Source organism: uncultured Psychrobacter sp., assembly GCF_947495825.1.
GTDB lineage: Bacteria > Pseudomonadota > Gammaproteobacteria > Pseudomonadales > Moraxellaceae > Psychrobacter.
Genome location: NZ_CANMAH010000001.1, coordinates 230,687 through 288,357, shown reverse-complemented (window position 1 = coordinate 288,357; position 57,671 = coordinate 230,687). Strand labels below are relative to the sequence as shown.

Here is a 57,671-nt window from a genome sequence, read left to right as displayed (position 1 = left end):
TGAACCGACATTGCGCTGCATCGTAGTAGTGCCAGCCCCTTGTACGACATTTAGATATACCATCATGAGTCGATCGCGCGTTGCCATCGCAACTGCGCTATCAGCATAGTTCGCCAACTCTTCCATGTAGGGGGTGACTAAGTTGTTGATAGAGATGTTTGCCATCATCGTATATCCAAAACCGAGCACACCAGCAGAGAGCTGGTACTTACTGCTGTTTGTTGACTGCTTTAGATATCCTAATTTGACTAAAGTATAAGTAAGACGTGTAATCGTTCCTTTGGGTATTCCTGTCATCTGACTCAAGTCTTGATTGCCTAAATAAGGGCGCTGCGGGGTAAAGCAACGCAGCAATTCTAATCCACGCGCCAAAGCAGTGACAAACTGCCTATCGTTTTTATCTCTCATTTCACTGATCGGCTCTAACAATTCGACATGTGCTAGATCATCAGAGTTTTCATCCGCAAGGGTTTTATTAGTCATATACGATTTTTTAGTCTCAATTAAGTTTATGTAAATATTATAAAGAATACACTAATTAAGGAGCTTTATAAAAAAACAAAAAACGTTGGTACGCGAATAGTAGTTTGCCCCTTCAATCATACTATATCAAAGGGGCATTAAAATTCTTAACACAGCCATTATAAGCTATTTCGCTATGCGGTATATGTATTGAATAAAATTATGCCTTTTGTGGATCGTATTGCTTTTCTTTGATAAATAAAGTCGGGATAAGGCCACATAAGAAGTACGCCCCTGCCATAAGCAACAAACCTGCACCGATAGAGTTTTGCATGGCCATATAACCGATTGCAACAGGTGCAATAACTGAGCCAAGCCGTCCAATGTTGAACGCACCGCCAATGGCTGTTCCGCGAATAGCAGTAGGAAAGCTTTCCGTCAAATAGGTGGCGTTAACAGCATAAGGAATACCGTATAAGAATCCAAAAGCTATCATCATCCAACCGATATTCTCGGGAGTATGCATATACACGAGTACTGGAATAAACAGCGCAGTGCCCATAGTGCCAAAAGCAAAGACTATCTTGCGGCCAATCTTATCAGCCACAATGCCCGCTATTAATTTAGCAAACATCATAGTCAAATAAGTACCTGCCATATAGATGGCCATCTCTTTAAACTTAATACCCAGTTCAGTTTCTAGATAGGAGGGTAGCCAGTTACTGACTCCGAAATAGCCAAATAGTAAAAACCCTGAGCTCATAGTCCATAAAATAAACGTCAGACGATGTTTTGGATCTTCAAGTATGGCTTTATAAGGATTTTCACGCTTTGTAATCGTAGTGCTCAAGCCTTTTAGTTTAAGCGCACGAGCTTCTTGCCACGAAATCGGCTCAGGGATAAGAAGGTACATCGCTATGGAGAGAATGATAGGTAGAAATGTCAGCAGATATAGGGTTCGCCAGCCATAGATAGGAATGATCCAGGCGGAGATACTAGTGATCACCAATGATCCTAAAGTAAAACCGGTCATCAGTAGTGCCAGTACCGTAGTACGATGTTTGGTAGGTACCATCTCCGACATCAAAGTATTAGTGGCAATATATAAACTACCTAGGCCTAAACAGGCGACAAACCGTAGTACTGCAAATTGCTGATAGCTTTGCACAAAACCACTAAATCCTGATAGTAAGGAGAAGGTCGCGGTAGCAATGACAATAACTCGTACGCGCCCAAAACGATCACAAGCCCAGCCGCCAAAAAAGCCGCCAATAGCCATACCTAATAATGACCAACTGCCCAAAGCGCCGGCTTGAACGTTGGTTAGCCCAAATTCTAGTTTTAAACTTGAGAGCGTAAAGGCAAGAATACCGATATCGGCTCCATCGCATAATAAAACTAGAAAACAAAAAAAGAAGGCCAGTTTCCAAGGTTGTTTTTGAGTAGTACTTAAAGGGGATGTTATAGCTGGACTTTTCACAATAAATGTCCTTATTGTTGTGAGAAAGAAACTTGATAGGGATAGTGGCATTAATTAGGTATCTGCGTCCTAGCAAATACCTTGATACGATTTAATAAACCAAATAGTTTTTAATAGTCAAAGACAGCCAAGTAAAAGACAATTATTCGCTGGCTTCTTTGATCATGTTACGCGCAATGATAATTTGCTGAATCTGCGTGGTACCTTCGTATAAGCGATACAAGCGTACGTCGCGATAAAAACGCTCAATGCCATAATCAGCGATATAGCCGGCGCCGCCATGGATTTGTACCGCTCTATCAGCTACGCGGCCACACATCTCGGTGGCAAACATCTTGGCGCAAGAGGATTCAGTCACGACATCCTTGCCTTCATCGCGCAGACGTGAGGCATCTAGTACCATAGATTTAGCCGCATAAATCTCAGCTTTTGAGTCGGCAAGCATCGCTTGAATCAGCTGAAAATTAGCAATTGGTTGACCAAACTGCTTACGATCAACGGCATAACGCAGGGCATCGTCTAGCATTCGAGCTGCGGCTCCAGTACTTGCTGCCGCAATATGTAAACGGCCCTTATCAAGAACCTTCATCGCGGTCTTAAAACCAACACCTTCAACGCCACCAATCAACGCATCAGCAGGTACAACACAATTATCAAAGATAACATCACAAGTATGAGCGCCTTTTTGGCCCATTTTTTTATCGATTTTACCTAGCGTAATACCTGGAGTGTCGCTCTCAACGATAAATGCTGAGATGCCACTAGCACGTTTGTTTTGTGGATCAGTACGCGCCATCACAGTAAATATACCGGCTTCAGGAGCATTGGTAATATAGCGCTTAGTACCGTTGAGCACGTAAGTATCACCATCTTTAACAGCCGTGGTTCTCAAAGATGCAGCATCTGAGCCTGCTTCTGGTTCGGTCAAACAAAATGAGCCGATAATCTCACCGCTGGCAAGCCTAGGTAGGTATTTTTGTTTTTGTTCTTCGGTGCCATCAATGACCAAACCTGAAGAACCGATACCGTTATTGGTCCCTATTAGTGAGCGAAATGCAGGGGAGGTACGACCCATCTCAAACGCTACGATAACTTCTTCTTCCATAGTCAGGCCAAGTCCACCGTAAGCTTCAGGGATAGTAAGACCAAATAACCCTAATTCACGCATTTGACTAATAATGTCTTCTGGCAGGCGATCGTTCTCTGCTACCCAATCTTCTTTTGGAATCAGCTGATTGTTCACAAATTGACGGACCGTTTGTACGATGTGGTCGAGGACTTCCTTATCTCTAATCATATGATTTTCCCTATTGAGGCATAGTTTGATAGCGGCTTTAGACTGCCTTGAACAAATAGCATAATTGATAGTTTATTAAATTACAATACTTTTGGTTTAAATAACCGCAATGCGGTTCAAAATAATTGCTTTATTTACTTATAAACTATATTTTCTTAAATTCGTCCAAATTTTATACTTCACAAAGTGAAATAAACAGTATATATTGGTCTTAAATATCGCTATGCGGTATTAATTTTTATAATTATTAGTATATTTTAAAAATTGCGGTATTTTGCCTAACGACATTATTTAAAGGACAGCATCATGGAAGAGCAAATCATTATTTGTGAAACGTTAGAGAATGGCGTAAGTCTGATAACACTCAACCGTCCCAAAGTTCGCAATGCTTTAAATGCTGAACTACGCGAAAAAATGGCAAGTATTTTTATTCAATTAAACGATGATCCACAAACCAAGGCTATCGTACTGACTGGTGGCGATAAAGTGTTTGCGGCTGGTGCTGATATCAACGATTTTTTAACGGCAAAAACGGTCGATATCTATCTACGTCGTAGCGAGCAGTATTGGGATGCTATAAACAATTGCCGCAAGCCGATTATTGCGGCGGTCAATGGCTATGCACTTGGTGGCGGCTGTGAGCTTGCTATGCACGCTGACATTATTGTCGCAGGCAAGTCTGCCAAGTTTGGCCAACCAGAAATCAAAATCGGCTTAATGCCAGGAGCTGGCGGCACACAGCGATTGTTTCGCGTGCTCGGCAAACATAAAGCCATGAAGCTGATATTGACGGGCGATATGATCAGCGCTGATGCAGCGGATCAAATGGGACTGGTTTCTGAAGTAGTCGAAGATGAAGCGACTATTAAACGTACTATTGAGATTGCTGAGCAACTAGCAGGTTATGCACCGATTGCTTTAGAACAAATCAAAGAAGTTGCCAATCTTGGCGTAGATATGCCGCTAGATGCCGCGTTGGCTTTGGAGCGTAAAGCCTTTCAGGTTTTATTTGATACCGAAGATCAAAAAGAAGGGGCGAAAGCTTTTTTGGAAAAGCGTGACGCCAATTATAAAGGGCAGTAACTCGTTAAAGCATAGACTTCTCAAAGCACAGAGAAGAGCAGCAAATATATTTTGGAAACGAGACTATTTAAAAAGACCATATAAAACAACAAGAGCTCATAAGTAACGAGACCATATAAAGGATTATTATGACTGTTAACTCATTGGCCATTATTGGCACCGGTATTATGGGCATGGGTATTGCGCAAATCGCTGCTCAAGCTGGTATTCAAGTGCTTTTGTTTGATGCCAAAGCGGGCGCCGCTGCACAAGGCCGCCGTGCCCTACAAGCCACACTCGAAAAACTTGCTGCCAAAGGTAAATTTACTAATGAGCAGCTGCAATCTACTTTGTCCAATCTGAACGTGATTGAAGATATAGCCAAAATTGCAAACGTAGATGTCGTAATCGAAGCAATTATTGAAAATTTAGAAATAAAACAACAGCTTTTCAAACAATTAGAAAGCATCGTGACAGCCGAGACCATTTTGGCAACCAATACCTCATCGCTAGCGGTAACCGCGATTGCCTCTGATTGTCAGCACCCAGAGCGCGTAGCAGGATTTCATTTCTTTAATCCCGTGCCACTCATGAAAATCGTGGAAGTGATTCCGGGACTCTCTACCAAATCTTCGGTAGTCGAGACGCTTACGGATTTAGCCAAACGCATGGGGCATTTGGGAGTAGTGGCAAAAGATACCCCAGGGTTTATTGTCAATCATGGCGGTAGAGCTTATAGCACAGAGGCGTTAAAAATTTTAGGTGAGGGGATCGCTAGCTTTGAGGATATCGATCGTATCTTACGCGATGGCGCTGGCTTTCGGATGGGGCCATTTGAGCTGCTGGATCTCACGGGTATCGATGTGTCCCATCCGGTCATGGAGTCAATTTATAACCAGTATTACTTTGAGCCGCGTTATCGTCCGCATCCCTTGACCCGTCAAATGCTAGAAGGAAAAAAGCTCGGTCGTAAAGTTGGCGAAGGCTTTTATCATTATGAAAACGGTCAAAAAATAACAGCAGACACGCCACAACAATCAGCGCTTGAGACATCAGTATCCAAAGTAGGGTCTGATGTATCAAATGTAACGGTTTGGATTGGCGCGGATTTAGCAGAAGATAAAAAACAACTGGTTGCATATTTAAACGCCAACAACATCAATATCGATGATAACGATAAGCCAAACCCTGACAGCTTAGCATTGCTGGCAATCTACGGCGAGGATACCACCAACGCTGCTATTCGCTATCAAGTGAATCCTAAACAAGCGGTCGCCATCGATATGCTGACTGATTTATCTAAGCATCGTACTTTGATGCCAAGTATCGTCACAGAGGATAACTTTGTGGCGCAAGCTTATGCCCTATTTAGTAAAAGTTCGAATAGTCACTTGAATGAAGGCTCAGATACTGCTATCGATGCCACGCTAATTGCCGAAAGCACGGGCTTTGTGGCGCAGCGAGTCGTGACGATGGTGATTAATTTAGGTTGTGATATGGCGATGCAAGGTATTGCCACGCCAGAAGATATCGACAATGCCGTCAAGCTTGGATTGGGCTACCCCTATGGTCCTATCTCTTGGGGCGATGAGCTTGGTGCCAAGCGTATTTTACTCATCTTAGAGCGTATCTATGGATTAACGGGTGATCCACGTTATCGTCCAAGCCCATGGTTACAACGTCGCGCCAAGCTAGGTATCTCATTATTCACTCAGCAGAGCAATTATCGATGCTAGATTGCTGATGCTAAGAGCTAGACCAATTTAATAAAGCCTATATTTCAATAATGCAAATTCTTAGAACACAACCAAAACACAACAAGGAAACGTTATGTTAGACGCCTATATTTATGACGGATTTAGAAGCCCTTTTGGTCGTCACGTTGGTGCTTTAGCCACCGTACGTCCTGATGATTTGATTGCTACGGTGATTAAAGATTTAGTTAAAAAGCATCAATTGCCAGACGATATTTTTGATGAGGTGTTGCTCGGTAGTGCCAACCAGGCGGGTGAGGATTCACGCAATATTGCTCGCAACGCTACTTTACTAGCAGGACTTGATGTAAAAACGCCAGCTCAGACCGTCAATCGTCTGTGTGCCTCGGGATTATCCACCGTTGTTGATGCTGCTCGCAGTATTACCTGCAATGAAGGAGATATCATTTTGGCAGGCGGGGTGGAATCCATGACCCGTGCGCCCTTCGTATTTGCCAAGACCGAAAAACCTTTTAGCCGCGACTTTAAAGTATTTGACACCACCATTGGTACTCGCTTTCCCAATCCTCTGCTCATTAAAGAGTTTGGCGGCGATAGCATGCCGCAAACGGGCGATAATGTCGCGCGCAAATACGGTATCACTCGCGCAGAAGCGGATAAATTTGCTGCCGCCTCACAAGCTAAATATGAAGCGGCTAAACAAGCTGGATTCTTCGATGAAGAGATTATCCCAATTACCGTTCCTCAAGGCAGAAAACTGCCGGACAAAACGATAGCAGAAGATGAGCATCCTCGTCCCAGCTCTACTGTGGATGCTTTGCAAAAACTGAAACCTTTGAATGAGAATGGCGTGGTTACGGCAGGGAACGCATCGGGCATTAACGATGGGGCGGCTGCGCTAATTATTGGCTCAAAGCAAGCAGAAGAAAAGTTAGGCTTTAAGCCTATTGCTAAAATTCTCTCATCTGGCGCGATGGGTGTTGAGCCCAGGATTATGGGTGTAGGTCCTGTTGAGGCGATTAAACTGGCATTGAAACGCGCTAATTTGACCCTTGATGATATGTCGATTATTGAGATTAATGAAGCATTTGCCTCGCAAGTACTCGGTTGCCTAAAAGGTTTGGAGATTGACTTTGATGACAAGCGCGTCAACCCTAATGGCGGCGCAATTGCCGTCGGACATCCGCTTGGCGCATCAGGTGCAAGGCTGGCGTTAACTACAGCGCGCGAGCTACAGCGCACAGGCGGACAATATGCGGTGGTCAGTTTATGTATTGGCATTGGGCAAGGGCTTGCCATGGTGATTGAACGAGTCTAACTCTATTAATACTCTCGCCATACTATTTTATTATCAAGGACGACAATAATGACTTCTATACTCAATCAACATGAGGACTACTCCCAGGCCGAAGAAGCCTATGGTTTTCCTTTGATTATCAAACAGCTGCTAAACCGTGCAAAGATCGCCTCTACTCAGCAAACCATTAGTTATGCCGATAAGGTTACTTATACCTATGCTGAATTTTTTAAGCGTATCAACCGTTTGGCAAATGTGCTCAAAAACTTGGGATTGCAAGCAGGTGATGTGGTTGCGGTCATGGATTGGGACAGTCATCGTTACCTTGAAGCGTATTTTGCCGTGCCCATGTCTGGCATGATTTTGCAAACGGTCAATGTACGCTTGGCTGAAGATAAAGTGCTGTACACCATTAACCATGCCAAGCCAAAAGCCTTGTTATTAAATGCTGAATTTGAGCCTATGGCTAAAAACTATCGTCATGAAGCCCCTTCTATTGAGAAAATTATTTGGCTCGATGATGCTGGTTTCGATGATGCTAATTTTGATGGTACTGGTTTTGATGAAGTTGAGTATAGCGAAGACAATATCAAAACTAAGCAAGCTGATATACCAGATTATGTCGAAGGTGAGTATGAAGCCATGCTAGCCGCGGTTAGTGATGCGTTTGACTTTCCAGATTTTGATGAAAATACCATCGCTACCACGTTTTATACCAGTGGCACGACGGGAGATCCAAAAGGCGTCTTCTTTACCCACAGGCAAATCGTATTACAAACGCTATCGAGTACCCTGGCATCTGCACTCAGTGCCGAAGGTCAAGGTGCTCGCTACAATGATGTCTACATGCCGATGACGCCACTATTCCATGTGCATGCATGGTGTTGGCCTTATGGCGCAACCATGATAGGGCTCAAACAAGTGTATCCAGGGCGATATCTTCCTGAAGTATTGGTCAATTTGATTGAACACCATAAGGTCACCCTTTCACATGGTGTCCCAACTATTTTACAAATGTTAATTAAAGAGATGGCAACACGAGGACGCAAGTTTAACGGTCTTAAGTTGTCAGTAGGGGGCTCCAAATTAAACGAAGGTCTAGCTGAAGCCGCTCTTGAAAATGGTATCGAGTTTATCTCAGGGTTTGGGATGTCAGAGTCATGTCCTGTCCTTGCCAGAATGGCATTCGGTGATCAGACAAATACTATGACAACGACAGAAGAGATCAATTATCGTTGTCTTTCTGGCTCACCGATTATGCTGGTATCGATGGAGATTTGGGATGAGAATGGCAAAGCCCTACCCATGGATGGCGAGTCGACAGGCGAGCTGGTTGTGCGAGCACCTTGGCTGACCCAAAGCTATTTTAAGAATGCAGATGCTGGCAATGAGTTATGGCGCGGTGGTTGGATGCATACCCAAGATATTGCCTGTATTAGCCCTAATGGCACGCTAAAAATTACCGATAGACTCAAAGATGTCGTTAAGTCTGGCGGCGAATGGATCTCCTCGCTTGAAGTCGAAAATATTTTATCCTTTCATCCGAGCGTTGCTGAAGTGGCCATAATTGGAGTAGCGGATGAAAGATGGGGTGAACGTCCTTTAGCATTAGTAGTCTTAAAACCTGAGCATACAGATACCAAAGCGGAGGATATTTTAGCGATAGGTCATCAAGCGGTTGAAAAAGGCTATTTACCAAAGTATGGCGTGCCAAGTGAAATAAAATTCTTAATAGAAATGCCGAAAACCAGTGTAGGTAAGCTCGATAAGAAAAAGATGCGCATGATGTACACAGAAAAATTAATTTAACCCAGAAAATTCTATCGATGATTGTGCAAAACAATCATTCGATCTTACTGAACGTTTTTAATATTTATGTTAATCGGTCTAATTAGAAGAGAATACTATGGTAGCTATAGCGATATTACCAGAAATACAAGATACACTGAATAAAGATGAACACCATCCCATGCATAGTTTTGCGGTTATTTATTCTCAGCAAGTAGAGTGGGGCGATATGGATTCTTTTGGCCATGTTAATAATGTGGTCTATTACACTTATGCCCAAAACGCACGCATTCACTATAACACTCAACTAAATCTATTCAACGAAAACACCTTTTCAGTCATGGCAGCGTCATCCTGTCAATATTTCAAACCAGTGATTTATCCCGATACCTTATGGATAGGCGTCCGAATCAAGAAAGTTGGCAATGCCAGCGTGATTCATGAATATACCTATTATAGTACGGCTATGAATACTATCGTCGCTAGCGGTGAATCAGTGCTGGTATATCTTGATAAAGCCACTGGACAAAAGAAAAACATCGACGAGACCAAAAAAGCTACGATTACTGCTTTTGAAAGTCTTAACTAAATTAGGAGACAATTTTTCTATAAGGAGATAGTGCTGGTATTTACAGGGTTAAAAATACGGTAGCAGCAGAGATTTAAAGGGATTTAAATTAATTTAAGTGAGTTTTAAAACAACACAAGGAATGTGTAGGTCATGCTTTATATCAAAAAGTTGTCTTTTGGTTTGGCTGTCTTGGGGGTATGCGTACAGGCACAAGCGATAGAGCTTGTCACCAACGGCAATACTACTTTAAGTATCGGTGGTTATGTTAAAGCGGAAGGTATATTTTATTCTCCAGATGAAGGGGAGTCTGAGTTTAAAGGAAGTGGACGACAATCTCGGATTAATCTTAAAACCACAAAGAACATAGAGGATAAAAAATTAACGGGTTTTATTGAAGGGGACTTTTATGGCAACGCTGCAAATGGCGGTTCAGACTTACGGCTTCGCCATGCTTATGCTCAAATCGATGATTTGACCGTAGGTAAGACATGGAATGGTCAATTCTTAGCGGTCTACCCACTTTTGACTGAGCAGCTTGACTTTCGAGGTACAGGTTTGGGCACTATCTCTGGTGGGGGTGCTTATATTCGTCCAGATTTGACGGTGCATTATACTCATAAAGGGTTTCGTTTTACAGCGCAAGAACCTGTTGATGACGAAGCTGATTTGCCGGATATGGTTGTTAGCTACAAAGATAATATATCTGATCTTAGCTATAACTTGGCGGTTACGGCTCGTGAGGCCAAAAATGGAGAAGACTCTGATATAGGTGTAGGTGTCTCTTTGGCTGGCAAGTTAAATTTGGGTAATGATTCACTACATGCGAGCGTCTATAATGGTAAAGGGATGGGCGCCTATTCCACCGTATGTGTTGGAAGAGTCCTTGGATCGACTGACAATGTAGATTGTGATGCCGAAGACGGTAAGCTTGTATCACAAACTGGCTTCACGGTAGGGTATAGGCATAAATTTACAGAAAAACTGATGAGCAACATGCGTTATGGTGAGATTAATGTAGATGATGCGGTAGATACCTCTGTGAATGTAAAAAGCATTAACCTTGTCTATGAGTATTTTCCAGATTTAGATATTGGTATTGAGTGGAGAGACAGAAGCGATAGGACCACTTTAGAAGTAAGAAAAGGTCAGCAAGTTGAAATAATGGCCAAATATGAGTTTTAAGCTAATATGTTCTTATTGAACATTCAATAAAAAACCCCTTCAAGTCTAATAGATTTGAAGGGGTTTTTGTTTTTCAATATATGGTGGGCCCAGTAGGACTTGAACCTACGACCAAAGGATTATGAGTCCTCTGCTCTAACCAACTGAGCTATGGGCCCTAACGTTAGACGCACAATGATACCTGATTTTTCTAAATTTTCAAGTAAAAGATAACAACTAAACGAAATTATTCAGCTATTATCGCTTATTTGTTAAATATTACCACCAGCGAGGGTCAAACTACGGCCACCATCGACGTTAATAATCTCTCCTGTGACATAGCTGGCTTTTGCCAAATACAGCACGCTGTGGGCGATATCATCTGGCGTACCGATCCGCTGTATAGGAATAGAGTCGATAATACTCTGTTGCTGTGTGTCGTCAAGCGCTTGATCACTATCGGCTTCAGGTAAAATGTTTACCCCAGGTGCAATCCCATTAACACGAACATAAGGCGCCATATCTAGCGCAAGAGACTGTACCATCATACGGTGAGCGGCCTTCGCCATATTATAGACAGTGTAGTGTTTAAACGGTTTATCATGAGCATGAATATCAAGTAGGCTAATAATGCATCCATGCTGCGTTTGCAAATGAGGTAGAAATGCTTGGCTCAGTAACAAAGGTGCTTTGGCATTGCTCAAAAACAGCTCGTCCCACTGGTCGTTATCTATATGTTTAAGCGGAGTGGAATAAAACCTTGATGCATTATGTACCAGTACATCAAGCCGTCCAAAAGTATCCATGATAGTTTGGACAAATTGAATAAGTAAATGGTCATCGTTGACAATTGCTAAATCCGCAACGACAATTGCCGCACTGTTATCGTGGAGGCTATTGAGCTCGTTTGCTAACGCGTTTGCTTGTTGCTCGCTACGATGGCAATGGATAATGACACGATAGCCTTGATGATGTGCTGCTCGAATAATGGCTGCGCCAATACGCTTAGCACTACCAGTAACTAGCATGACTGGCCTGTCACTGTATGAATGGTGATTATTCACTTCAACAGATGGATTTGTGTCGCTCTTCACTGCGGTTTCGATTGCCATAAAAATACAGTTTCCATCGTCTAATCGTATTTTGTTTAATAAAAAGAGTTAATAGCTATGCTATGACTCTTTTAGCTAGTATTGGCTACAGACTGCTCCAGAGTGACAAGATGCGCCGCACGTGCCTCATTTAACGCTTTGCCGATTGCAGCGCCTGTAATATCTGGATCTATGTTTTCTATACCAATGGCATGAAAGCTGTTTAATGCAAGCATCATTTGACGATGTTGTTTTGCTAACTGTAATACGTGACAGGTGACCAATAGCTGCGAGAGCTTGGCAGAATCTTTGTGAGCGCTACAAGCTTGGATAAGGTCGATTTTTTCAGCTGCAGACAGACGATCTATAGTATTTAGTCTTCTGGCTTGTTGAATAAATAGAGCTGCAAACTGGGTAGGCGCCTTAGGTACTTTGGCACTGTTGCTTATAGAGGTTATGGCTTTTAGAGCGGCTTTTTTGTCCTCAGCCATAATACTTATATTTGGACTGCTTGATGGTATGTCAGGATTAGGGTTCACGAATAATGATTGATCAAGACTAGCCATTAATAATGTCCAGCGCTGGGATAAATTCAACTGCATTTGACCGGCAAAGTATAGCGCCGTCTGCACTGTTTCTCGTATGTGCACATTGCTCCAAGCATGATGCAATGGCGCAAAGTAATCAGTTAGAGCACCGATTGCATATAGCTGCTCCCAATAAACTTGAGGGGAGCTTTGCATGGTGGCACGGTTTGATTCTTGCCAAATGCGCTCTGCACTTAAATGTGCAAGCTCACCTGAGGCGACCAGTTGGCGCATGAGTATGAGAGTTTCCTCAGCAATGTGAAAACCTAAGCTATAATAACGTCCATAAAAGCGCGCGACTCGCAAAACCCGTAACGGATCTTCGCTAAAAGCCTGCGATATATGACGTAAAGTCTTGCTTTGAATATCATCGAGTCCACCATAATAATCAATCACTTCACCGGTAAGAGGCGTATCGTCGGTGAGACTGGTTACTTCAATCGCCATCGCATTGATGGTTAAGTCACGGCGCTGTAAGTCATCTTGCAGTGTTACGTCAGGGCTAGCATGCACGCTAAAGCCTTTATAACCATGGCCAAGCTTGCGCTCAGTACGTGCCAATGCATATTCTTCTTGAGTGGTCGGATGCAAAAACACTGGAAAGTCTGCACCGACTTGAATAAAGCCCGCAGCTAGCATCTCATCTACGGTTGCACCTACCACCACAAAGTCTTTATCGGTAATAGGGCGATCTAACAGCTGATCACGAACTGCGCCACCAACAAGATAAACTTGCATTGAAACCTCTTTTATTCGCCAAACAAATTTTAATCAGATAAATCTTGTCATCAATTTATTGGAACAAAAAAACCAGTCGATACCATTTATGACAATGATATGGACTGGTCTTAGTATAGCAAACCACTACTATTAATAATAAATAGTAGTAGCTTATCGATAAAAATAATATGGCAACTATTTCTCGTTTTCTAAATCTTGCGCTTCAGTGACAGCGAGGGCCGTCATATTAACCACGCGACGAGCTGTCGCTGATGGAGTCAAGATATGAACAGGCTTATTAGAGCCTAATAAGATTGGGCCAATAGAGGCACTGCTTGTTGCTGTTTTAAGCAAATTAAAGGCAATGTTTGCTGCATCGAGCGTCGGTAAAATGAGCAAGTTGGCAGCACCTTTTAAATGACTTGATGGCATATCTTCTAATCGTATATGCTCATTAAGCGCGGCATCACCTTGCATCTCGCCATCAAAATCGAAGTCTACATTCATCTCATGTAGTAGCTCATAGACCTTGCGCATTTTAACTGCACTAGCGCGATCAGAGGTACCAAAGTTTGAGTGTGATACCAATGCGACGCGAGGCGTAATACCGAAACGATGCAATTGATCCGCAGCCAATACGGTCATTTCAGCCAACTGTTCAGCAGTAGGGTCTTCATGAATATAGGTATCAGCAATAAAGATATTGCGATCTTGCATGAGGACAGCATTCATCGCATAAAAATCTTTAACGCCTTCTTTTTTGCCGATGACGTTTTGGACATATTCTAAGTGTAATTGATAATGGCTAAACGTACCACAAATCATGCCTTCAGCATCACCGTTTTCGACCAACAGTGAGCCAATCAAAGTGGTCTTACGACGAACATCGCGACGGGCAAGCTCAATACTAACACCGCGGCGCTTGTTTTTCTCATAATAACCTTGCCAATAGTCTTTATAACGAGGGTCATCATCTTGATTGACAATCGTGATGTTCTCGCCATCTTTTAGACGTAAGCCAAGCCTTTCGATGTTATTTTCAATTACCGCTGGACGTCCAACCAAGATAGGTTTTGCTAGCTTCTCATCAACGACGACTTGTACGGCAAGAAGAACATTATTGTCTTCACCTTCACAGTAGACGATACGCTTTGGATCTGACTTCGCACGAGAGAAGATAGGTTTCATCACAAACGCTGAGTTATATACAAACTCTGATAAGCGCTGACGATAAGCATCAAGATCATCAATCGGTAATGTTGCGACCCCTGAATCCATCGCCGCTTTTGCAACTGCGGAGGCGATCTCGATGATTAAGTTTGGCTCTAGAGGTCCTGGAATTAGATAATCGGGACCAAAGCTTCTCATTCTGTCGGTATTTTTGACGTTTGTAGTTGGCGTCGCTTCAACATGTGCCATCGCGGCAATCGCACGTACGCAAGCGATCTTCATCTCTTCGTTGACAGTCGTGGCACCTACATCTAGTGCGCCGCGGAAGATATAAGGGAAACACAATGCATTGTTAACTTGGTTTGGATAATCTGAGCGTCCGGTCGCCATAATGACATCTGGACGTACTGAATGCGCCAATTCTGGCATGATTTCAGGCGTTGGGTTGGCGAGGGCAAAGATGATAGGGTTTTTTGCCATACGGCGTACCATATCCGGGCTTAAAATACCAGGCATTGACAGGCCTATGAACATGTCCACATCGTCCATCACATCATCAATGGTGCTAGCATCAGTGTCGCGAGCATAACGTTGTTTTGATTCGTCTAGATTCTCACGACTGGTAGTGATAATACCGCGTGAATCAGAAACAAAAATATTGTTCTGATCAACACCAAGTGCACAGATAATGTCTAGGCAAGAAATAGCGGCAGCACCAGCACCTGAACAGACGATTTTGATCTCTTCGATCTTTTTACCCGTCAGAATTAGGGCGTTGAGCATGGCAGCAGCAACAATAATTGACGTACCGTGTTGATCGTCATGGAAGACTGGAATGTTCATACGTTTACGCAGTTCGCGCTCGATTTTAAAACATTCAGGTGCTTTGATATCTTCTAGGTTGATACCACCAAATGTTGGCTCAAGCGATGCCACTGCTTCAATAAATTTGTCAGGATCATTTTGTTGAATCTCAATATCAAAAACATCGATACCAGCGAATTTTTTGAATAATACCCCTTTACCTTCCATCACAGGCTTTGAGGCTAGCGGACCAATATCACCCAAACCCAGTACGGCAGTACCGTTCGTTATAACGCCGACCAAATTACTACGTGCCGTATATCTAGCAGCTGTCGTTGGGTCTTTTTGAATTTCAAGACAAGGCACTGCAACACCTGGCGAATATGCTAAAGCTAAGTCGCGCTGGTTGGCCAACTGTTTAATAGGTGTTACCGAGATTTTACCAGGTCTTGGAAACTCGTGATAATGTAGAGCAGCCTGTTCGAACTGCTCTTTATCCGTATTAGGATTATCCGTATTCAAATTGGTATCGTCATTCATAATAATGGCCATTGTTGGAATAAATTGAAATAAAACAAAGTGTGATAAACAAAATCAATTAACGCTTAATCCTAAAATAATCGTTGAACATAAGCTCTAGCAATCGTCATACTAAGAAGCTGCTAATCGATTATTAAAAGGAGATGCACAGTCAAAAAAGCGTTAATTTATGATTAGATGGTATCGTAAAGCAGAAAGCTAATAGACTCAGCTATTCTAGCATCATTGGCAATTAACTGCCTAGTCAACCATAGCGAAATGCATAACTTATATAATAAATTGATAACGAACATTTAGCCAGTTGATAGTAACAAATTAAGCAAAATTTACAATATATATTCAATATTGTGATTATTACTTTAAATTCAGTCTAAATTTTCTGTCAGTTAAATGAGGTAGTGGTTTCGTCTCAAAAATTTTTGGAAGTGATACGACGATTAACAACGAAACAGAGGATAATAAAAAACATTTATTACCCTCTGTTTGGGATTTAGTTGTAGTAATCAAAAAGAGGTTTTGTAGTATTTATGAGGAGCAACTGATTGGCATTTGCGGTGCATTGGGAGCTGGAGGTGTGCTATCAAGCGTTGTTGCAATATCTTGTACCTTATATGGGCTAGCAAGCAACTCGTATAAACGTGCTACTTCTTCAAACTGGCCTTGTTCAGCGGCAGTGATAGCGCGCTGAGCCATACTATTACGAAGTACATAGACGGGATTAGTCGTTTGTATGTCATTAACGACTTGCTCGAGAGATAGTGCTTGCACATGTTCTACATAACGCGCTGACCAGTCTTTCCATACTTGTAATGCTTCACTTGGTAGCTCATGAGTCAAGGTGGCTAATAGCTGTCGCTCATAAGCATGATCTTCTGGAGCAATGAGACCTAATAAGGCACGAAAGCTATTGGTATAATCAAGCAAGTTATCCTCTAGCAAGGTCAACCAATCAAAAGCCAGTGTCAGACTCTCTGGTTGATGAGGTAGTCCCAGCTTGCGGCATAATCCTTGTTGATAGTGCTGCATAAAGGTAGCTTCATAAGGTGCTAAGCAATCTGATAAAGCTTCACGCGTCACTCCTTCTAAGCGCATAAAGTGTGGCAACCAGATATTGAGATTCCAGTGTCCAATAGCAGGCTGGTTTTGATAGGTGTAGCGTCCGGTATGATCTGAATGGTTATTGATCCAAGCGGGATTAAAACGTTCCATAAAACCAAATGGCCCAAAATCCAAAGTGCTGCCAGTGATAGATAGATTATCGGTATTCATCACTCCATGAGCAAAGCCAATCAACTGCCAGTCAGCTATCATACGTGCCGTACGTTCAACGACTGTTTGTAAGAATGCCAATACTGGCGCTTCGCTATTACGAGATTCTGGATAGTAAGTATCTATCATATAATCGGTAAATTCGATAAGTAGGTCAGGGGCAAAGCTTGCAATCCACTCTATGTGACCTAAGCGTATGTGGCTATCGGCTACGCGCATTAAAGCTGCACCAGCTTCCATACGCTCGCGGCGTACAGGCGTATCGGACACCACAAAACCAAGCGCATTGGATGACGGGATGCCAAGTTGAGTCAGTGCATGACCACACAAATACTCTCGTATGGTACTGCGTAATACCGCCCGTCCATCACCCATCCGCGAGTAAGGCGTTAGACCTGAGCCTTTGAGATGTAAATCTTGCGGTTGGTCGTTATTATCCAATACTTGCGCTACCAGCAAGCCGCGACCATCACCCAATTGTCCCGCCCACTGTCCAAACTGATGACCTGCATACGCCATCGCCAAAGGCTCGAACTTGGCAGGTACATACTGACCACCAACGATATCCACCCAGCGCGTCATCAAGTCCTTATCCTCTGACCAGCCAATCTGCTGTGCTACTTGGGTATTAAAATGTCCTGCACGCGGATTTTTTAGCGCGGTTGGAGGCTGCTTATGATACAAACGTGGGTCCAAATTGACGTAGGTGTTTTGATAGCGCATGTGAGATTTTCCTGCTAATACCGACTAACGGTAGATGATAAATAACGATAAATCTACTATAACATAGCCTTGATATTACACCTGTAGACTCTGTCCGTATCTTGTAATCTACTGTTAATCAGCGACACACAAGATGACAAACTACAGCCATTTTTTTAAAGTCCACAAAAAATCCCCCTGTCTTATAAAGAGAGGGGGATTAAATAACATTTAATAAAATACTGTGATAGAACACTAACGTGTAATAAATCAGCTCATTTTAAGCGGCTTTATTGTTATAGCCAATTGAGCGAAAGGCAATCTTCAAGTTGTCATTATGCGCATGGATTTTTTGTTCAATCTTTGCATATTCAAGTTTGAGCTTATCATCAACTTCATGCAAGCGATCTGCAAATTCAGTCTTTTTCATCTCAATCGCTTTGGCTTTTAAAGCCTGCCATTCTTCTACTGTTTGTGTAAAAGCCTCATATTCAAACTTGATGCGATCTTGGAAGTTTTGCATGACATGAGGAATATCAAGACCACTTGCACTTACCGTATCGATTTGCTGCTGAGCTTGTTTGAACTGCATTTGTACTTCAGCATGTTTGATTGTAGTGTCATCGACCGTACGTAGGTCAGTTGTCAAACCAACCTTGGATAAACCCGCGATCAACCATTTGGTTGGATCGTACTGCCACCATTTCACACCATTACGATAATCATATTGGAAGAAGTGATGATAGTTATGATAACCCTCACCCCACGTAAACAGCGCTAAAAAGAAGTTATCGCGCGCAGTATTGGTGTCAGTATAAGGACGGCTACCAAACATATGACATAACGAGTTGATAAAGAAAGTAAAGTGATGCGTCAATACTAGACGTAGCAGACCTGCAAGTACGAGCGTACCCCAAACATCACCCAACAACCAACCAACCGCTGCAACCAGGCCGACGTTGGTTGCTAGTACCCAAAGGCCATAATATTTATGCTGGATTTGCAGTACTTTATCTTTAGTTAGGTCTGGAATGTTTTTGTAGTCAAACTTACCACTTGGATAATTACGGAGCATCCAACCAATATGACTAAACCAAAAACCACGTTTGGCTGAATAAGGGTCTTCTATACGATCATCAACATGACGGTGATGGGTACGGTGACCTGATACCCAATCAAATGCAGAGCCTTGTACTGCAAGCGTCGAACCTAGCAATAAAAAGTTTTTCACAACAGGATGGGCTTTATAAGCACGATGTGACAGTAGGCGGTGATAACCTGCAGTAATACTGATACCTGTCCATACCATAAAGGCACCAAAGACACCCCAAACAGGCGCACTTACTTGATGGGTAAACAAATACCACGGAGTAATGACAGCAGCAGCAATAGGAGTCGCTACTAATATGGTCGCTGGTATCCAGTTAATTGGCGCTTTTTTGAACTCAAACTCGCGTAAATCGAGGGTTTGGTTGCTTGTGGTGACATCGTTCTGATCAGCCGTTTTTGTATAGTTGCGTTTTGCGGTAGGCTGCTCATCAAGCGCAGCTTTCGCCTTGGTATTGTCAAACCAAGTTTTAAAACGCCCAACCTGAGTGGTTGCGTTATCCAAAATGCTGTCACCAGATTTGATAGCGAAACGTAAGCCTTTAAGCGGTAAGCCCATTGCTTTTTTTGCAATCATATAATTTTCCTAGCGGTATTAGTTTCAGGCTCTATATTACCCTAAAAGAAGCGGAAAGTGAACGTTTATGCACTAGAAAAATATTAATAAATAACAATAACTTGTATGAGTTATTGGATATTTCATTGTAAATACCCTATTAGCTATCAGGTGTTGTGTGAAAGTGTAAGTTCTACTAAAGCTGTGTTAAGAAACTATTGATTAATAAATAGCTAAAAAAGTTGTAACTTAAGCGATAATAACCTTGTTAAATTGAGCTAAATGTATGACGCGAATAGTAAAATGGGCTCTTAGCTTACGATAAGTGTTAAACCAAAAGGATTTATAATAGCTGGGTTGGAATATCAGTAATAATGACATCTACTTGCCATTTGACAAGTTTTTTTGCGATTTCTATATCGTTTACCGTCCACGCGCTTACCGGTAAGCCGTAACGATGCGCGTTTTGGATAATAGATTGGGTAATTAGCGGATAGTGTATGCCAAGCTGCGTACAACCCAATTGTAGAGCAGTATTAGGCGCTAAAGCCATTGATTGCGGTGTACGTACTAGTAAGCCGCGCGGGATATTTGCTAGCATTTTATTACATTGTAGCTGGGCCAAAAGCTGTACATCAAAAGTAGTAAGAACGATAGGTAAGCTGGCAAGAGGGGTATCTACTAAATAACGTATCAATGCTTGTATCAGTTTGGCGTAATTGGTTCGGTCATGAGTTTTAATCTCAAGCTCAATATGAGTAAACTGAGTCAAAGCAGGTAGCGAAATCTTGGATTTTTGGGTCTTAGTGGTTACTGATGGCTTGGTTACCGTTGTGCCAGTGACTGAGGCTTTAGGTATATCTGATCGAGAAAAGTTAGCAGAAGGGCAGGTCATGGACTGCGCCAACATATCCAAAGTAATAATTTTATGGCCTGATTGTAGTTGACGTTGAATTTCAATCAAACTTAATTGGTCGACTCGCGACTGTAAGCCGCAAAGTCGCTGCAGCGTTTCGTCATGAAATATTACTAGATGACCATCTGCGGTGAGTTGCACATCAAACTCTACGCCTGATAAGCCTTGTGCTTGTAGTCCATAAGCATGTTCAAAACCAAATAGCGTGTTCTCTAATGCTTCACTGCGTGCGCCTCGATGTCCTAAGAGCAGCGTGTTATCAAGCTTTATCATAAAGATCCATCGTCAATTATCTTCTAGTCAAGAATATGATACCGTGTAAAGTTTTGCGCAAAATGTAAGAGTTGTATAGTAAGGTTTGGTTTTGTACAGCTCGGTAAAAATAATGATAGCTACTAGCTAAATCAGGCAATGAGACTGCTCTATCCTTCAATCGCTTAATAAAGGTTTGTTGCGTTTTTGCAACTAAAAAGGGTTTTTATAGTCTCCGCTGGGTTTTATTTGTATATCAATGGTCCACATTACTGACCATCTGCTACAAACCTCGTATAATGACCTGATTTTAATATTGGTCGTACACAGCTGTTATAGCGTTATGACAATCTAGATAGCTATACTGTCTACCCTTGACGGTGCAAATGAGTAAATCGGGAGCAAAATAGATATGAGCGTAGCAAATAAAAAGTGGTCAAAATGGCAGCAAGTTGCTGGTATTAGTGTGATATGTGGTTTAGCTATTGCTGGTTGTGAACGTTCGGACAAAGATGAGACTACTGAGACAGCTGAGGTTACTACTGAGCAGCCGGCAGCTAATGATGGTACGGTTGTTCCTGCTATCAGTTGTGATAACCCCATGGTACAAGATCGCTTGAAATCTGCTTTAAAAAATACCCTTAATCAGCAAGCACAGTCATCAGCTGCCACTTATGCAAACATCGCAGAAGTCAATATAGACAACAATGTGCTCATGGATAAAGTAGATGGGGTAATGATTGATGTGCAAAATGCTGCCATCTTACAAGAAGCCAATGCGAATGGTATGACGACCTGTCAAGCAAGTGTCAGTATGACATTGCCAAGCGAAGACTTGTACCAAGCCAGTCAGATGAGTGCGGCTAACAATCAGCCAAGTCTACAAACGCGACTTGCCCGAAATAACATTCGTATTAACAATAATATGTTAGTCGACGACGCCTTTACATATGTGGCTGGCGCTCAAAGTGGGCAAATACAAGCTCGTATTGCAGGTCAACCAGCTCTCATTACCATTGTATCTGATGTGATGGCAAGCTCTGTCATACAGTCGGTTGTAGATGAACAACAAGCGAAGCGTCAAGAGCAAGAAGCTGCGCGTCGCCGTGAAGCCGCACGCAAGAATAGTGAAAACCAAATAAAACGCCAACCAAAACCTGTCACGCCAGTAGAGCCTGTGCGTCCAGCTGAGCCCGCTACGCCGCCTACCATCAATCAAGATAATAATGACAATAGTGCCCAAGAAACAGCTGCACTACCTAGTGTCGATGCCAAGCCGCCAGTGACGCCTGAAGTACCAAAAGTCGTGCCACAAGATGAAAGCATCGATATGGTTATCATTGAAGATGAAAGCGCTACTTATTAAGTATTAGTATCCTCTTTGGCTAAAGCTAATAAACGCCTGCAACTAGAATAAGTTGCAGGCGTTTTGCATATAGCATGCGCTCATTGATTGTCAGGTTAACGGTTGTTTTTATTATCGTTAATGGTAACGTTCTCTAAAACTTGACTGTCCCACAGTACCTCAGAGACCTGATTGGGATCAGTGCAAAAGCGCGCTGCGACAAACAACCAATCAGACAAACGATTGATAAAGCTAAGCGCAGTACTACGAATGGCTTGTGCATGCTCTTGCTGTAATAATACAGCTTGGCGCTCAGCACGGCGACACACACTACGCGCCACGTGCAACTGACTGACCAATAATGAACCTGTAGGTAGGATAAAGTCTTTTAGCGGCGGTAGGGTAGTATTCATCGCATCGATTTGCTGCTCTAACCAGTCTATATGAGTGGGATTAACACCTTCATATCCTGGCATAGCAAGCTCGCCACCGATATTGAATAACAAATGCTGAATGACCACTAGAGCTTGAGTGAAATCTGACTCTTTTTGTTGCAAACGCTCTGGTAGCTGTGGTTTATTTGGTGTCACATTATTGTCAGTTATGGCTTGTGTCAGATGTGCACGTACCAAACCGATGTGTGAGTTGAGCTCATCGATATCACCCATGACACTAAATAAATGGTCCGCTTTACTGACGCGGCTGCCATCTGCCATACCAGTACTACCATCATCACCGGTACGCGTATATATTTTGCTCAAACGATTGCCCATCTCTTATCCTTAATAGTTTTTGGTTGTGCACTGGTGTTAGTTGTCTGGCCATTGTAGTATTTTCTCGCTGTTTTCGCTAAGATAATAGGTTACGTTTTATTTTCTTTATTTTTATCAAAAGGCTTTTTTACTATGACCACACCACTTGCCGATGCGATGTCTCAGCTTGTCATTTATGATTCACTCACTGGCGGCAAACGTCAGTTTGAGCCACTCAAAGCAGGACAGGTAGGCATATATGTGTGCGGTATGACTGTCTATGACTATTGCCATATTGGCCATGCTCGCGTTATGGTTGGGTTCGATATGGTAGTGCGCTGGCTGGCACGACTAGGCTATGATGTTGATTATGTGCGCAATATTACCGATATCGATGACAAAATCATCGCTCGCGCTAATGAGAACGGTGAAGATATTAGTGCGTTGACACAGCGTTTTATTGCAGCGATGCACGAAGATGCAAGCACACTTGGCTGCCAAATGCCAGATGCTGAACCACGGGCGACTGAACATATCAACGAGATGCAGCAAATGATTGAGACGCTGGTCACACGTGATTATGCATATGCAGGTGACAATGGTGACGTCTATTATGCAGTAGACAGCTTCTCTGACTATGGCAAATTGTCTAAGCGTAACCTTGATGATATGCAAGCAGGCTCGCGGGTCGATGTCGAAAACGATAAGCGTAATCCGTTTGACTTTGTACTCTGGAAAGCGGCAAAGCCCGATGAGCCGCAGTGGGCGTCCCCTTGGGGTCAAGGGCGTCCAGGTTGGCATATCGAGTGCTCGGCGATGTCAACGAAGTGTCTTGGCGATACCTTTGATATTCATGGCGGTGGGCATGATTTGCAGTTTCCGCACCATGAAAACGAGATAGCGCAGTCTGAAGCGGCGACAGGATGCGAATACGCGCGTAACTGGATGCACATCGGTTTTATCAATGTCGATGGCGAAAAGATGTCTAAGTCGCTGGGTAACTTTTTTACCATTCGTGATGTAACCGCCAAATATTTGCCTGAGACGGTACGTTTTTTCTTATTATCAAGTCATTATCGTAGCCAAGTAAACTTCTCTGATAGTGCTTTAGATGAAGCACATAATAGCCTAAGCAGATTATATAACGTCTTAAAACTGGCTGAACAGCAAAAAGGACAATCGCTAACAGTCACTGACGAATTGATAAACGACGCTTATAATAGCGCGGCTGGACAAGATTTTATCAAAGCGATGAATGATGACTTTAATAGCTCGACAGCGATTAGTGTATTATTTGGGCTGGCACGTGATATTAATAAAGCTATCAAAGCTGAAGATTTAGACACAGCATGGCGCTTGGCGCAGCATCTAAAAGCATTGGCACAAGTACTCAATATTTTGCAGCAGCCAGTACAACAGTTTTTGCAAGCTGTGATAGGCGAGCAATCAGATGATGGGCTAACAGATGCTGCTATTGATAATTTGATCATTGAGCGTGCAAATGCCAAAACCGACAAAAACTTTGCGCGTGCTGATGAAATACGCGAGCAACTAAAAGAGGCGGGTATTGAGCTTGAAGACAGCCGTGCTGGTACGACATGGCGCCGTGCTTAAGTAAACTGCTTGTGACAATAAATACGTATACTAACAAATTAAGTCAGCTTTACGCTGGCTTTTTTTTGCGCGCTGTTTTAGTTTGACTTTATCTTTAAGATACTTTTTTTATAAAATTCTCAGACTTATAGGCGCTAATCGTATGAACCGCCTTACCAAAAAAGATTTTACGATGAACTCTTCTAAAGCTTATATTATGGTTGGGTTGCTGAGTATCATGTCTAGCAGCATTTACATGCCAGCTAAAGCTGCGGCGAGTGGTACTGAGATCACCACTAATAAAAACAATGCACTCGCTACGAGAGCAGAGCAGACAATAGACAAGCCTGATGGTTTTATAGAGTATACTGAACAAAAAGTTGAATCCCTTGAGCAAGAAGGCATTGAGCTGTCCGATACTATAAGTGACGCTTTATACGAAGATGAGCGAGCAGCGATGCAGCAAACGGACAAGCTGCAAGGATATACTGGGCTTACAGGTGGACAGGACGCAAACTACTTTGTTTTAAAGCGGTTAAATACAGGTCTACCGACATTGTCACCACCGCCAAACCTGTCCACACCGTTTGCAGCGTTGGAGTTTTTTCAAACGTCTGCGGTCACAAAACGATTTGACTTGGCTGCTTATGCACTTAATCTAAATTTGTTTGATCCAAGCTTGCAGCCAAACCGCGGTATGGAGTTGTCCAAACGTCTTGATTTTTTGCTTCATAGAAAGAATCTTTATGTTTTTAATAAAATGCCAGATCGTCCTGATGGTTTGATTGAACCCTCTATCGGTAGCAGTAATCCCCTGCACGGTGTCTCGCGCCGCGCTATTCAACTTGGTCATATTGATTATCGTGGGCATCGAATACCTATATTCGTCGAACGAGTAAAAGTCGGCGACAACGCTCCTGTTTGGGTGTTTTCTGCCCAGACCGTCAGTCATATCGACAAGCTTTATGAGCAGTACAAACCTGCAAAGTTCGAAAGCTATTTGCCATCACTGCTCAAACTGCGAGTCCTTGGTATCGCTGTTTGGGAGTTTTTGGCTTTATTTATCTTCTTTATCGTGACGCTAGGACTGGGCTGGGTGGTTAGTAGGCTTACTGGTCGTTTGATAGATCGTTATACTAATGAGGAAGATGGCTCTTACATCGGTCGCAAAAAAAGCATCACGGACTTGGTCAATAAATTTACCATACCGCTGACTTTTACCATTAGTTTGTCTTTAGTATTTACCTTGGTTTCAGGTGGTTTTCCTTTTATAGACGCTATTGCAACAGCGACGCGTCCTATTGTATGGATAGCTTTAGTACTGAGCGCTATTTGGCTTGGTATTCGCGTCATTAACTTCTTTGCCAATCGTTATGAGGACATTCAAATCGACAGCTTAGAGGATGAAGAGTATGACGAGTACCGTAAGCGTACGACGTATTTATCAGTATTTCGACGCGTTTTTATCTTTGTTATGGTCATTGGCAGTGTTTGGATTGGAATGAGCGAATTTGTCAATCTTGAGGGCCTTGGTAAAGCCTTGTTGACTTCTGCTGGTATTTTGAGTGTAGTGATTGGTATTGCTGCGCAGCCCACGCTTGGTAATATCGTCGCAGGCTTACAGATAGCCATGACTCAGCCCATACGTATCGGTGATACAATTATGTATGATGGCAATTGGAGTACTGTTGAGGATTTAGGTTACACCTACGCTACCATCAAAACTTGGGATGAACGCCGTTTGTTTGTACCGATGCGCTACTTTGTGACAGAGACCGTTGAGAATTGGTCACATCCTGACCCTCATCAAACATTTACGGTAACTGTGCTGGTGGACTATGGTATCAATGTCGATGACGTTCGTGATAAATATGCGGCAGTGGTGCAAGCTAGTGAGTACTGGGATGGTGAGACTGAACCTATGCTGTATGTGTTGTCCGTAGATAGAGACACTATAGAGCTGTATGGCACTTTAGCGGCTGACAATCCTGATGATGGCTGGATGCTGCAATGTGAGATTCGTGAACAGCTGCTGGCTTATCTTTATGATGAGCAAAAACCCTATCTACCTGCCGAGCGTATCACTTTTAAAAACATTTAATGTGTTGTAAAAAATCTAACGAGACTGTGTGGACAATAAATACGTATACTAACAAATTAAGTCAGCTTTACGCTGGCTTTTTTTTGCTGACTACATTAGCTTATCATCATACTACAGCCAAGATTTTTTATATGAAAACGCCTTGTCATTCAAAAATGCATAAAAATATGAATACTTTAAGAAGTGTTACTGGTAAAGACAGTAAGCAAGTCAGTCATTCTATACAAGATAGTCACGCGATACATTATGAGAGGCACTATAAAGCGCTGCAAATACTATTAAGTCTTTTTATCATTGCACTTAGCGCTCTTTGTATGCCTACTTATGCTGCAACCAGTAATGATGGGCCTAGTACTAGCGAGCAAATGGTTAGTGAATCAAACACTAATGCTCAGGATGATGCAAAAACTGAAGTGGCTGCTAAAGCGGAAAATTTGGTCGACTATGCGGCTCAAAAAATTGATACGATCAAAAAAGAAGGCGTTGGTATCTCTGGAGTCACAGAAGAGATATTTGATCCTACAGAACGCAATGCTGTGCAACAATCTGGAAACTTACAAGGCGATGCAGGACTAAAAGGAGAGTATAACGAGAGCTATTATATTTTAGACAAGCTCAATACTGGTTTACCGCCTTTATCTGAGCCACCAAACCTGTCAACACCACTGGCTACTTTGGAGTTTTTTCAATCAGCGGTAATGAAACAGCAGTTTGACTTGGCCGCTTATGCGCTCAATATGAACCTGATTGACAGTGAAGTTCAGCGCAGTCGCGCCCTTGAGCTGGCAAAGCGACTTGATTTTTTGTTATCTGAAAAAGAGCTTTATGTATTCGATGACCTGCCAGACCGTCCTGATGGTTTAATCGAACCGCCACTTGGTAATGCCAGTAGCGTCATGGGTATTCCTAGACGCTCTATTCAATTAGGTTATATTGATTATCGCGAACGCCGTGTGCCTGTGTATATGGAACGGGTACAAGTCAATGACGATGCACCGATTTGGGTGTTTTCAGCGCAGACCGTTGGCAATATCGATAATCTTTATGAGCAGTATCATCCCGCAGAGTTCGAACGTCATTTACCCATATGGATGAAACTACAGTTTTTTGGTATTGCGTTATGGGAGTTTTTGGCTTTATTTTCATTTTTCTTATTTACCATGGCGATGGGCTGGCTACTAAGTAAAGGCACTGAAAAGCTCATTAGCCGCTATATTGATGACGATCAAAAGTACAGCACCTATTATGTAGGCAGTACTAACAGTGTGGCAGACTTGGTAAGTAAGCTGACCGTACCATTAACTTTTAGCATCAGCTTCTCGTTAGTTTTTACTTTAGTATCAGGCGGTTTTCCATATTTAGACGCGGTAGCTTCCTCGACTCGTCCAGTTATTTGGGTTGGGTTGGTGTTTAGTACGATGTGGCTTGGTATACGTGTTATTAACTTTTTTGCCAATCGCTATCAAGACATGCAGATTGAAAACCTGTCTGAAGAACACCTTGACAAAGAGCGACGTCGTCGTACTTATGTGTCGATATTTCGCCGTGTCTTTATTTTTGCCATGATACTTGGCAGTATTTGGATCGGTCTTAGTGAATTTACTAATATGGAAGGTCTCGGCACGACCTTATTGACCTCGGCTGGTATCGCTGGTGTGATCATTGGTATAGCCGCGCAGCCCATATTGGGTAACATCATCGCTGGGGTACAGGTAGCGGTAACTCAGCCGGTCCGTATCGGTGATACCGTGATGATGGAGGGCGATTGGACCACTATTGAAGATCTGCGTTATACCTACGCGGTGCTAAAGACATGGGATGAGCGCCGCTTAATCGTTCCAATGCGTCATCTCATCACTGAAGTGGTAGAAAACTGGTCACATACTGAAGCACATCAGACTTGTGTGGTCTATCTATACGTTGATTATGGAGCAGATATCGATGCTATTCGAAACAAGTTTAGTGAGCTGGTGAAAGAGAGCGAATTTTGGGATGGTGAGACAGACCCTCAAATGCTGACAGTGTCATTAAGTGAAAACACGATTAAATTACGCGGTAGTCTGGCATCTGATAGTCCTATGAATGCGTTTTATTTAGAATGTGAAGTGCGTGAGCAGATGCTCAGCTATCTATATCAGGAGCAAAGAGAGTATCTACCGGCCGAGCGTTTAATATTTAAAGATAGGGACGAATAACGAATGATTGGTTGATGCTTTTTATTAGTAAAATAAGCGAGTAAATATAACATGCGATTTACGCGCTTATTTGTTATAATATGGCGTTATTTTTAAGGGATAATTAAGTCAATAAGAGTAAGGCGACGCTATATTTGCGCTAACCAACAAATGGTAAATCAATAACAGTCTTCTAGTGTTTTATTTAACTGGCACATTGTTTACTATTTAATGCCTTATAAACCAAAGCATTGTGAGATAAAGTCTTTAAAGATTAGATATCATAAAGTTGCATTGGTCATCTTGATAGATTGTCTTAATACGAGCATCCCGTCCATCAAAATAACCACCACTAGAGGTCTGTATGTTGCGAATTGTCGATGAAGCCTTAACCTTTGATGACGTTTTATTGTTACCAGCCTATTCTGAAGTCCTGCCAAAAACTGCCAACTTGTCTACGCGTTTGACCAAAAACATCACGCTCAATTTACCGCTGGTATCTGCTGCTATGGACACAGTAACTGAGTCTGAGATGGCAATCACTATGGCACAATTAGGCGGGATGGGTATCTTGCATAAAAGTATGGATATCGTCAAACAAGCCACGCAAGTGCGCCGTGTCAAAAAGTTTGAAGCAGGTACGGTGGTTGATCCTATTACGGTACATCCCGAAATGACTATCGGTGACTTATTAAGGTTGACCCAAGATAACAATATCTCTGGTGTGCCTGTAGTAGAGAAGGGTACAGATAAAGTCGTTGGTATCGTGACACATCGTGATTGGCGCTTTGAAACTAATCTATCGTTGCCTGTTAGCCATATCATGACGCCAAAAGAGCAATTGGTCACCGTTCATGAAGGTGAAAGTAATGAAAATATCAAAAAACTACTTCATGAGCACCGTATCGAAAAAGTCATCGTTATTGATGATGATTTTCGCTTGCGTGGTCTAATCACGGTTAACGACTTTGCCAAAGCCGAAAACAATCCAAACGCTTGTAAAGATGAGCAAGGTCGCTTACGTGTTGGTGCTGCTGTCGGTACAGGTGCAGATACGCAAGCACGCGTCGAAGCATTAATCGACGCTGACGTAGATGTTATCGTTGTAGATACAGCTCATGGTCACTCAAAAGGAGTGGTGGATAAAGTTTTTTGGATCAAGAAAAACTATCCGAATGTGCAGGTTGTCGGTGGTAATATCGCAACGGGTGATGCAGCCAAAGCGTTGCGTGATGCAGGTGCTGATGCGGTTAAAGTAGGTATTGGTCCCGGGTCTATTTGTACGACACGCATCATCGCAGGTATTGGTGTTCCACAGATCTCGGCGATCGACAACGTTGCGACTGCTTTACAAGATAGTATTCCATTGATTGCTGATGGTGGTATTCGCTACTCAGGTGATATGGCAAAAGCCATCGCTGCTGGAGCATCATGTATTATGGTAGGCTCGCTCATGGCTGGTACTGAAGAAGCGCCAGGCGAGGTGGAACTATTCCAAGGCCGTTATTATAAAGCGTACCGCGGAATGGGTAGTCTTGGTGCGATGTCAGGATCAAATGGTTCGTCAGATCGTTATTTCCAAGATGCCAAAGATGGCGTAGAGAAGCTCGTGCCAGAAGGTATCGAGGGCCGCGTTCCTTATAAAGGTCCAGTCGCTGGTATCGTCAATCAGTTGGTCGGTGGTCTGCGCTCGTCAATGGGATACACAGGCTCTGCAACCATAGAAGATATGCGTACCAAACCACAATTTATCAAAGTAACCTCAGCGGGTATGAAAGAGTCGCATGTCCATGATGTACAGATTACTAAAGAAGCGCCAAACTATCGTGTGGACTAAGTTGACGCGTTAACCAAATTAACGCTTTAAATATTCATTCTTTGATATATAATGTCTTAAAATACAACAGTCAACAATGCTCGTGTATTGTTGGCTTTTTTTATAAAATAAACTAGAGAATAGACTACAATACTTAGAGGCGTTTTGGGTCTGTCATCTCTTGCACCTAGCACAAGGATATAATCATAATGAGCTATTTTGGCACCGATGGTATACGCGGAAAATTTGGACAACTACCTATTACACCTGACTTTATTTTAAAATTGGGCTATGTAACAGGACGGGTGCTTGTAGAAAACAATGATAATCCTAATCGTAAACCTAGTGTCGTCATCGGTAAAGACACACGTCTTTCAGGTTACGTAATTGAAGGGGCTTTGCAAGCGGGCTTTAACGCTGCAGGAGTTGATGTGCATATGCTAGGCCCACTACCTACGCCAGCTATCGCACATATTACGCGTAGCTTTCATGCCGATGCTGGCGTTGTGATTTCAGCTTCGCACAATCCTTACTATGATAACGGTATCAAGCTGTTTTCAGGCGATGGCAAAAAGCTAACCGATGAGATGCAAAGTGCTATCAACGATAAACTGCAAGCGATGATGAATCCCACTAATGACGACTTACTGATGCCTATTATAGACCCGTCACAGTTGGGTAAGCATACTCGCATCAATGATGCTACAGGTCGCTACATCGAATTTTGTAAAGGAACTTTTCCCTATCAATATGATTTGAGTCATTTGACTGTTGTCGTAGATTGCGCCAACGGTGCAGGCTATAGTGTCGCCCCAAGAGTCATGCGTGAGCTTGGCGCTACTGTGATTGCTATTAATAATAAGCCTGATGGCATCAACATCAATGCCGACTGCGGCTCAACACATCCTGAAGGTCTGCAAAAAGCAGTATTAGAGTATGAAGCAGACGTCGGTATCGCACTAGATGGTGATGGTGACCGTATTGTAATGGTAGATGAAGCTGGCAAGTTGGTTGATGGTGATGGCATCTTATATGTGCTGGCTACTCAAGGACAGTCGCGTGTTAAAGGCGTTGTTGGAACTTTGATGAGTAATATGGGTCTAGAGCTTGCACTACAAAATGCAGGAATTGAATTTACCCGTGCCAAAGTCGGTGACCGCTACGTCATGCAAGAGCTTGAAGCCAATAATTGGTTATTAGGCGGAGAACCATCAGGGCATATCTTATGTTTGGATAAGAGCCGTACCGGTGATGCCATTATCGCAAGCCTACAAGTACTTGCCGTAATGCAATCACAAGGTAAAGCGTTAAGTGAGCTAACAGAGGGTTTTGAAATCTTACCGCAAAAGCTTGTCAATGTCCGTTTGAATCAAATGCAAGACCCTTATGAAAAAGAAGAGTTGGTGCAAGCTTTTGATAAAGCACAAGCTACTTTGGAAGGCCGAGGTCGTCTGCTTATCCGTCAATCAGGTACAGAGCCTATGATTCGGGTGATGGTCGAGTCGGATGATGAGATTGAGTGTGATGTCATGGCCAATGACTTGGCAGATAAAATCAAAGCAGTATTGGGTTAATCGTTAAATACAATAATCTTAAGATAAGGGAACAGCATGAGCATGGACTTTACTGATCAGCGTTTATCATATGAAAAAGGTAGACTTGATCAGCAATCAATACCAGCATCACCGTTTGAGCTGCTAAAAACTTGGATGAATGAGGCGATAGAGCAGCAAGTACAAGAGCCATACGCCATGAGCTTAGCAACTTGCGGTGCAGACAAAAAACCTAGCGTTCGTATTGTCCTTATGCGAGAGATTACTGATACTGGTATTGTGTTTTATACCAATTACGAAAGCGCCAAAGGTCAAGATATCAGCGAGAACCCAAATGCTGAGGTATTGTTCTTTTGGCATGAGCTTGAGCGTCAAATTCGTATTAGTGGCAGCATTGCTAAGATAGATGCCGCTAAATCTGCCGCTTATTTTCAAAAGCGTCCGCATGATAGTCAAGTAGGTGCGTGGGTGAGTCAACCACAAAGCGGTGAAGTGGCGAATCGCGACATCATGGAGCAAACCTTTATCCAGCTGCAAGCTGATTATCCAAAGGATGTAGAAGTACCAACGCCAGAATTTTGGGGCGGTTATGAGATTACCATTAATGAAATTGAGTTTTGGCAAGGACGTGCTAGTCGCATGCATGACCGTATTGTCTATACTCGTGACAGTAATAGCAATAATGTGAATAAAAACGACGCTAGCTGGTCTACCAAGCGTTTATTGCCGTAAGTTTCTTATTCTGTCTTATAAATAAAAAGGAGCCCAATTTAATTGGACTCCTTTTTTTGATGTCTGTTTATAAAAACCAATCTTGCATAAATAAGTCTGTCTAGTTTTTTACTGATTCATCATGCTCGGCTTCAAGACGCATGGCGCTTTGATAGCTATCAATATTAGCAAGCTGTAAGGCATATTGCTTAATATGAGGATAATCCTCCAACTGGTTGCGCTTAGCAAGCATAATCAAATCAAACGATAGCATAAAGTCCGCACCGCTTAATTTATCGCCTACAATGAATGATTTATCTTTTACTTCATCATTTAGATAGCTAAGCAGCTTGTGTTTTTCTGCACCGATATAACCATTCAAAAACTCATTATCGTTGATGCCAGCTTTGTTAGTAAACAATTCGAGCAATAAAGGCACCATGAGCGAGCTTTCAGCAAAATCTATCCACTGCAAATAATGCCCATAGTCACTGCTATCTGTAGCAGGGCGCAAACTATCAGGTGCAAAGCGCTCAATTAATAATTGGGTAATCGCTCCTGATTCTGCGTACATCACCCCATCTATTTCAATCACGGGCGACTTACCAAGTGGGTGTACATCTTTAAGACTATCCGGCGCCAAATTGGTTTTGGCATTACGTTGATAGCTGACAATGTCGTAAGACTCTCCTAGCTCTTCTAAAAGCCAGAGAATGCGTAGCGAACGTGATTGATTAAGATGATGTAAGCGAATCATAATGTTAGCCTCTTTGTATAGTTTGTGGTGTGCAAAGTCAATGCTACTAGTTTTTGTGCATTGATCTTTGAGCCTCAGTATTTAAGCATTAACCTTTGAGCTTGGTCATTAGCCTTTTAGCTGCTTCTTCTGATGAAGCTGGATTTTGACCAGTTACCAATAAACCATCTTCGACCACAAATGACTCCCAATCAGCAGCTTTTTCATAGTTGCCACCATTGGCTTTTAGTGTATCTTCTACCAAGAACGGCACCACATCGGTAAGGCCAACGGCGTCTTCTTCAGTGTTGGTAAAGCCAGTAACCGTCTTGCCTTTTACCAAGTATTCGCCATCAACCTTGACGTTTTTAAGTGCAGCGGGCGCATGACAAACAAAAGCAACAGGTTTGTCTTGTTTCACAAAACTCTCAATCAAGTTGATAGAGTTTTCATCAACTGCCAAATCCCATAATGGACCATGACCACCAGGATAGAATACGGAGTCGAAGTCTTCTGCTTTTACATCGGCAAGTTTTTTGGTATTGGCAAGATGTTTTTGCGCATCGCTGTCTTCTTTAAAACGTTTGGTATCTTTGGTTTGTGTGTCTTCAGTGTCGCTACTAGGATCAAGCGGTGGTTGTCCACCAGCAGGAGAGGCGAGCGTCACATTAGCCCCAGCATCAAGAAAAGCATAATAAGGGGCGGCAAATTCTTCTAGCCAAAAGCCAGTCTTCTTACCAGTATCGCCCAATTCATCGTGTGAGGTTAGTACCATTAAAATATTCATAGTTTTCCTTTTTATTAAAGTTATTTTTAGATTATTGATGATTAGCAGTCACGTTTAAGTAACTATGCTTAATCAGTAGTTTTACTAACGATGACTGCTAGCCATAACCATGTAACAGTATTCATGGTTAAGATGTCATTTTCAGTAGTTGTCTTAACAAATTATGTTGTTAAGTCGTTATTTAATTGATTGTTATTTAACCGTCCATCGAACGTCAACCAATTAACAAAAGCTATTTTACATCCGCTACTTTAACCACTGTTTTACCGAAGTTATCACCATTTAGCATACGAACAAAGGCATTTGGTGCATCGTCTAAGCCTTCAGCGATGGATTCTTTGGTTTTCACATCACCAGACTCTACCCACTTGCTCATGGTTTTAAGAAACTCTGGGAAATGATCGCCATACTCTTCAAAAATGATAAAGCCTTTGATGGTTAAACGACGGCTCAACACATTGCCCATTAATAGACCCAAACGATCCTTGCCATCAGGCAGTTCAGTGGCGTTGTATTGTGAGACAAGGCCACATACTGGAATGCGTGCATGAGCATTTAATAATGGCATGACGGCGTCAAATACTTTACCACCGACGTTTTCATAATAGATATCGATACCGTCTGGGCAAGCGGCTTTTAGCTGCTCGGCAAAATCGTCCGCTTTATGGTCAATACAGACATCGAAGCCTAGCTCATTAACAGCGAAATCGCATTTTTCTTTACCGCCTGCGATACCGACAGTGCGGGTACCATATTGATTACCAACTTGACCAACCGTTGCACCAACTGGACCTGTTGCAGCAGCGACGACCAACGTCTCGCCTTTTTTTGGTTTACCAATATCGGTCAAACCCATGTAACCAGTAAAACCAGGCATACCCAGTACGCCTAAACCATAAGAAGGGTTTGGCATATCTTTGTCAAGTTTCAGTACGCCTTCGCCATCACTGACGCTATAATCCTGCCAGCCAGAATTTGATACCACCAAATCACCGACGGCAAATTTGTCAATATTAGATTCAACGACTTGAGCAACCGTTGCACCCATCATCACATCGCCAACTTCTAGTGGATCAGCATAGCTTTTTGCATCGCTCATACGTCCGCGCATATACGGGTCTAATGACAAATAGACGGTACGTAGCAGCATCTCATTGTCATTTGGCGTTGGGATATCGCTGGTAGTCATGTCAAAGTTGTCAGATGTTGGCTCACCATGAGGGCGGCTGGCCAATTTAATTTGACGGTTTGTTTCTTGATTTTGTTGCTTATCAAAGCTCATTTTAATCATCCTTTTTAATTATTGGTTTAAGGTTTTAAGCGGCGCTGGTTAACGAGCGCTCTAAGATACGACGTGATACTTCTAAGTCATTATTACCGTGCTCACCCAGTTTTACCATATTATGCGCTTCAAGCTGCTTGATGATTGGGTCAATCGCTGACTCATCGAGTTCGGCATCCGCTAAGCTAACTGGTAGGCCAAGGCTACGGAAGAAGTTTTCAGTCTTAACGATAGCAGTCTCGATGATGCTGTCATCGTCTTGTTTTGTATCAGTATTGCTATCGATAGCCCAAACGTTACGTGCATATTGAAGTAACTTGTCCTTTTTGCTCTCTTTAAGCTCACGCATTACCGACGGCAATAAAATAGTAAGGGTACGGGCATGATCAATGCTATGTAATGACGTGAGTTCATGACCAACCATGTGTGTCGTCCAATCTTGTGGTACACCAGTACCAATCAGGCCGTTAAGCGCCATGGTGGCTGTCCACATAATATTCTTACGTGTTTCTAAATTCTCTGGATCTGCTTTAACCGCTGCGCCTTCTTCAATCAAAATCTTAAGTAAGCTCTCAGCAAAGGCATCTTGTACTTTTGCATTGACTGGATAGGTCAGATATTGCTCCATTACATGGACAAAGGCATCAGCAACACCATTCATAACCTGACGTTCAGGTAATGTGAGGGTCTTAGTAGGATCTAGAATTGAGAACTTGGGAAAGACAATTTTATTACGGAAAGGCAGTTTTGCTTGGCGCTCACTATGGTTGACCACGCCGCCATTGTTCATCTCAGAACCCGTTGCTGGAATAGTTAGCACGGCACCCAAATCGATAGCATTATCGATGTTTGCACAGCCGCTAAGTAGTGCATCCCATGCTTTCTCACGTGAGACAGTGCTGTCATCTTCATTAAGTGAAGATACGAGGGCGACAAATTTACTACCATCAATGACTGAACCACCGCCAACTGCTAATAAGAAATCAATGTTATGTTCATTGACCATATCAGCGGCTTTGAGCAAAGTATTAAACTCTGGATTTGGTTCGATACCGCCAAACTCAAAGACTTCGCGATTGCCACTCGCTGCTAGCGCTGTCCTAACTTCGTCTAAAGTACCAGTGCGCTCAGCTGAACCACCACCATAAGTAATCAGTACTTTTGCATCATTGGGCACTAGATCTGATAGTTTCTTAATTTGGCCCTCACCAAAGACGATACGTACTGGGTTGTAATATTGAAAGTTGTTCATAAAATTCCTGAAATTCATTGGGTATGTATGGTTTGTGCGTATAGTTTGCAAAAGCAAATAGGAAAATTATCCAAATCGTTTTTGCGTATGTGGGCATTGTACAGTAATTAGACCGGTCGTCTAGTACTATTTACAAAACTCTCGTATATCTATAATTCATAATAAGCTGATGGTGAAAGTGAGAAGGCGAGAATCTTCGCGCAGAACTTAAGATGCGAACCTAGTAGCACATATGCTGTTAAGCGCTACTTAGATTATTTTGAGGGTGGCTTAGTTAGAACTAGAGTTAGGCGACTAAAGACAAATAAGGATATATATTTAAGAAATAGTAAATCTTAAAAACATTTTTGTAAAATCGAGGTTAAATTAGAAAAGAGCTAGCTATAGAGCAAAGAGCCGCTATTAGCGACCCATCTCAGTAGTCGTCATTTGCCATACTTCGGCAAGTGGTGTATTGGTTTGACTGATCTTAGCGATCAAGCTGGCTCCCAGCCAAGCGAAGTACCAACGCTTCGCCATACTCTCTGCGGCTATATTATCCAGTTTTGGTACAGAATTATCTGCCCAGCCCGCTTTGATTTGTTTGGCAAGCCAGCTAATAGTTTGCTGGTAGCCAGCGTAAAGTACCTTACGCATTGGCTCTGACATATCGGCAACTTCAGCACTGAGCTTAACGACCAAGCATTTTTCGTGATCACAGCCATTTTGCTGAGTGTCATACCAGCTTTGAAAGTAGTCATAAAGCTTTTGCTGCGCGCTAATATCTTGTGCGTCAATAGTCTCAAGGCGGTTCTTATAATTAGTAAAGTAATGATTGATAATGGCTTCACCAAACGCTTCTTTTGAAGCAAAGTAATGGTAAAAAGACCCTTTAGGCACGCCTGCTGTATCTAATATTTGTTTGATACCGACAGCGGTAAAGCCTTTTTGAGCGATCAGCTGATAACCTATGGCTAATAGGTGAGTTTTGGTATCTAACGACGCACCACCAAGTACAGTGCTATCTGCAGACTCAATACTCGGTGATGTAGTAATCTTAGTAGACATAAGAGCTATGTTCTCCTTGGAACGTTGCTATTTATTTTTATAGTTATATGAAGTAGGCATATGAACAAAATAGATTTTAAATAAAGTATTAAGTTGTGATAGGTAAGGATCGTTACGAGATTCTACAACTCAACAATGCCATTCAATGCTATTTTATATATTTTACGATTTATCAACAATGTTTAGTGCCGAAGCGGTCTTGTTTTAGTTGCTCTCTATGTTAGCATTAGACCAGTCGTCTAGCAAGCTTAGCTTCTGGCTCGCTAGGCATACAGCTTGGACTTATAGATAAATAGATAATTTGTATTCGAAGTAGAGTTTCTTTTAATTTTTCCAGAACAACTTTATAAAGAACAATTTTAATTAATTATCACACTAATAATTATATCAACCAATCAAGGATAGTAGTTATGACAACCAATAATAGTAATAACAACACCTATAGCGATTTTCATCTGCAGTATATCGCAGGGGAGTGGCAAAGCGGTCAAGATGACAGCGTCAATACTGATGTCAACCCATACAGTGGCGACACGCTGGTCGAGATTAAACAGGCGACCAAAGAGCAGCTTGATGACGCTTATCAGGCAGCAAACACAGCACAAAAAGAATGGGCGCAAAAGACGCCAGCTGAGCGTGCTGCGGTCTTATATAATGTCGTCAAGGTCTTAGATGAACGTCAAGATGAAATAGTCGATTGGCTCATTAAAGAGTCGGGCAGTACGCGCATTAAAGCAATGGTAGAGTTTGGTAGTGCGCGTGCGATTATGCTTGAAGCGGCAACTTTTCCTAACCGCGTCCATGGTGAGATTCGTCCATCGAATATACCTGGTAAAGAAAACTTCGTGTATCGTGAGCCAATCGGTGTCGTAGCCGTCATTAGCCCATGGAATTTTCCGCTACACCTCACTCAGCGTTCTATCGCACCAGCGCTCGCACTTGGTAATGCGGTCGTATTAAAGCCTGCCAGTGATACACCTATTACAGGTGGCTTATTGCTCGCCAAAATATTTGAAGAAGCAGGTCTGCCAAAAGGATTGCTTAACGTCGTCGTTGGTGCTGGTAGTGAGATTGGTGATGCTATCGTCACGCATGATATTCCAAGCTTTGTATCATTTACTGGCTCAACCTCAGTGGGCAAACACATTGGCGAGCTGGCCAATGGTGGCGATTACATCAAACAAGTCGCGCTTGAGCTCGGTGGTAATAGCCCATTTGTGGTATTAAAAGATGCTGACATCGAGCAAGCAGTCAAAGCCGCAGCCTTTGGTAAGTTCCTCCATCAAGGTCAAATCTGTATCGCTATCAACCGTATTATTGTTGAAGACGAGATTTATGATGACTTCGTAGAGCGCTTCTTGGCGCATGTTAAAACTTTAAACGTCGGTGATCCGAATAAGCAAGATACGGCAGTCGGCCCAATTATCAATGAAAAACAAGTTAAATCACTCAAAGAAAAAATCGCTCAGGCACAAAAAGAAGGTGCCAATATGATTTTGAGTGGGGAGATTAAAGGTCAAGTGGTGCCGCCGCACATCTTTACCGAAGTGACTCGCGAGATGGACTTATCGTGTAATGAAGTGTTTGGGCCAGTGGTTGGTATCATCCGTGCTAAAGATGAAGACGATGCATTGTCGATTGCCAACGCTTCTATGTATGGTTTGTCTAGTGCTGTATTTACATCGGACATGCAAAAAGGTCTGCGTTTTGCGCGCGGTATTAGAGCTGGCATGACTCATATTAATGATATCTCAGTCAACGATGAGAGCAATGTACCGTTTGGCGGTGAGAAAAACTCAGGTATTGGGCGCTTTAATGGTGAGTGGATACTTGAAGAGTTTACCAGAACGCACTGGATATCAGTGCAGAACGAACCGCGTCAGTATCCATTTTAATAGCATTAGGTTTAATTAAGATAGATGAAAAAGACCGCTCCAATGGCGGTCTTTTTTATGTGAATCTTGCATCTGGACATTAGACATTTTATCTATGGCAGTCCTAATGAGAATGAAAACCTAGCAGGGCGCCAATTTCTTCGACAGTCATATTTCTAACGAGCGCTTGCTCTTCTACCGATAAGCGATTGGTATGTTCTTTTATCATCGTATGGATGCTACGAGATATCTCAGAGGTCGTTGCATAATACATTTGCGGCTGCTCTTTGGTCAGAATCATCAAAAACTTATTGACGATTTTGCGTTTTTCTTCCGGTGCGTTTTCTTCAGTCATAGTATTCTCCTAGAAGTGAACTATTTAAGCAGTCAGGCTCGTGACAGTCAATGCTAGGAGTGTAATATCAATGATAAGGGAGCATTAATGTTTATCGCTATTCGTTGTATAATTTATAAGATTCATATAATATGAATCTTATAAATATCTTCTTATATGACTGAGAAAGCAGTTATGCAATCTATCAATTTGCCTAGTAAGCCGCCAAGCTCCCCGCATCCTATTCTTAATCTAAGCTTTCGCATATTTTTTAGTGGTGCGGCCTTGTTCGCTATCATAACGATGGCGTTATGGGCATTTGTGTTTACTGGTCATACTGATATAGAGGCACAGGTGCTAAACCCACTATATTGGCATGGTCATGAGATGATCTATGGTTATGCCTTGGCAGTGGTTGCAGGGTTTTTGTTGACAGCGGTAAAAACTTGGACAGGGGTTATGATGCCACATGGCTATAAGCTACTGGCTATTTTTACTTGCTGGCTACTGGCACGCCTTAGTTGGTTTGCTTTTGGTCTTGGAATGACGGTTTCGGGTAGTAGTGTACCGTTATTACATGCTGCTGCAATTTTCGATTTATTGTTTATCGGCTCGATGGCTTTTGTTATCTTTCGAGCGGTATGGCAAGTCAAGCAATATAAGCAGATGGGTATTTTAGCCAAGCTGGCACTATTAACTTTGGGTAATGGATGGTGTTATTGGGGTATTGTCAACGCAGACATGAGTATGACTAGAGTAGGTATCTACTTGGGTTTTTACTTAATTATCGGTTTGGTATTGACCATTGGTAGGCGAGTGGTGCCATTTTTTATTGAACGGGGTCTTAGCGTAACTAATGCTGAAGGCGTCAAAGAAATCGTCACCCTACGTAATAGTAAAGTGCAAGATATCGCCAGCCTATTGTTCTTTTTGGCCTTTTTTATTGTTGATTTGTTTTATCCTAATAAGTACCTGCTTACCGTTACAGCGCTTGGGGTGGCAGTGGTCAATATCGTGCGCCTAAAAGGTTGGTATCATCGCGGTATCTGGCAAAAGCCCTTATTATGGTCGCTATATATCGCGTTTTTGGGAATGTGTTTGAGTTTTCTGCTCTATGCGCTGCAACCATGGTTAGGTTACGCCCATAGTATTGCTATGCATGGGCTAGCGATTGCAGGTGTTGGGATGATGACGGTCGCGATGATGACGCGGGTCTCACTTGGACATACAGGGCGCAGTATTCATAAGCCACCCAAAACTGTAAATATGATGTATATTTTGATGGTGCTGGTATTTATGAGCCGAGTACTGTTACCGCTCGCTGACATGAGTCATTATCTATTATGGATTATGATCGCTCAAGGTGCATGGATTGCCTGCTTTGTGCTATTTTGTATCAGCTATCTATCCATGCTGGCGCGTCCTAGACCCGATGGCTTATTTGGGTAATGAAATGTGGCGGTTAAAGTGTTATCAAAAAGGTCTAATTAACCATTTTAGGACAATCAAAGTTTAGATATATTTAGTCAACTTTAAAACCTATACCGTGCTACTAGAATAAATTTTACTTGCGTGCTGTGTCTACGCTGACAGAGGCTACGTAAAAATTATTCCAGTAGCACAGTGATAGTAGGCTGCCGTCTTTATTTCGAACTGACTATAACTAAGTCTAATTTAGATAAAGTCTTAAAAGTTTGATTTTAAAAGAGAAATTATAAGTAATTTGAATTAAATAGGGGCGCAAATCTATGCGACTGACCAACTATAGTGACTATGCACTGCGCTCGTTAATTTACTTAGCAGTGAGACCAGAACCTGAGACGCTAGCAAATATCAGCGATATTGCCAGCAGCTATCATATTTCTAAAAGCCATTTAACCAAGATCATTCATCAATTGGGTCAGCTAGGTTATATAGAAAGTGTGCGCGGCAAAAACGGCGGTATTCGTTTGGCTTATGAGCCAAAAGACATCAATTTGGGTGTATTGATCAAACAGATAGAGCCTGACTTTGATTTGGTTGAGTGCTTTGCTACAGTGAGGAATAATGATAGTCAAAAGCCTCGCTCGGAGGGCTTACCGATTACCTTTATTAGCGAAGAAGACAATAAACCGGTAGGTTGTGTGATTACGCCAGCATGTCAACTCAAAGGCATATTTTTTGAAGCGCTAACGGCGTTTATTAACGTTCTTGAAAAATATACCTTAGCAGATGTTATTGATAATAAAGATGAGTTAAGACAATTTCTGTTTTCATAGAAGCAATGTAGTCAAGATATAAAAATGATAAAAGGACTCAAAACCAGCGACACTAGATCGTAATTTTGAGCCCTAATTTTAAGTATTTAAATTTATCATTCTTCGAAAAATCAATAATTAAATTTGCAATTAGTAATTAAATTTAATGAATAATTAGTGATTAAGCTGCTCTACTTTACGCGCGCCTTGTGGCTGAATAGGGCGGTTATTGCCTTCATACAGATCAGACATAATCGCAAACTGATCACTAGCAAGGGTTAGTGGTTTTTTACTGACAAACCATTGTACTTGTTCTGAACATGGCGGCGTCGTGAGCGAACCATCATAATGATAGAAGGTAGGCATAACCGGTGCTAAAGCAGACAAGTCTACGCCATTAGCCGTGTATTCATCATCGTTTTGAGTTGTCAGCTCAGTACCATTTAGTAACACCCGTAGCACATCATTGGCCTCACCAATTTGCAGCATGATACCCACTACAGCAAGATTGCCTTCGCTATTAGCGTGCACAAAATGGATCTCGCCAGGATAGCTCTGGCTGCCGATTTGATGCTCGCTTGGAGTATGGTAATGAAACTGCTTGAGCACATAGCGTTCGTTCTCTACCATAATAGCGTTGTCTTCGGTCGTCGGTGTATAAACAACCGTATGTCCATTGTCATGGATGCGAATGTTGGCCGATTGAGCATAGTTAATCACAGGCGCAGCTGTGCTACTGGCAGTCACTTCTTTGATATTGATAGGGGATTGCTGTTTACCAATTTTGCAGGCACTAGCGCCTTCGACATCACCCCAGTACTCGGGACCCGTGTTACCTTCGTATGACCACTTAGGATGATGGACACTGTTATTATCTTGCGGTGTCACTACGGTGACATTGTTATCAGTAGGCTGGTCTGTCAAAGCTTCATGATTTGTACAAGCAGAAAAACCTAGAGTGCTTACTGCCAGCACAGCGGTTGCTAAATAATGACGATTCATATTACAGTCCTTTTTATGGTCAAAACGTTCATATTACCGTTAATCCAAAAATGAGCGGTGAGGTATGTCTGTTAAAGCTTACAAACTTAAGACTTTTCAAGCTTAGGGCGTGCTTTTTCAATCGCTTTTAATAGTGCCTTCTCAAACCCGCCAACCTCAAATGTGATTAAGCTTGAATGGGCAGCACAGAAATTATGGGCATCGCGCCATTGATGTGCCAGCTCGGTTGCCCAGTCGCAATATTGCTTGCCAGCATCTGGCTCATCTTTAAGCGCTTGCTTGGTTGTAGGATGCAAGAGGAGCTCAGGTAATACCGCCTCAAGCACTTTCGCTGGTGGGCTCATAAAAGTATCATCTATATGCAAACTTCTGCTGGCAGGATGGTAAGCCAGTAACGAGCCTGCATGGATTTTTTCATTAGGAGAAATATAGTAGATGCCTTGAGGTAAAGAAAATTTGAGCTCCGGATAGCGTTCGGCTACTGCATTGCTCTCTACTAAGTCGTCTGCCCATGGTATTTGAGGTACTTGTTTATGATGACGGCTACTCCCATAAAATTCGGCTTGCGGAAAATCTTTTGCCATCTGCTCACAATGTACGGTATGAAAAGGATGAAGGTTCAATACAGCCTCGACATCTTGACCGTCATTAGTCAATGCCATAACTTGATCTCGTACATCACCAGTCAGCTCGTAGCTGTCCAAAAAGACAAACTTGCCTGACTCTAACTGTACGAGCGAGCACTGGGTACCTATGTCAAGTACACCGCCTAAACGAAAAGATCCACGTATGTTCCAAAACCCTGCGCCTAAATTATAAATTTTATCTGCCATCTTTCTTATTCCTTATTGCTTAAAGAGTAATTTGATTGTTTAACAAAACAGTTTGTATATATACGACTGTCGCTACATTATTTTTAGAGATTATGAACTTAAGGTTTGCCAAAGTCTGTTATAAAAGGGATGTGGAATGTATAGATAGTTTAAGTCAAAGCCAATTGAACAACTAAAGTAGAACATAGTATGGTTATAACAATGCATGAATGGTTTCAACGATTATAAAAAATATGTACTGAGGCATTTAATAGGCAATACTTGACAGTATGTACTAGCAATTGGTATAAAGCATCTACCTAAACGAATATAGACAGACAAATGCCTACATCATCAGACTCAACCCTCAAAAAGATATATGTTAAAGATTATCGTTCTCCGCAAGCGGCGATAGACCATGCTAAGTCTATCGGCGGCGCTCGGATTATATTCCCTAATGGCGACTATCCTTGCAGTTTGGTAATCGATAGCCCGAATATTGAGCTATTTAGTGATGGTAATACCATTTTACGGGCAAAAACACCTTCTACTGTCGTTGATGTAAAAGCAGGCGGCATAAACTTCGTCCTAGATGGATTTGACATACGAGGTCAAACATTGCGAGATGAGCTCACCTCTAACAGAAATGGCACGCACAAAAACACCAAGGCCCTGCACTGTATTCGTATTCAAGAGCGCGGCGCTCGTCTCAAAAACTTCAAGACAAGCGGAGCAAGGTACGATGGTATCTACCTTAAATATAATGGACAGATTGATTTTGAGGCTCAGGATTTTTTGTGCGATTCTACCGCTCGTAACCCAGTATCTATTATTTCAGGCCAAGGATTTAAGTTTATACGCGGTAAAATGCGTTTGGATAATAAATTCTCTGCCGGACAAGGTAAACTAAGAAGCGGTATATATTTATTTGATTGTGAACCCAATAATATCAACGATAAATATCGCGATATTAAATTCACAGACGTGGTCTTTGAAAACGCGGGTACAGGTTATGGCAATAATCAAGTTATATTCCAAGACACTAACATAGGCAATTCAAATGATTTAGGTGTGTACTTTGAAGACTGTCAATTTATCAAATCGGGCGCAGCGACAGGCTCTGCTTATGTACGCCTAAAAGCTGACACAAAATTAAAGGAATTTAGCAATATTCACTTTAAGAAAACGCGCCATCAGTTTAGAGCAATGGCAATTGCAGGAGGTCGTGAGTTATTGCTCAAAAACTCAACGTTTGAAGATATGATCATTGATGAGCAGAGTTTAACATTTGCAATCAAATTGTCGACCGGGTGTAGGGTCGCAAATATAAAAACAACCACAAATAAGCCTGTTAAGTTGCTTTTGGATAAGAAAAGTAATGTCAAAGTTATAAATGTCGCAGGATATTAAGCTCATAGTATTGGTTCATAAGTACTGGTTTATAAGCACTGATTGATAGGTACTGTCACACAATGACTAATTCATACAAGCCGCAGTCAGCGGCTTTTTTTGTGTTTTAAGATAAGTCAGCTGTGCGGTGATTTTATCTCAACATTTAGATGTAGACCTGGATTTTGGAAGTTTTATTCAAGACATTTTCCTTGCGCAGCTAAAATTGGCATACAATTTTTTAACGCTGCTCATAAGTCACCTATTATACTGGGCTTAAGTTGTCGTGAATAACTTATTAACAATATTACTTAGACTGAATTAAAGTTCAGAAATAGGGTATAAATGACAGTGTAAGAAACTAAATAATGAAAAACAAGCAGTATGTGCATTAATGCGACAGCTAATGTCGTAATAGGTGGAATGGCAGTAACTTGGTAACCAAAATTACATAACATTTTGCATCTTAAGGCTAACTTTTAGTGTGGTACTATGTTGCCCTTGTCGTTATTATAATTTTAGACTTGGACATTTATATGTTTATAGTCTGTTCCTACCACCCATGTCGATAGTCATCGTACCTTATGATAATCATCGCGCTTAATATAGTCAGTATCCTGTGAATCATAAACCAAACAACGCTTTATCCAACCATAAAAAACAAGACAACGCTAAGTCCACTGGACTTAAGAAATCAGCAAATAAAAATACCTCGCAGCCCAGTCCGCCTTCTTGGATTTTGAAGCTAACCGTTGGTTTGATTGGGATGTTTGCTTTTTTACAAGTGTATTCTATTCAAGCGGTCTTACCTGTACTAATGCTAGACTTTAGTGCCACTGAAGTACAAGCAGGTATGGTCGTTGGTGCGACAGTGATGGCGATTGCTATTATGTCGCCATTTTTGGGCATGTTATCTGATGCTGTAGGGCGCAAATCATTTATTGTCGGGGCGTTATTGTTTTTGGCGATACCGACAGCGCTTATAGCACAAAGCCCAGATATTGGCTGGATGGGTTTGTGGCGTTTTATGCAAGGCCTATCGGTACCTGGTATTACGGTAGTGACGATTGCTTATATTGGTGAGGAGTTTGAAGGGCGAGCAGTTACCGAGCTGATGTCATTTTATGTCTCAGGTTCGGTGCTTGGTGGTTTTTTGGGTCGGTTTTTGCTTGGGCATTTGCATGAGTTCATTGGTTGGCGTCATGGCTATTATGTGATGGCCGCGATGACACTTATCGGGGCACTATGGGTAGTGAAAATGCTACCATCATCGCGCCAGTTTGAGGCCAATCCAAACTTTCGCTCAGCTATGCAAACACTGGGTGAGCATCTGACCAATCGCTACGTGGTGACGGCTTGCTTACTTGGTGCTTGTGTACTGTTTTCTCTAGTAGGCTGCTTTACCTTTATCAATTTGCATCTGGCCAAGACTCCATATGAGCTAGGTACTGGACAGCTTGCTAATATCTTTGCCGTTTATTTAATAGGCGTCGTCATTACCCCATTATCGACCACACTATTACGTCGATTTGGTTCAGCTCGGACGGTGCGAGTAGCTGTCATAGTATCTATGATAGGAGTGCTGTTGACTTTAGTGACACCATTGTGGGGAGTTGTTATTGGTCTTGCTATTATGTCATCTGGTGTCTTTATCACCCAATCTGCGACCATCAGTTACATCGCAGTCAATGTCAAAAAGGGACGCAGCTTAGCTTCTGGTCTCTATTACATGAGCTATTACGCGGGCGGTACGATAGGAGCATGGCTATGCGGTATTGCTTATGGGCGCGGAGAGTGGACAATGACAGTATGGCTGTTATTAATCCTGCAGATTCTTGCATTACTCATAGCGAGCTTTGGTATGGTTAAAACAAAATCTCGTACTGCATAAGCCTCGTACTGCATAAATCTCGTATGGCATAAGTCTTATACTCTTAAAACAACTATTTGCTAACACAATGTGACAAGTAGTGGAATCATTATCCTCGAATGCTGAGTATTGCCATGCTTACGAGCGCACGCTTTACATAGCACTGGTTTTTTCTTACTATCAATAAATGATTGAGTAAAAGACGGCTTATCAAAGTCATCGTTTATTTTAACAATATAACTATTACCGCCCTCAATTATTTATAAACAGTTCACAATAACGACAAACAAGGAAGTCTCATCTATGTCAAATATATACCATAGCGCACCGTCGGCTTATGAATTTCCATTACTTATTAAACAGCTACTAAACCGTGCCAAAACCGTCTCATTGGATCAAGAGATTATATATGCGGACAAAAAGCGCTTAACTTACAAAGATTTATTTACTCGTATCGATCGCTTAGCCAATGTCTTAGCAGATTTAAATCTTAACGCAGGTGATGTGGTAGCCGTCATGGATTGGGATAGTCATCGCTATCTGGAATCGTACTTTGCTGTGCCTATGTCGCAGTATATTTTGCAGACGGTCAATATTCGCCTGTCACCTGAAAAGGTTCTTTATACCATCAATCATGCCAAGCCAAAGGTACTGATGTTGAACTCTGAGTTTGCACCTTTAGTGAAAGACTATCAGTTTGAAAACTCAAGTATTGAGCATATTATTTGGCTTGATGATAATGACGTGTCGCATGAAGGCATCTTTGGTAGCAACCAAAGCCGCGTAACGGGTGAATATGAGGCGTTATTAGCAGCAGCCGATAGTGAGTTTGATTTTCCAGATTTTGATGAAAACACGATAGCCACAACTTTTTATACCTCGGGGACGACAGGCGATCCAAAAGGCGTATTCTTTAGCCATCGTCAACTGGTCTTACATAGCTTGGCAGAAGCAGCATCATTGGGGATGTTGCCTAACAAACAAGGCGTCAGCTACGGTGATATCTATATGCCAATGACACCGATGTTCCATGTCCATGCTTGGGGTTTTCCGTTTACTGCCACTATGATTGGACTAAAGCAAGTCTATCCAGGACGTTATGCGCCTGATACTTTGTTAGATCTAATCATCAATGAAGAGGTAAGTATCACGCATTGCGTACCGACAATATTGCAGATGGTACTCAAAGAGGCACAAGATCGTGATGTCAGCTTCAATGGTCTAAAAATGATTATTGGTGGCTCAAGGTTGACAGAAGGTTTAGCCAAATCCGCATTGGCGCAAGACATTGAGGTATATACAGGTTATGGGATGTCAGAGACTGCACCATTGATTAGCTTGACTGACTTTAGCCTCAATGAGCCTGAGATGACTGAGGAAGAAGATATCAATCGTCGCTGTATGACGGGTAAGCCCGTACTTATGGTCGATGCGCAAGTCTGGGGTACAGATAATGAGTCGGCGGGTATTGGTAAAGAGAACACAGGCGAGCTGGTATTGCGGGCGCCTTGGCTGACTCAAAGTTATCTAAAAAATGACGATGCTGGCAAAGAGCTGTGGGAAAACGGTTATATGCATACTCAAGATATTGCTTACGTCCGACCTGATGGTTATATAAAAATAACCGATCGTCTCAAAGACGTCATCAAATCTGGTGGTGAGTGGATATCCTCATTGGAGATTGAAACCATTTTATCATTGCATCCAGCAGTGGCCGATGTGTCAGTCATTGGTGTCCGTGATAAGCAGTGGGGAGAGCGTCCATTAGCGTTAGTAGTCTTAAAGCCTAACAAACAAGACACCAGTGCTGAAGATATTATTGAGGTAGCAGAGCAAGCAGTTAATAAAGGTATTATTCCCAAATATGGTGTACCGAGCGAATTCAAGTTTGTTGATGAGCTACCTAAAACCTCAGTAGGAAAACACGATAAAAAGGTAATGAGAGAGATGTATGCCGATCAGACACAGGTGTAATGGTTATCAATTTATATGACCCAATTATAGTTTATGAGCGAAACAGTTGACCTTTATTACTAGCTCTGTTACATTTTAAACCGATATCCACTAAACCGATACACTATGTATTGTTTTTATAGGTATCGGTTTTTAATTCTGGCAAGGATAGCCAACATAATAATAGCCAATCAGTTATATAAATTTGTAGCATTATTTTTATATGATACAAAGCTACTATTAAAATCCATTCATTATTGCATATATTATAGTTGTGTTGTTGTACACTTCGTTTACGCTAAGGATAGCCAATATGAGCGAGCAAACCATCAATCTAGCTTCTAGTCAAGCCTCCAAAAATACCGACGCCTCCGTGCAAGATTCTACTTTTGCTGATATTTACAGTGATTCGATAAATGATCGAGAGCAGTTTTGGGCAGACCAAGCCAAACGTATCTACTGGCATAAAGAGCCTGAGCAAATTCTTGATGACAGTAATCTACCGTTTGCTAAGTGGTATGTCGGCGGTGAGACCAATCTTTGCTACAACTGCGTAGACCGTCATATCCCCGAACGAGCCGAGCAAGATGCTTTTATTTGGCTCTCGTCTGAGATTAACCAAGAACTGATAGAGACTTATCCAGCAGTTGTTGACGCATTTAAAGACTTAGGAAACAACGTTGAGTTTTATACGGACTATACCAAGCGTCGTTTGACCTATAATGATCTTTATAAAGAAGTCAATTACTTTGCAGACGTGCTAAAACGTCATGGTATCGAAAAGGGCGATCGTGTCATCATTTATATGCCGATGATTTTGGAGGCTGCCTATGCCATGCTTGCCTGTGCTCGTATTGGTGCGGTGCATTCGGTCGTATTTGGTGGCTTTGCTGCGCATAACCTAGCCATTCGTATGGATGATGCCGAGGCAAAAATGGTCATCACCGTCGATGCTGGTCTACGCGGCGGTAAAGTAGTCAATTATAAAAATCTTGTCAATCAAGGGGTCGAGCAAGCAAACATAAAACCTGAGCATGTGCTGGTGGTCAACCGCGGTGTGTTGCCGTTTAAACCACAAGATATTGATGTGGATTATGCAACCCAGCGCCAAATCAGCTGTGAGGCCAGCGCTGTGGTTGAGCCAGTTTGGCTAGAGTCAAATACCCCCTCTTATCTGCTTTATACCTCTGGTACCACAGGTACGCCAAAAGGTGTGCAACGTGATACGGGCGGTCATGCAGTTGCCCTGACCACCTCGATGGATTATATCTATGATGGCAAAGCGGGCGAGACCTTTTGGGCGATATCAGATATTGGCTGGGCGGTCGGGCACTCTTATACCATTTATGCCCCATTGCTTGCTGGCATGACCAGTGTGATGTATGAGGGTCTGCCGCATCGTCCGAACCCCGGTATCTGGTGGCGAATTGTCGAAGCCAATAAGGTCAACATATTATTCACCGCGCCGACTGGTGTGCGTATGCTCAAAAAGCAAGATGAAACTTGGATGACCCGCTACGATGTATCGAGTGTTAAGTCTTTCTTTTTAGCAGGTGAGCCTCTTGATGAATCAACGGCCAATTGGCTGACTAAGCATTTAGGAGTACCGATTCTAGATCACTATTGGCAGACAGAGTCTGGTTGGCCAATTTTGAGCAACACGCCCAAGTTTGATCACAAACCGCACAAACAAGGCTCACCTGGTTATCCAATGTATGGCTATGATGCCCGCGTCCTAAACGAAGAGACAGGTGAGCCGTGCGGTGCCGGTGAGAAGGGGTTGCTAGCGATTAGCGCGCCACTGCCGCCTGGCTGTCTTACCACAGTATGGCGTAATGATGAGCGCTTTATGAGTAGCTACTTTGGTTTGTTCGATGGCAAGCAGTACTCTACCTCAGACTATGCGGTAACTGATGAAGATGGCTATTTTTATATCTTAGGACGCACCGATGATGTGATCAATGTCGCCGGCCACCGTATCGGTACCCAAGAGATTGAGGAGGCAATCAGCACCCATCCAGAGATGGCGGAGTGTGCGGTCGTGGGCATTCAAGATGAGTTAAAAGGGGAGTTGCCGATTGCCTTTTGTGTGCTAAAAGATCATGAACAAGTCGCAACGACCGAAAACCGTTTCCGCATTGAGCAGCAAGTCATCGGTGCGGTGGTAAAATCGCTTGGCGGTATTGCAAGGCCGGCTGCGATTTATTTCCCGCAAGCACTGCCAAAGACCCGCTCTGGCAAAATCCTACGCCGTGCTATTCGCGCATTGGCGGAGAATAAGCCCACTGGCGATATGTCAACGCTTGATAATCCGACTGCGATTGATGCCATTAAACAGTCCATGAAAGACTACTAGTTAATATGAAAGGATAATCTGTATTCGCTAGTTGTGAATAACTATTTTAAAATCGCACAAAAGCTCATGACTCGTCATGGGCTTTTTTATTGACTCAACTAAACTATTAACAAGGAGAGTTAACGTTACCAAAATTTCAACAAAGCACTTGACCCTAAAATTGATTTATTGTTATAGTCAATAACGATACAAAATAAATCATTTTAAAATAAAGCGTCATTAAAAGTAAATCATCACGCTTAACCCTCTTCATAGTTACAGACGCGCTTAGCAGCAGTCTCGCAAACAAGATAAGGATATCTTATGCACCACGTTCAGCAGCTCATCAATGGCCAATTCACTAAATCAACGACTGATGAATGGCTCGATATTACTGATCCCGCCACACAAGAAGTTATCGCTAAAGTTCCTCAAACTTCTGATGATGAGATTAACCAAGCAGTCGCAGCTGCCCAGACAGCTTTTCAAACATGGCGCAAAACGCCAATCACTACGCGTGCGCGTATTTTTCTAAAGTATCAACAACTAATACGTGAGCATATGGATGAGCTGGCAGAGATATTGACTGCAGAGCAGGGCAAAACCATTGCTGATGCCCGCGGGGATGTGTTTCGTGGTTTAGAAGTGGTTGAGCATGCAGCAGGTATCGCCAACTTGCAGATTGGCGATTTCGTTGAAAACGTTGCCTCAGGCGTTGATACTTATAGTATTTGGCAGCCGCTTGGGGTCTGTGCTGGTATTACACCGTTTAACTTTCCAGCGATGATTCCGCTCTGGATGTTCCCAATGGCGATTGCTACGGGTAATACTTTTATCCTAAAGCCGTCTGAGCAAGACCCGATGGTGACCATGCGTTTGGTTGAGCTGGCTGTCGAAGCTGGCGTACCTGAAGGGGTGCTAAATGTGGTTCATGGCGGTAAGGCTACGGTTGATGCTATCTGTGATCATCCAGATATCAAAGCGGTTTCCTTTGTTGGTTCGACTGCTGTTGGTAAGCACGTCTACGAGCGCGCCAGTAAATCAGGCAAACGTGCCCAGTGTATGATGGGTGCCAAAAACCATGGCGTTATCCTGCCTGATGCCAATAAAGAGCAAACGCTCAACCAGCTAGCGGGCGCTGCATTTGGTGCAGCAGGTCAGCGCTGTATGGCGCTATCAGTCGTGGTGCTAGTTGGTGCGGCTGGCGAGTGGATTGATGATATTAAAGCCAAGGCTGAGGGTCTTGTGGTATCAGCAGGTAAGCATGATAAAGACTTAGGTCCACTAATTTCTCCGGCTGCAAAAGCCCGCGTCGAGCATTTGATTGATACTGGTGTGGAAGAAGGGGCGAGCTTGATTCTTGATGGTCGCGGCATCACTGTCGAAGGTTATGAAAAAGGTAATTTCGTAGGACCTACTATCTTTGACAACGTCACAAGTGACATGCAGATTTATCAGCAAGAAATATTTGGCCCCGTGCTTTGTATTATGCGAGCTAATAGCCTTGATGAGGCGATCGAGCTACTCAATGCCAATCCACATGGTAATGGTACGGCTATCTTTACCCAGTCAGGAGCGGCGGCGCATAAGTTCCAACAAGATATTCAAGTCGGTCAAATCGGTATTAACTTGCCGATTCCTGTACCACTACCAATGTTCTCATTCTCAGGTTCACGTGCTAGTAAGCTTGGCGATCTTGGCCCTTATGGTAAGCAAGCAGTGCAGTTCTATACTCAAACCAAGACAGTGACTGCTCGCTGGTTCGATGATGAGGCAAGTCGTGCGGTGAATACCACTATCTCAATTTAATCGTTCATTCCCTGTATTTGCGATGTCGTGTTAATCTTGTTTGGTATGTTTCTTACTATTTAAGCATAGTTTAAACACACTTTTACGATTGTCACGATGTCGCTGTTATACTGTATTAATGACAACGATATAAAACCTAATTCACCATATTTGCAATGCATGCACAAGGATGACCCTATGGACTTTTCATTAACGGATGACCAAATCGCCTTTCGTCAGACTGCACGGCAGTTCGCTCAAAAAGAGCTAAAACCGAATGCCGCTGAATGGGATCGTACCTCACATTTCCCGATTGATGTGATTAAAAAGTCAGGAGAGCTTGGCTTTTTGGGGCTTTATACCAATCCAGACTACGATGGTCTAGGGCTACCTCGCTTAGACTCTGCCATGGTGTTTGAAGAGCTGGCATGGGGAGATACTTCAGTTGCTGCCTATATGAGTATTCATAATATGGCAGGTTGGATGATCGGTGAGTATGGTAGCGATGCACTATGTAAAAAATATCTACCAAAGATGGTCAGCGGTGAATGGCTTGGCAGCTACTGCTTAACAGAACCCAATGCTGGCTCGGATGCCGCATCATTACGTACCAAAGCCGACAAGCAAGGCGACTATTATGTGCTAAATGGCGAAAAAACTTTTATCTCAGGCGCAGGCTCAACCGATGTGTTGGTCGTTATGGCACGGACAGGCGGGGCTGGGCCAAAAGGGGTTTCAGCTTTTGTCGTCGATGCTCATAGCGATGGCATTGAATACGGCAAAAACGAGCATAAAATGGGCTGGAAAGCACAACCAACGCGTGCTATTAGTTTTAAAGATGTTAAAGTGCCAGCCGAAAACTTAATCGGCGAGGAAGGGCAGGGTTTTCGTATTGCCATGAAAGGCCTAGACGGTGGACGTATCAATATCGGTATCTGTGCTGTTGGTACCGCGCAGTCGGCGCTTGAGACCGCCACCAATTATGTGCAAGAGCGTAGTCAGTTTGGTAGCCCGATTGCGAACTTACAGTCGGTGCAGTTTAAGCTTGCTGATATGTTGACCCAGACCATTACCGCACGGCAAATGCTGTATCTGGCGGCCAACAAAGTCGACAATCAAGACAGCCAAGCATCGACCTACTGCGCGATGGCAAAGCGTCTGTCTACCGATCTTTGTTTTGATGTCGCCAACCAAGCGCTACAACTGCATGGCGGCTATGGTTATCTTAATGAGTATCCGCTTGAGCGCCACGTGCGTGACTTGCGCGTCCATCAGATACTAGAAGGCACCAATGAGATCATGCGTGTGATCGTCTCGCGTCAGCTGATGCAAGATGATGCGCTGAGCCAGCTACGCTAATCTTGGTATTAGGATTTTAGCAATTGTATAAAAATAAAGGACTATTTATGACGGATTACACCAATCTTAACCTATCTATTGACGGTCACACCGCTACCGTCACGCTAAATAACCCACCCGCTCATACGTGGACGATGGATAGTCTGCCCGCGCTCAAGCAACTGGTCACTGATCTCAATGCCAATGATGATGTGTATGCGCTCATCATTCATGGTGATGGTGAAAAGTTCTTTTCAGCGGGAGCGGATTTAAATAATTTCTCAGACGGTGATAAAGGCCGAGCGATCAGCATGGCCCTTGCTTTTGGTGAAGCGTTTGAAGCATTATCAGCTTACCGCGGCGTTAGTATCGCCGTCATCAATGGCTATGCGATGGGTGGCGGGCTTGAATGTGCTCTGGCCTGTGATATTCGTATCGCAGAGGCGCATGCACAGATGGCACTGCCAGAGACAGGCGTAGGGCTTCTACCTTGTGCTGGCGGTACGCAAAACCTCCCTTGGCTGGTGGGCGAGGGCTGGGCTAAGCGCATGATTTTGTGCGGTGAGCGCGTTGATGCCGATACAGCCTTACGTATTGGCTTGGTCGAAGAAGTCGTGGACAAAGGCGCAGGACTACAAGCAGCACAAACGCTGGCACAAAAAGTCGCTAAACAATCACCTGTTGCCGTCAGTTATTCTAAAGCCCTTATCCAAGCAGCAAGAGACAACCCGCCTGCACAAAACCTCATCCATGAGCGCGAAGCTTTTGTAAAGCTATTCGATACCGAAGATCAGCGCGAGGGCGTGCAAGCGTTTTTAGACAAGCGCAAGCCTACTTGGCAAAATAAATAAATCCAATCAATCCACTTTTATTCTAATATTTTTGTTTTCAAACTTGATAGGTCGATTTTATGACAGCGACGGACAATATTAATAATCAAAAAGCCGTAGAGACAAGTGATCAAGACGCGCCCGTATTGTTTGAGACCGAGTCGACAGACTGTGGTCATCTGATTGGCATTATGACGCTTAACACACCAAAGTCTCTCAATGCACTTAGCGTTGAGATGTGTCAGTTACTCGCCCAGCAGCTAGAGCAATGGGAGCGTGACGATCAGGTGGTAGCGCTAGTCTTAAAAGGGGCAGGCGATAAGGCGTTTTGTGCTGGCGGTGATATTCGTAAGCTGTATGACAGTATGTCTACCAGCGCGCCATTACCCAACCCTTATGCAACTGAGTTTTTCAGCCATGAGTATCGCTTATATAGGCAGATGCACTTTTATTCTAAGCCATTAATACTCTGGGGCGACGGTATTATCATGGGCGGCGGTATGGGATTGATGGCTGGCTGTAGTCATCGATTGGTTACTGAGCGCACCCGATTTGCTATGCCAGAAGTGACTATTGGACTGTTCCCTGATGCTTCTGGCAGTTGGTTTTTGCAGCGTATGCCAGCTAAGACAGGTTTATTTTTAGGACTTACTGGTGCGATGTGTAATGGCAATGACGCGCTATTAGTCAATCTTGCAGAGTATGCCGTCGATAGTCAGGATTATGATGCCATCATCCAGCGTCTAAAACAAAGTAATTGGCAAGCATCAGCTGATAGCACAGATAAATGTCATCAGCACAGCGCTCACAGTATCGTTAGCCATGTATTAGCTGCCCAGCCTGTCGCCAAATTGCCTGCTAGCAAATTAGCGACTTATTGGCAATCGATTGGACAGTTGATGAACAGCGGCGGACTAGGAGATATCGACGCGATCCTACAAAGCGATGAAGCATTGGCAAAACTAGATGAAGACTTTGCCAATGACAGCTGGACACAGCGTGCGGTGAGCACTTATCGACATGGCTGTCCTGTGACCATCGCTTTGACGTATGCGCTTTATCATAAAGTTGCTGACTTATCGATAGAGCAGGTTTTGTATCTAGAGACCAATGTAGCGGTACATTGCGCCGCTAATCCTGACTTCAAAGAAGGAGTACGGGCATTATTGATTGATAAAGACCGCACGCCTAACTGGTCACGCTCATTAGCGGACTGTCTCAGTACCGAAGGGCAAGAATACATACATCAGCATTTTACCAACCCTTATGCTAAAGGTGAGCATCCTTTGGGCGATTGGTTGGGTGATAAAGCCTTAGCCAGCCAGCTTGTGCGTTAAAAGCTTATAGGCTCATTATAAGAATCAGGTATAAATTAAAAAACGTAAAACTATGTGTAGCAATGTCTGCATAAGCAATCATCAAGGAGCGATGAGATGGGTACAAAGGATACAGATTTAAGTAACACAGAATCAAATACTACTACAGCTGATAGTGAAGTTAAGCCAAATATCGCCTTTATTGGGCTTGGTAACATGGGCGCACCGATGGCAGAGAACTTGCTAAAAGCTGGTTATACGCTATCTGTCTATGACTTATCTGCGGACGCAACTCAGCGTTTGGAGCAAGCGGGTGCGAGCGTTGCAGATAGCCCTAAGAGTGCTGCGAGCAATGCACAAGTTGTCATCAGCATGCTGCCTGCTGGCAAGCACGTCCACTCTGTCTATTTAGGTGACAGCGGTGATAATGGTTTGCTGGCAGAGTTACCCAAAGGCACATTGGTTATCGATAGCAGTACCATCGCTGCTGCTGACGCAAGATTGGTGGCAGAGGTAGCAAGTAAGTTTGATATAGACTTCTTGGATGCTCCAGTCTCTGGCGGTACGGGCGGCGCCATCACTGGTAGTTTGACTTTTATCGTTGGTGGCAGTGCTGAGGCGTTTGCTAAAGCTGAGCCGATACTTGCCGTCATGGGCAAAAACATCTTTCATGCAGGCGAGCATGGCGCTGGCCAAGTCGCCAAAATCTGTAACAATATGCTTTTAGGGATACTAATGGCAGGGACGGCAGAAGCGATAAATTTGGGAGTAAAAAACGGCTTAGACCCTAAAGTCTTATCAGATATCATGCTGCAAAGCTCAGGTCGCAACTGGACGCTGGAGGTTTATAACCCTTATCCAAAAGTGCTAGAAAATGTCCCTTCTAGCAATGGCTAT

At 42.9% G+C, this 57,671-nt stretch carries 43 protein-coding genes and 1 tRNA gene (2 of these 44 running past the window's edge); 25 read left to right on the top strand and 19 right to left on the bottom strand.

The genetic code is table 11. From position 1 onward, the window contains the following. From Q0895_RS01180 to Q0895_RS01170, 3 genes are all read right to left on the bottom strand, one after another. Positions 1-483, bottom strand: the 5' portion of a protein-coding gene (locus Q0895_RS01180; protein ID WP_299184878.1) for an IclR family transcriptional regulator. The gene continues 363 nt to the left of window position 1, outside the view; the window shows 483 of its 846 coding nt (coding positions 1-483); its start codon is at positions 481-483; its stop codon lies off the left edge, out of view. Between the two features lie 199 nt (positions 484-682). After that, positions 683-1,942: an MFS transporter gene (locus Q0895_RS01175; RefSeq protein WP_299184876.1), complete on the bottom strand. Its 1,260-nt coding sequence runs from the start codon at positions 1,940-1,942 to the stop codon at positions 683-685. A gap of 142 nt (positions 1,943-2,084) precedes the next feature. Beyond that, on the bottom strand, positions 2,085-3,239 hold the full coding sequence (locus Q0895_RS01170) for an acyl-CoA dehydrogenase family protein (protein ID WP_299184874.1): 1,155 nt from the start codon (positions 3,237-3,239) through the stop codon (positions 2,085-2,087). Between the two features lie 306 nt (positions 3,240-3,545). On the opposite strand from Q0895_RS01170, the gene Q0895_RS01165 reads away from it, so the two are divergent. From Q0895_RS01165 to Q0895_RS01140, 6 genes are all read left to right on the top strand, one after another. Continuing rightward, positions 3,546-4,322: an enoyl-CoA hydratase gene (locus Q0895_RS01165; RefSeq protein WP_299184872.1), complete on the top strand. Its 777-nt coding sequence runs from the start codon at positions 3,546-3,548 to the stop codon at positions 4,320-4,322. 128 nt (positions 4,323-4,450) lie between these two features. Continuing rightward, the gene (locus Q0895_RS01160; RefSeq protein ID WP_299184871.1) at positions 4,451-6,037 is read left to right on the top strand and encodes a 3-hydroxyacyl-CoA dehydrogenase; all 1,587 of its coding nucleotides are present in this window, start codon (positions 4,451-4,453) and stop codon (positions 6,035-6,037) included. A 94-nt stretch (positions 6,038-6,131) separates the two neighbouring features. Next, positions 6,132-7,334 carry a 3-oxoadipyl-CoA thiolase gene (locus tag Q0895_RS01155; protein WP_299184870.1) on the top strand — a complete coding sequence of 401 codons (1,203 nt, stop codon included), beginning with the start codon at positions 6,132-6,134 and terminating at the stop codon, positions 7,332-7,334. Positions 7,335-7,382: 48 nt separating this feature from the next. Further along, entirely contained in the window at positions 7,383-9,122 is a 1,740-nt protein-coding gene (locus Q0895_RS01150) for a fatty acid--CoA ligase (protein ID WP_299184868.1), read from the top strand. 97 nt (positions 9,123-9,219) lie between these two features. Next, positions 9,220-9,690 (top strand): thioesterase family protein, encoded by a 471-nt coding sequence (locus Q0895_RS01145; protein ID WP_299184866.1) that lies wholly within the window; start codon positions 9,220-9,222, stop codon positions 9,688-9,690. A 132-nt stretch (positions 9,691-9,822) separates the two neighbouring features. Next, complete coding sequence (locus tag Q0895_RS01140) at positions 9,823-10,854, top strand: hypothetical protein (protein ID WP_299184865.1); 1,032 nt, start codon at positions 9,823-9,825, stop codon at positions 10,852-10,854. 81 nt (positions 10,855-10,935) lie between these two features. Here the strand turns inward: Q0895_RS01140 and Q0895_RS01135 are convergent. From Q0895_RS01135 to Q0895_RS01105, 7 genes are all read right to left on the bottom strand, one after another. After that, positions 10,936-11,012, bottom strand: a tRNA-Ile gene (locus tag Q0895_RS01135). Between the two features lie 93 nt (positions 11,013-11,105). Next, positions 11,106-11,861: a pteridine reductase gene (locus Q0895_RS01130; RefSeq protein WP_299185334.1), complete on the bottom strand. Its 756-nt coding sequence runs from the start codon at positions 11,859-11,861 to the stop codon at positions 11,106-11,108. A gap of 155 nt (positions 11,862-12,016) precedes the next feature. Further along, on the bottom strand, positions 12,017-13,249 hold the full coding sequence (locus Q0895_RS01125; RefSeq protein WP_299184864.1) for a tRNA nucleotidyltransferase: 1,233 nt from the start codon (positions 13,247-13,249) through the stop codon (positions 12,017-12,019). Between the two features lie 177 nt (positions 13,250-13,426). Further along, entirely contained in the window at positions 13,427-15,745 is a 2,319-nt protein-coding gene (locus tag Q0895_RS01120; RefSeq protein WP_299184862.1) for an NADP-dependent malic enzyme, read from the bottom strand. 525 nt (positions 15,746-16,270) lie between these two features. After that, positions 16,271-17,737, bottom strand: a complete 1,467-nt coding sequence (locus Q0895_RS01115) for a protein adenylyltransferase SelO family protein (protein ID WP_299184861.1) — start codon at positions 17,735-17,737, stop codon at positions 16,271-16,273. A gap of 259 nt (positions 17,738-17,996) precedes the next feature. Next, entirely contained in the window at positions 17,997-19,400 is a 1,404-nt protein-coding gene (locus tag Q0895_RS01110; protein WP_299184860.1) for a fatty acid desaturase, read from the bottom strand. A gap of 322 nt (positions 19,401-19,722) precedes the next feature. Further along, a complete protein-coding gene (locus Q0895_RS01105; RefSeq protein WP_299184858.1) occupies positions 19,723-20,568 on the bottom strand; it encodes a glycerophosphodiester phosphodiesterase in 846 nt (281 codons plus the stop codon). A 391-nt stretch (positions 20,569-20,959) separates the two neighbouring features. Between Q0895_RS01105 and Q0895_RS01100 the strand changes: the two genes are divergently transcribed. Further along, positions 20,960-21,913, top strand: a complete 954-nt coding sequence (locus Q0895_RS01100) for a hypothetical protein (RefSeq protein ID WP_058368533.1) — start codon at positions 20,960-20,962, stop codon at positions 21,911-21,913. Between the two features lie 95 nt (positions 21,914-22,008). Here the strand turns inward: Q0895_RS01100 and Q0895_RS01095 are convergent, their stop codons facing one another. Further along, positions 22,009-22,665, bottom strand: coding sequence for a cob(I)yrinic acid a,c-diamide adenosyltransferase (locus tag Q0895_RS01095; RefSeq protein ID WP_299184855.1), 657 nt, complete (start codon positions 22,663-22,665; stop codon positions 22,009-22,011). A 132-nt stretch (positions 22,666-22,797) separates the two neighbouring features. On the opposite strand from Q0895_RS01095, the gene cysS reads away from it, so the two are divergent. The 6 genes from cysS to pdxH all read left to right on the top strand — a co-directional run bounded on the left by cysS (position 22,798) and on the right by pdxH (position 32,613). Further along, entirely contained in the window at positions 22,798-24,258 is a 1,461-nt protein-coding gene (gene cysS, locus Q0895_RS01090) for a cysteine--tRNA ligase (RefSeq protein ID WP_299184854.1), read from the top strand. A gap of 142 nt (positions 24,259-24,400) precedes the next feature. Further along, entirely contained in the window at positions 24,401-26,338 is a 1,938-nt protein-coding gene (locus Q0895_RS01085; protein ID WP_299184853.1) for a mechanosensitive ion channel family protein, read from the top strand. Positions 26,339-26,505: 167 nt separating this feature from the next. Then, positions 26,506-28,533, top strand: a complete 2,028-nt coding sequence (locus Q0895_RS01080) for a mechanosensitive ion channel family protein (RefSeq protein ID WP_299184852.1) — start codon at positions 26,506-26,508, stop codon at positions 28,531-28,533. A 343-nt stretch (positions 28,534-28,876) separates the two neighbouring features. Next, a complete protein-coding gene (gene guaB / locus Q0895_RS01075) occupies positions 28,877-30,349 on the top strand; it encodes an IMP dehydrogenase (protein ID WP_299184850.1) in 1,473 nt (490 codons plus the stop codon). A 188-nt stretch (positions 30,350-30,537) separates the two neighbouring features. Next, complete coding sequence (gene glmM, locus Q0895_RS01070) at positions 30,538-31,902, top strand: phosphoglucosamine mutase (RefSeq protein WP_299184848.1); 1,365 nt, start codon at positions 30,538-30,540, stop codon at positions 31,900-31,902. A gap of 42 nt (positions 31,903-31,944) precedes the next feature. Next, entirely contained in the window at positions 31,945-32,613 is a 669-nt protein-coding gene (gene pdxH, locus Q0895_RS01065; protein WP_299185333.1) for a pyridoxamine 5'-phosphate oxidase, read from the top strand. Between the two features lie 100 nt (positions 32,614-32,713). Here the strand turns inward: pdxH and Q0895_RS01060 are convergent, their stop codons facing one another. From Q0895_RS01060 to Q0895_RS01040, 5 genes are all read right to left on the bottom strand, one after another. Further along, a complete protein-coding gene (locus tag Q0895_RS01060) occupies positions 32,714-33,349 on the bottom strand; it encodes a glutathione S-transferase family protein (protein WP_299184846.1) in 636 nt (211 codons plus the stop codon). 88 nt (positions 33,350-33,437) lie between these two features. After that, positions 33,438-34,115: a type 1 glutamine amidotransferase domain-containing protein gene (locus Q0895_RS01055; RefSeq protein WP_299184845.1), complete on the bottom strand. Its 678-nt coding sequence runs from the start codon at positions 34,113-34,115 to the stop codon at positions 33,438-33,440. A gap of 232 nt (positions 34,116-34,347) precedes the next feature. Beyond that, a complete protein-coding gene (locus tag Q0895_RS01050) occupies positions 34,348-35,397 on the bottom strand; it encodes an NADP-dependent oxidoreductase (protein ID WP_299184844.1) in 1,050 nt (349 codons plus the stop codon). 34 nt (positions 35,398-35,431) lie between these two features. Further along, on the bottom strand, positions 35,432-36,649 hold the full coding sequence (locus Q0895_RS01045; protein ID WP_299184842.1) for an iron-containing alcohol dehydrogenase: 1,218 nt from the start codon (positions 36,647-36,649) through the stop codon (positions 35,432-35,434). 402 nt (positions 36,650-37,051) lie between these two features. Beyond that, positions 37,052-37,696 (bottom strand): TetR/AcrR family transcriptional regulator, encoded by a 645-nt coding sequence (locus Q0895_RS01040; protein ID WP_299184840.1) that lies wholly within the window; start codon positions 37,694-37,696, stop codon positions 37,052-37,054. Between the two features lie 410 nt (positions 37,697-38,106). On the opposite strand from Q0895_RS01040, the gene Q0895_RS01035 reads away from it, so the two are divergent. Continuing rightward, positions 38,107-39,591: an aldehyde dehydrogenase family protein gene (locus tag Q0895_RS01035; protein ID WP_299184838.1), complete on the top strand. Its 1,485-nt coding sequence runs from the start codon at positions 38,107-38,109 to the stop codon at positions 39,589-39,591. Between the two features lie 103 nt (positions 39,592-39,694). Here Q0895_RS01035 and Q0895_RS01030 read toward each other — a convergent pair whose 3' ends face one another. Next, positions 39,695-39,925, bottom strand: a complete 231-nt coding sequence (locus Q0895_RS01030) for a hypothetical protein (RefSeq protein WP_058368549.1) — start codon at positions 39,923-39,925, stop codon at positions 39,695-39,697. Between the two features lie 174 nt (positions 39,926-40,099). Here Q0895_RS01030 and Q0895_RS01025 point away from each other — a divergent pair, with 174 nt between their 5' ends. Together Q0895_RS01025 and Q0895_RS01020 are read left to right on the top strand one after the other, a co-directional pair. Beyond that, the gene (locus Q0895_RS01025; protein ID WP_299184836.1) at positions 40,100-41,353 is read left to right on the top strand and encodes an NnrS family protein; all 1,254 of its coding nucleotides are present in this window, start codon (positions 40,100-40,102) and stop codon (positions 41,351-41,353) included. A gap of 299 nt (positions 41,354-41,652) precedes the next feature. Continuing rightward, on the top strand, positions 41,653-42,162 hold the full coding sequence (locus tag Q0895_RS01020) for an Rrf2 family transcriptional regulator (RefSeq protein ID WP_299184834.1): 510 nt from the start codon (positions 41,653-41,655) through the stop codon (positions 42,160-42,162). A gap of 153 nt (positions 42,163-42,315) precedes the next feature. On the opposite strand, the gene Q0895_RS01015 is transcribed toward Q0895_RS01020, so the two are convergent. Both Q0895_RS01015 and Q0895_RS01010 read right to left on the bottom strand, forming a co-directional pair. Next, positions 42,316-43,143: a carbonic anhydrase family protein gene (locus Q0895_RS01015; protein ID WP_299184832.1), complete on the bottom strand. Its 828-nt coding sequence runs from the start codon at positions 43,141-43,143 to the stop codon at positions 42,316-42,318. Between the two features lie 86 nt (positions 43,144-43,229). Further along, entirely contained in the window at positions 43,230-43,976 is a 747-nt protein-coding gene (locus Q0895_RS01010) for a hypothetical protein (protein WP_299184830.1), read from the bottom strand. A 321-nt stretch (positions 43,977-44,297) separates the two neighbouring features. Here Q0895_RS01010 and Q0895_RS01005 point away from each other — a divergent pair, with 321 nt between their 5' ends. The 9 genes from Q0895_RS01005 to mmsB form a co-directional block, all read left to right on the top strand. Next, positions 44,298-45,365: a hypothetical protein gene (locus Q0895_RS01005; protein ID WP_299184828.1), complete on the top strand. Its 1,068-nt coding sequence runs from the start codon at positions 44,298-44,300 to the stop codon at positions 45,363-45,365. 715 nt (positions 45,366-46,080) lie between these two features. Continuing rightward, a complete protein-coding gene (locus Q0895_RS01000; RefSeq protein WP_299185331.1) occupies positions 46,081-47,235 on the top strand; it encodes an MFS transporter in 1,155 nt (384 codons plus the stop codon). A gap of 282 nt (positions 47,236-47,517) precedes the next feature. Next, entirely contained in the window at positions 47,518-49,188 is a 1,671-nt protein-coding gene (locus Q0895_RS00995) for a fatty acid--CoA ligase (protein ID WP_299184826.1), read from the top strand. Between the two features lie 292 nt (positions 49,189-49,480). Then, positions 49,481-51,523 (top strand): propionate--CoA ligase, encoded by a 2,043-nt coding sequence (locus tag Q0895_RS00990; protein WP_299184824.1) that lies wholly within the window; start codon positions 49,481-49,483, stop codon positions 51,521-51,523. Between the two features lie 303 nt (positions 51,524-51,826). Then, entirely contained in the window at positions 51,827-53,311 is a 1,485-nt protein-coding gene (locus tag Q0895_RS00985) for a CoA-acylating methylmalonate-semialdehyde dehydrogenase (protein WP_299184822.1), read from the top strand. 177 nt (positions 53,312-53,488) lie between these two features. Continuing rightward, positions 53,489-54,649 carry an acyl-CoA dehydrogenase family protein gene (locus Q0895_RS00980; protein WP_299184820.1) on the top strand — a complete coding sequence of 387 codons (1,161 nt, stop codon included), beginning with the start codon at positions 53,489-53,491 and terminating at the stop codon, positions 54,647-54,649. Between the two features lie 47 nt (positions 54,650-54,696). After that, a complete protein-coding gene (locus tag Q0895_RS00975; protein ID WP_299184818.1) occupies positions 54,697-55,479 on the top strand; it encodes an enoyl-CoA hydratase in 783 nt (260 codons plus the stop codon). 59 nt (positions 55,480-55,538) lie between these two features. After that, positions 55,539-56,795, top strand: a complete 1,257-nt coding sequence (locus tag Q0895_RS00970) for an enoyl-CoA hydratase/isomerase family protein (RefSeq protein ID WP_299184816.1) — start codon at positions 55,539-55,541, stop codon at positions 56,793-56,795. Positions 56,796-56,891: 96 nt separating this feature from the next. Continuing rightward, positions 56,892-57,671 carry the 5' portion of a 3-hydroxyisobutyrate dehydrogenase gene (gene mmsB / locus Q0895_RS00965; protein ID WP_299184814.1) on the top strand. The gene runs 189 nt beyond the window's last position, so 780 of the gene's 969 nt are visible here — the first part of the coding sequence; the start codon lies at positions 56,892-56,894; the stop codon falls past the right edge of the window.

What these genes read in the sequence shown, in the direction of transcription:
- Q0895_RS00975 (WP_299184818.1), top strand. Translation starts at nt 54,697, where the DNA reads ATGACGGATTACACCAATCTTAACCTATCTATTGACGGTCACACCGCT.
- Q0895_RS01120 (WP_299184862.1), bottom strand. Translation starts at nt 15,745, where the DNA reads ATGAATGACGATACCAATTTGAATACGGATAATCCTAATACGGATAAA.
- Q0895_RS01050 (WP_299184844.1), bottom strand. Translation starts at nt 35,397, where the DNA reads ATGAGCTTTGATAAGCAACAAAATCAAGAAACAAACCGTCAAATTAAA.
- Q0895_RS00985 (WP_299184822.1), top strand. Translation starts at nt 51,827, where the DNA reads ATGCACCACGTTCAGCAGCTCATCAATGGCCAATTCACTAAATCAACG.
- Q0895_RS01165 (WP_299184872.1), top strand. Translation starts at nt 3,546, where the DNA reads ATGGAAGAGCAAATCATTATTTGTGAAACGTTAGAGAATGGCGTAAGT.
- Q0895_RS01085 (WP_299184853.1), top strand. Translation starts at nt 24,401, where the DNA reads ATGAACCGCCTTACCAAAAAAGATTTTACGATGAACTCTTCTAAAGCT.
- Q0895_RS00995 (WP_299184826.1), top strand. Translation starts at nt 47,518, where the DNA reads ATGTCAAATATATACCATAGCGCACCGTCGGCTTATGAATTTCCATTA.
- Q0895_RS01140 (WP_299184865.1), top strand. Translation starts at nt 9,823, where the DNA reads ATGCTTTATATCAAAAAGTTGTCTTTTGGTTTGGCTGTCTTGGGGGTA.
- Q0895_RS01025 (WP_299184836.1), top strand. Translation starts at nt 40,100, where the DNA reads ATGCAATCTATCAATTTGCCTAGTAAGCCGCCAAGCTCCCCGCATCCT.
- Q0895_RS01015 (WP_299184832.1), bottom strand. Translation starts at nt 43,143, where the DNA reads ATGAATCGTCATTATTTAGCAACCGCTGTGCTGGCAGTAAGCACTCTA.
- Q0895_RS01010 (WP_299184830.1), bottom strand. Translation starts at nt 43,976, where the DNA reads ATGGCAGATAAAATTTATAATTTAGGCGCAGGGTTTTGGAACATACGT.
- guaB (WP_299184850.1), top strand. Translation starts at nt 28,877, where the DNA reads ATGTTGCGAATTGTCGATGAAGCCTTAACCTTTGATGACGTTTTATTG.
- Q0895_RS01005 (WP_299184828.1), top strand. Translation starts at nt 44,298, where the DNA reads ATGCCTACATCATCAGACTCAACCCTCAAAAAGATATATGTTAAAGAT.
- Q0895_RS00990 (WP_299184824.1), top strand. Translation starts at nt 49,481, where the DNA reads ATGAGCGAGCAAACCATCAATCTAGCTTCTAGTCAAGCCTCCAAAAAT.
- Q0895_RS01040 (WP_299184840.1), bottom strand. Translation starts at nt 37,696, where the DNA reads ATGTCTACTAAGATTACTACATCACCGAGTATTGAGTCTGCAGATAGC.
- Q0895_RS00970 (WP_299184816.1), top strand. Translation starts at nt 55,539, where the DNA reads ATGACAGCGACGGACAATATTAATAATCAAAAAGCCGTAGAGACAAGT.
- pdxH (WP_299185333.1), top strand. Translation starts at nt 31,945, where the DNA reads ATGGACTTTACTGATCAGCGTTTATCATATGAAAAAGGTAGACTTGAT.
- Q0895_RS01145 (WP_299184866.1), top strand. Translation starts at nt 9,220, where the DNA reads ATGGTAGCTATAGCGATATTACCAGAAATACAAGATACACTGAATAAA.
- Q0895_RS01035 (WP_299184838.1), top strand. Translation starts at nt 38,107, where the DNA reads ATGACAACCAATAATAGTAATAACAACACCTATAGCGATTTTCATCTG.
- Q0895_RS01110 (WP_299184860.1), bottom strand. Translation starts at nt 19,400, where the DNA reads ATGATTGCAAAAAAAGCAATGGGCTTACCGCTTAAAGGCTTACGTTTC.
- glmM (WP_299184848.1), top strand. Translation starts at nt 30,538, where the DNA reads ATGAGCTATTTTGGCACCGATGGTATACGCGGAAAATTTGGACAACTA.
- Q0895_RS01160 (WP_299184871.1), top strand. Translation starts at nt 4,451, where the DNA reads ATGACTGTTAACTCATTGGCCATTATTGGCACCGGTATTATGGGCATG.
- Q0895_RS01115 (WP_299184861.1), bottom strand. Translation starts at nt 17,737, where the DNA reads ATGCGCTATCAAAACACCTACGTCAATTTGGACCCACGTTTGTATCAT.
- Q0895_RS01055 (WP_299184845.1), bottom strand. Translation starts at nt 34,115, where the DNA reads ATGAATATTTTAATGGTACTAACCTCACACGATGAATTGGGCGATACT.
- Q0895_RS01045 (WP_299184842.1), bottom strand. Translation starts at nt 36,649, where the DNA reads ATGAACAACTTTCAATATTACAACCCAGTACGTATCGTCTTTGGTGAG.
- Q0895_RS01130 (WP_299185334.1), bottom strand. Translation starts at nt 11,861, where the DNA reads ATGCTAGTTACTGGTAGTGCTAAGCGTATTGGCGCAGCCATTATTCGA.
- Q0895_RS01030 (WP_058368549.1), bottom strand. Translation starts at nt 39,925, where the DNA reads ATGACTGAAGAAAACGCACCGGAAGAAAAACGCAAAATCGTCAATAAG.
- Q0895_RS01105 (WP_299184858.1), bottom strand. Translation starts at nt 20,568, where the DNA reads ATGATAAAGCTTGATAACACGCTGCTCTTAGGACATCGAGGCGCACGC.
- Q0895_RS01150 (WP_299184868.1), top strand. Translation starts at nt 7,383, where the DNA reads ATGACTTCTATACTCAATCAACATGAGGACTACTCCCAGGCCGAAGAA.
- Q0895_RS00980 (WP_299184820.1), top strand. Translation starts at nt 53,489, where the DNA reads ATGGACTTTTCATTAACGGATGACCAAATCGCCTTTCGTCAGACTGCA.
- Q0895_RS01155 (WP_299184870.1), top strand. Translation starts at nt 6,132, where the DNA reads ATGTTAGACGCCTATATTTATGACGGATTTAGAAGCCCTTTTGGTCGT.
- Q0895_RS01080 (WP_299184852.1), top strand. Translation starts at nt 26,506, where the DNA reads ATGAATACTTTAAGAAGTGTTACTGGTAAAGACAGTAAGCAAGTCAGT.
- Q0895_RS01125 (WP_299184864.1), bottom strand. Translation starts at nt 13,249, where the DNA reads ATGCAAGTTTATCTTGTTGGTGGCGCAGTTCGTGATCAGCTGTTAGAT.
- Q0895_RS01060 (WP_299184846.1), bottom strand. Translation starts at nt 33,349, where the DNA reads ATGATTCGCTTACATCATCTTAATCAATCACGTTCGCTACGCATTCTC.
- Q0895_RS01020 (WP_299184834.1), top strand. Translation starts at nt 41,653, where the DNA reads ATGCGACTGACCAACTATAGTGACTATGCACTGCGCTCGTTAATTTAC.
- Q0895_RS01170 (WP_299184874.1), bottom strand. Translation starts at nt 3,239, where the DNA reads ATGATTAGAGATAAGGAAGTCCTCGACCACATCGTACAAACGGTCCGT.
- Q0895_RS01095 (WP_299184855.1), bottom strand. Translation starts at nt 22,665, where the DNA reads ATGGGCAATCGTTTGAGCAAAATATATACGCGTACCGGTGATGATGGT.
- Q0895_RS01100 (WP_058368533.1), top strand. Translation starts at nt 20,960, where the DNA reads ATGAGCGTAGCAAATAAAAAGTGGTCAAAATGGCAGCAAGTTGCTGGT.
- cysS (WP_299184854.1), top strand. Translation starts at nt 22,798, where the DNA reads ATGACCACACCACTTGCCGATGCGATGTCTCAGCTTGTCATTTATGAT.